Raw genomic sequence first — 54911 nt, 5'->3', positions numbered from 1 at the left:
TACCAGGTGAAGGTGGCACTGCCCACTTCGGACGCCGCCGCCGTGCCGCCGCTGGGTGCCACGGTCCACGCACTGCCCGAGGGCATGGGCCCCACGGGCCAGCCCGTGATCAAGCTGCCCACCACCGCGCTGCGCCAGGAAGGCGGCGGTGGCCAGGGCACGGCCGTGTGGGTGTTCGATGCCGCCAGCAGCACGGTGAAGCTGCAGCCCGTGCAACTGGCCACGGCCGATGGCAACGAGGCCGTGATTGCCGCAGGCCTGACGCCCGGCATGCAGGTGGTGGCCGCCGGCGTGCATGTGCTCACGCCAGGCCAGAAGGTCACGGTCTATCAGGACCGTTATGACAAGGCCCCGCAGCCGGCACAGCAGCAGCAACAGACACAGCCTGCACAGGCACCTGCCGCCACAGGCGCTGCGCCCAGCGGAGCGGCCCAATGAGCGGGCCCAAACACAAGGCGCCGCAGGGCGCGCACTTCAATCTTTCGCGCTGGGCGCTGGACCATGTGGCGCTGACGCGCTATTTCATCGTCGTGCTGCTCCTGCTGGGCTTTGCCTCGTATTTCCAGCTGGGGCAGGACGAGGACCCGCCCTTCACCTTCCGCGCCATGGTGGTGCGCACCAACTGGCCCGGCGCCACGGCGCAGCAGATGGCCGAGCAGGTCACCGACAAGATCGAGCGCACGCTGCAGGAGGTGCCCTACGCCGACAAGATCAGCAGCTACTCCAAGCCCGGCGAGTCGATGATCATCTTCCAGCTCAAGGACAACTCGCGCCCCGGCGATGTCCAGCAGCTGTGGTACACGGTGCGCAAGAAGATTGGCGACATGCGCTACACCCTGCCGCAGGGCGTGCAGGGGCCGTTCTTCAATGACGAGTTCGGCGATGTCTATGGCGTGATCTACGCCCTGCAGGCCGACGGATTCAGCTACGCCGAGCTCAAGACCATGGCCGACGACGTGCGCCAGCGCCTGCTGCGCGTGCCCGATGTGGCCAAGGTCGAGCTGTTCGGCGTGCAGGACGAGAAGGTCTACATCGAGCTGTCGCAGCGCCGCCTGTCGCAGCTGGGCCTGGACATGAACCAGGTGCTGGGCCAGCTGGGCCAGCAAAACGCCATCGAGGGCGCAGGCGTGCTGCAGACGCCGCGCGAGGACGTGCAGGTGCGCGTGGCCGGCCAGTTCCTGGCGGTCGACGAGCTGCGCGCCATGCCGATCCGCGGCGCATCGGGCGCGCAGCTGCGCCTGGGCGATATCGCCGAGATCCGCCGGGGCTATGCCGATCCGGCCAATGTGAAGGTGCGCCACCAGGGGCGCGAGACGATTGCGCTGGGCGTGTCCATGACCAAGGGCGGCGACATCATCCGCCTGGGCAAGTCCCTGCGCGGCGCCGTGGGCGACATCGCACGCACGCTGCCGGCCGGTGTGGAGCTGGCCAACATGCAGGACCAGCCCAAGGCCGTGGCCGATTCGGTCAACGAGTTCCTGCAGGTGCTGATCGAGGCCGTGGTGGTGGTGCTGGCCGTGAGCTTCATCAGCCTGGGCCTGCACAAGCGCGAGGGCCACCAGCCGCTGTGGAAGCGCTGGTACATCGACCCGCGCCCGGGCCTGGTGGTGGCCATCACCATTCCGCTGGTGCTGGCCGCGACCTTCCTGGCCATGTGGTACTGGAACATCGGCCTGCACAAGGTGTCGCTGGGCTCGCTGATCATCGCGCTGGGCCTGCTGGTGGACGACGCCATCATTGCCGTCGAGATGATGGTGCGCAAGATGGAGGAGGGCTACGAGAAGTACCGCGCCGCCACCTTCGCCTACGAGATCACGGCCAAGCCCATGCTGACCGGCACGCTGATCACGGCGGCGGGCTTCCTGCCCATCGGCATGGCCAAGTCCATGACGGGCGAGTACACCTTCGCCATCTTCGCGGTGACGGTGATTGCGCTGGTGCTCAGCTGGTTCGCCTCGGTGTACTTCGTGCCCTACCTGGGCATGCTGCTGCTCAAGCGCCCGCCGCACGCGGCCACGCTGCCGCCCGAGGTGGCCTCGGGCGAGGTGCCCATCGAGGAGACCAACCTCAATGCCTCGTCTGCCGAGCATGAAGTCTTCGACAGCCCGTTCTACAACCGCTTCCGGCGCGCCGTGAACTGGTGCGTGACGCACCGCTGGCTGACCATCGCCATCACGGTGCTGGTCTTCGCGCTGGGCCTGGTGGGCATGTCGCGCGTGCAGCAGCAGTTCTTTCCGGATTCCAGCCGGCCCGAAGTGCTGGTGGACATCTGGTTCCCCGAGGGCACGTCGCTGGCCGCCAACGAAGCCGTCACGCGCCGCGTGGAAGAGCGCTTCATGCAGCTGGACGGCGTGCGCACGGTCAGCGAGTGGGTAGGCTCGGGCGTGCCGCGTTTCTACCTGCCGCTGGACCAGGTGTTCCCGCAGAACAACGTCTCGCAGTTCATCCTGGTCGCCCAGGACCTGCCCACGCGCGAGCGTCTGCGCAAATCGCTGCCGGCGCTGCTGGCCCAGGAGTTCCCCGAGGTGCGCGGCCGCGTCAAGCTGCTGCCCAACGGGCCTCCCGTGCCCTATCCGGTGCAGTTCCGCGTGTCCGGCACCGATCCGCAAAAGCTGCGTGCCTATGCCGACGAGGTCAAGCAGGTCATGATCGCCAACGCCGACATGCGCGGCGTCAACGACAACTGGAACGAGTCCGTCAAGGCCGTGCGCCTGGAGGTGGACCAGGACAAGGCGCGCGCCCTGGGCGTGAGCAGCCAGGCCATCGCCCAGGCGGCCCGCGTCATGCTCAGCGGCTCCACCGTGGGCCAGTTCCGCGAGGGTGACAAGCTCATCGACATCGTGCTGCGCACGCCGTATTCGGAGCGCGACGCCATCACCGACATCGCCAACGCCTACCTGCCCACGGCATCGGGCAAGTCGATCCCGCTCACGCAGATCGCCAAGCCCGTGATGGTCTGGGAGCCCGGCGTGATGTGGCGAGAAAAGCGCATGTTCGCCATCACGGTGCAGGGCGATGTGCGCGAAGGCCTGCAGGGCGCAACGCTGACCCACGCGCTGCTGCCGGGCCTGCGTGAGATCGAGGCGCGCTGGCACGCTGCGGGCGACACGGCCTACCGCATCGATGTGGCCGGCGCCGTGGAGGAAAGCTCCAAGGGCTCGGATGCCATCGTTGCCGGCGTGCCGGTGATGCTGTTCCTCACCTTCACGCTGCTCATGCTGCAACTGCGCAGTGTCAGCCGTTCACTGCTGGTGTTCATCACCGGGCCGCTGGGAATTCCCGGCGTGGCGGCGGCGCTGCTGCTGTTGGGCCGGCCCTTCGGCTTCGTGGCGCTGCTGGGCGTGGTGGCGCTGATGGGCATGATCCAGCGCAATTCGGTGATCCTGATCGACCAGATCGAGACCGACCGCGCGCGCGGCGTGCCGGCCTGGGACGCCATCATCGAAGCCGCCGTGCGCCGCCTGCGCCCCATCGTGCTGACGGCTGCCGCCGCCGTGCTGGCCATGATCCCGCTGTCGCGCAGCGTGTTCTGGGGCCCCATGGCCGTGGCCATCATGGGCGGGCTGATCGTGGCCACGGTGCTGACACTGCTGGCGCTGCCGGCCATGTACGCCGCCGTGTTCCGCGTGCGCCGCGAGCCCACGCATTGAGGCGGCGAAAACGCAGAGGTCGCCGCTCAAATCCGGGGTATGGCAATGCACCCCGCAATTGCGGCTAGAATCTGCGCCCTGACCTAGGAGCCGCCGCGCAGGCGGCTCCCCCAAGAACCAGCGCGGGTGGCGAAATTGGTAGACGCACCAGGTTTAGGTCCTGACGCCAGCAATGGTGTGGGGGTTCGAGTCCCCCCCCGCGCACCACGCACCAACGCCGCTCAACTGCGGCGAACACTGCTCAAGCCCGCTTCCTGCAGAGGAGGCGGGCTTTTTTTCTGGGTTCTGGGGGCAAAACAGAACGGGTTGAAACCGGCACAAAACAGCGCAAAATCACATCACAATCCCGCGCAGATCCCGCTTGTGATCCCGCGCGGGCTGCAGGAGGTGGGATGGCGTATTTCCGTAAGGTGAAGAACGGCTGGCGGGCCGAGGTGGAGCGTGCGGGCATCCGGCGCACCGCCACGCGGGCGACCAAGGCCGAGGCGCAGGGCTGGGCCGTGGCCGAGGAGGCAGCCATTCTGGCCGGGGCGCGCGGGGAGTTTCCGCGGCGCACGCTGGTCGAGGCGGTGGAGCGCTATCGGCGCGAGGTCACCGACAAAAAAACGGCCAGCACGGCGCGGGCCGACCATTTGCGCTTTGATGCCTGGCTGCGCGAGTTCCCCGAGCTGGCCTCCAAGGTCTTCCACGAGATCACGGGCGACGACCTGGCGCGCTGGCGCGATGCGCGGCTGCAGCAGGTCTCCGGCGCCAGCGTGCTGCGCGAGGCGCAGCAGTTCCGTCCGATCTGGACTCTGGCGGTCAAGCAGTGGAAATGGGTGGGCAAGAGCCCCTGGCCGGAGATCAAGCTGCCGGCCAAGTCCCATGCGCGCCGGCGCACGGGGCAGTGGAGCGAGGTGCGGCGCATGCTGCGCTCGGCCAATGTCTCGCCGCGCCTGGCGCCTGTCACCGCCATGGAGCAGACGGCCTGGACCATGCTGGTGGCCCTGCACACGGCCATGCGCAGCGGCGAGATCCTGCGCATGGGCCGCAGCAATGTGGATCTCAAGCGCCGGGTCTACCACCTGCCGCACCACAAGACCGAGGCCAAGGTGGGCGAGCGCCATGTGCCGCTGACGCGCCGTGCCGTGCGCCTGCTGCGCGTGCTGGACGCCGCCGCCGAGGCTGCCGGGCGCGACGCCTACTGGACCATCAGCGACGCCAGCCGCGACACGCTCTACCGCAAGCTGCGCGACCGGGTGATGGTGGAGGGCCTGCGCTTTCACGACCTGCGCGCCACGGCGCTGACCTGGCTGAGCAAGCGCGTGGATGTGATGACGCTGGCCCGCATCAGCGGCCACGTGGATATCAACGAGCTGTTCAATACCTATTACCGGGAGACGGCCGAGGACATCGCGGCACGGTTGTAGGCAGTATGGTTGCCAGAAATATCACTCCAATATGATATGTTGACAATATTATTCTAGAGTGATAATTTCAATTCATCATCTTGAGATGATATTTTGAATGCCCTGGCCAGGAGAACACGATGGACCACCTGTTGCAACTGCCCGATCAGCTTGCGCTGCACCTGAAGTCGCTGCGCAAGGCCGCTGGCGTGAGCCAGGCCCAACTGGCACAGCGGCTGGGCGTGTCCCAGTCGCGTGTGGCGGCGATAGAGCGTGACCCGGCCGCCATCAGCGTGCGCCAACTGATGGAGATCCTGCAGCTGCTGGATGCCGATCTGCTCATGCGGCCCAGGGCGGATGCGGTGGCTTCTTCTGCGTCTGCACCTGTGCCTGGGCCTGTGCCTGCTGCGTTGAGGGTTGCCGAGCCAGCTCCACAACCGTACGCGGGTGACAACGTGCCCCGCAAGCCCGCCGACCGCCCCGTGACCTTCAAGCCGCAGGCGCTGCCGCCGCACTGGCAGGACCGCAAGCCGAAAGGGTCCTGGTGATGGCGGCGCTGGGCGTCTGGATGAATGGGGAGCGGGTGGGCACCTGGGAGGTCACGCGCACGGGCCGCCATGTGTTCGCCTATGACCCGGCCTGGCCGCAGAGCGCGCATGCGCGGCCGCTGTCACTGTCCATGCCCTTCACGCGCGACCTGACGGTGGCGGGCGAGGTGGTGGCCCATTATTTCGACAATCTGCTGCCGGATGGCGAGGGCATTCGCCGGCGCATTCACCAGCGCTTCGGGCTGCGCGGGATCGATGCGTTTTCGCTGCTGGAGGCCATTGGCCGCGATTGCGTGGGGGCCGTGCAGCTGCTGCCCGAGGGTGCCGTGCCCGACGGTTTTGACCAAGTGCGCTTCGAGCCGCTGAGCGAGGCGCAGATTGCAGAGCACCTGGCCAGCCTGGGTGGCGGGTTTGGTGCGCTGGAGGTGGACCAGGAGTTCCGGCTGTCCATTGCCGGTGCGCAGGAGAAGACGGCGGTGCTGCGCCATGGCGGCCAGTGGTGCCGCCCGCTGGGTGCGACGCCGACCACGCATATCCTGAAGCCGGCCATCGGCGTGGTGCCGCACTGGCACTACAACCTGAGCGAGTCAGTGGCCAATGAGTGGCTGTGCGCCCGCCTGCTGGCCGAGCTGGGCTTTGCCGTGGCCGACAGCAGCATCGAGAGCTTTGGCGGGCAGCAGGTTCTGTGCGTGGAGCGCTTTGACCGCGCCTGGACGGCACAGGGCTGGATTGCGCGCCTGCCCCAGGAAGATTTCTGCCAGGTGCGCGGCGTTGCCAGCGCCAACAAGTACGAGACCCACGGCGGGCCCGGCATGCTGCAGTGCCTGCAGGTGCTGCAGCATGGCAGCGAGCCTGCCCAGGATTGCGCCCGCTTCGTGATGGCCCAGCTGGCGTTCTGGCTGCTGGCGGCCACGGACGGGCATGCCAAGAATTTCTCGGTGTTCCTGCAGCCGGGCGGCCGCTATGAGATGACACCGCTGTACGACGTGCTGTCGGCCTGGCCCATCATCGGCCATGGCCAAGGCAAGATTGCCCGCCAGCGCGCCAGGATGGCCATGGCCCTGCCGGGGCGCAGCCGCCACTACCGCCTGGCCGAGATCCAGCGCCGCCACTGGAAGGCCTTGGCCGAGACCACGCGCATCGCAGGCCTGTGGGAGAGCATGGTGGAGATGGTCGAGGCGCTGGACGGCGCCATCGACCGGCTGCAGCCGCGCCTGCCGGCCAGCGTGCCGCAGCCTATGGCCCGGCAGATCTTCGACGGGGCGCGCGACCAGGCACGCCGTTTTCTTGCGGGCAGCGATCACTGAGCGCACGGCGATTGCCTGGTGCCGGCTCACCGGCGCCCCTCGGCCCAGGCCTTGACGTCGGCCATGCGCCAGTAGCGGATGCGGCGGCTGGCGTTGATGAAGGGCTTGGGAAAGTCAGGGCGCTTGGTCAGGCGCGCGGTGACGTGCTCGCGGCTCAGGCCCAGGTAGTTGGCGATGCCCTGGGTGTCCAGGCGCGGGGCGCTGTGAAAGAGTTCCATGTTCTGTTGCGTCATTGCGGTGTTCTCCGATGTCGTGTCCGGTGCTGGGGTGCTTGATCAGGTGTGGCGCGGCGTGATGGACTTGCCTGCCTTCTTGCGCTCCACACATTCAACTCGCTCGACTCGCAGCACTGGCCGGCCGCTGGCCAGCAGTGCGCAGGCCTGGGCGTGGCTGGCGCTGGCCGCCTTCAGGCGCAGCACGGGCAGCAGGCGGGCGTCGGCCAGTTGATCCAGCTGCGCGGCGTCCACACCGTGGGGGATGAGGGTGGCGCGGTAGCTGCGCAGGGCGGTGATGTTGTGGTGCAGGGTCCTCCTGGGGTGGATCAGCTGGAAAAGAAAGGGTGGTTGGATGGCGTGGCGCCGGATGCGGGGCGGTGCAGCACGGAATCGGCACCCGAATCGGGCCCGGCCGGGTTGGCCCGGTCCTCGCGCTGGAGCCCGCCGCGGCCGATGAGGGCGCGCAGCGTGTGGCCCGTGAGCCGGGCCGTACAGTTATTGAAACCAGTCCAAGCGCGCGCCAGCGGCGCGCGGGCGGGCAGGGCCGGCGGGGCCACGTCGGCGACCTCGGCGACCTCGGCACCCTCGGCGCTTTCCGCACCTTGGGTTTCCTGGAACTCCAGTGTGGCGCGCGCCACGCTGCGCCAGGCGATGCGGCGCGAGACCAGCCACTGGCCGCGCCGGGTTTCCAGGCCCACCACGCGGCCGCAGCCGGGCGCGATGGCCTCGCCGTATTGGTTGACGGCGCCGGCGGGCACGGGGCGGCGTGCCATGCGCAGGTGCCAGCGGTCGCGGGCCAGGCAGTGGCCGCCCATGGCTTCCATGTAGCGGCGCCAGTCGGCGGGGATGTCGGGCCCGTGGCGGTGGCTGGCGCCCCAGGCCTTCCAGCTGGCCTTGTCGCCGTCGATGCGGATCTGTTCGACCTGGTCCTTGCTGACACGGCGCAGTTCGCGCCAGACGCAGACGCTGGGCATGCCCACGGCCTGGAACTGGCGAATGCCCCAGCAGGCGGCCCAGGCGTCCACGCGGCGGTGGCCGGGCATGCCGCCCTGCTCCACATCCCACAGGCGGCCCTGCACCACGTCGAGGTGGTCGGCCAGGGCCGCATGGCCCACGCTCTTGGCGATGTACTTGGCCACATAGCCGGCAGCGCCGCCGCCGGTCATGCGCTTGACGTTGACGCGGTTGCGCTGGGCACCACGCTCGTCGCCATCTTCGCTGAGCCACCATTTGCGGATGGCGGCCTCGATGTGCCGGGCGTGCTCCTCGCACTCGGCCCAGACCAGGGCGTGCCAGTGCGGCGTGGCGTCATGGTGCGGCTCGGCCACGCGGATGCCGTACATGGCGATGCGCTGGCGGCCCAGGTGCGATCGCACGCGCGCCCACATGGTGCGCAGCCACAGCTGGGCATCGCGCGGCGTGCTGTGGCCGTCGTAATGGGGGTTGGGGCGCGGCCGGCCGCCGCTGCCCAGCGTGACGGCGTGAAAGCGGCTGGGCGCCGTCAGCGTGAGAAAGAGGCCGACGTGGCTGCGCGCGTCGGCATATTCCTCTGCGCCGCGGATGCGCGTCATCAGCTCGCCGCCACGGATCACGGGGTTGGCCGGCGACAGCGCGGCCAGCTCGGCCAGGGTGAAGACCTGGCCGGCCTCGTTTCGGTAGAGGCTGCGCTCCAGCGCGCGGGCGTTGCGTTCGATCTGCGCGGTGCGCCGGCGCACGGTGGCATTGCTGGCATAGCCGCCGGCGCTGCGGTTGACGATGCCCAGCTTGACGGCGCCGGCCTCCACGGTGCGCGTGACGTGGCGGCGCAGCATGCGGCGCCACCAGGCCGCGTCCAGCGCGCGGCGGATGGCGGGCTCGCCGGCCAGCGGCGTGCTTTCCTGCAGGCCCAGCATGCGCAGCATCAGCCGCACCAGGTCCACGCGTGCGGCCAGGTCCATGTTCTGGGCCTGGGCGCCGGCGTCGAGCTCACCGACTTCTTCGCTCAGGCGCCTGGCCATCTGGCAGATCTCGTAGTCGTCCAGGTTCCACTCGGCCGCACGGCCGTGGCGGCTGGCAAAGTCGTCAATGGCGGCCAGCGCGTCGTGGCAGGCAGCCCATTCGGGCTGGCCGTTGGCGTGTTGCGCGCCCTTTTGCCAGTCGCCCAGGCCCAGCAGCTTCATGGGCTGCAACCACTGCGGCGGCAAGGCTTTTTCCAGCCCCTGCATGGCGCGCTGGACCATGTGGGGGCGGGGCTTGTGCTGGTCCCATTGCTGCAGGCTGGCGGTGCGCAGCCTGCGGCCGGTGGATTTGGCGGCGAGCAGGACGGACATGGACTCAGGTCCTCAGGGCCAGCGCGCGCAGCGGCAGCAGGCAGCTGCGCAGCGCGCGGATCTGGCGGCGGATGGCGTCGCGCTCGGGCGGCGGCATTTCGCGCCAGTCGCGCAGGGCCAGCTCCTCGATCTCGCCGTCTATGCCCGCCAGCAGCACCAGGGCCATGCGGAAGTGGCTGGCCAGGCCCGCCCATTCGCGGCTTTCGGCGCTGCCGCAGCGGCCGTTGGCGCAGCGCTGCGCGGCCTCGCGCTGCAGTTCGCGCAGGCGGATGCGGCAGTCCTGGACGCTCAGGCGCTGGTAGGCCTCGGGCAGCGCGGGCGGGTCCTCGGGCCGGTATTCGGGCGCGGGCGCATCGTCTGCCCGCAGCAGTCGCATCAGATCGGAAAGGCGCAGGTCGCCGAGCTTCATGGTCTGTCCAGGTCGTTTCAGGGTGAGCGCATCCCGCAGGGCCTTCATGCAGGCTCCGCAGGTTGCGGGAAAGGGGGTGGGGTGGCGGCGGTGCAGGCGGGCTGCCCGCGCGCCGGGTGGGGCGCCGTCAGGAGCGGCGAAGGCGCCCCGGCCGCGCTAGCTGCGCGCGCCTTGGGTGGATTGGGCGGATTCGGCCGCCTGGGCTGCGCGGTGCGCTGCGCCTTCGTATTGCGAGGACGGCATGGCGTCCAGCTGGGTCTGCAGCAGCTTGCGCTTGATGTGCGTGCTCATCGGCAAGATCACCATGGGGTTGGGGATGGCGCTGGGGCTGATGGTGCGGTTGATCTCGGTGACCGCCGAGAACACATGGCCGCACTCGAAGTTGCGGCACTGGAAGATGGTCTCGCGGCTGGTGCTGGTCAGCTGCAGGCTGGTGCGGGTGTAGGCGTGTTCGTTGCAGTGGGGGCACATCATGCGCATGGCAGGCTCCTGGGGGCAGTTGGGATCGAAGACAAGGCGGTGAACAGGTCGGCGCGGGTGGCTATCGCGCCTGATCGGCCTGGGGCAGCGGCGGCATCTGCTGCTCGTACTGCTGCATGCCCATGCGGTACAGCTTCAGCGCGAAGTTGGAGGCGCTGCGGCTTTCACGGCTGGCATAGCGGGCGTGGCGTTCGCGTTCGGATGCCGTCATGCGCAGTGGCACGGGCCTGTCATGAAGCACCGGATCCGCAGGGATACCGGGCACGGCTCTGGGGGAGTGCATGGCTGTCATGTAGTATTTGGGATGGTTTGGATGGTTTGGTTACACGCTGACTGCATCATTGCTCGAAATTTCGAGCATGTCAATTGATGAATAGAAGAAATTTCGATCACATCGGTGAAAGGCTGAGGCAAGAGCGTCTGCGTCTGGACGTGGCGCAGCTCGCCATGGCCGACGCCTGCGACGTCTCGCGCGGCACCCTGGCCACCTGGGAGAAGGGCGAGCAATCGCCCAATGCGGCCGCCCTGGCCGTGATGGCGGGCCTGGGCGTGGATGTCCTGTATGTGGTCACGGGCCAGCATGCGAACGCATCGGTCCAGACCCTGGCGCCCGACGAGCGCGAGCTGCTCGATTGCTACGGCCGGGCCGACGATTCGGGCCGCGCCGCCATCATGGCCGTGGCGACCCTGGCCGCGCGCTGAACGGCCTGCGCCGGCCGCTCCAGGACTCGCTCTACCCGCCCCTCTCGCTCACTTGGCGCGCGTCTCCAGCGTCAGCTTGGAGGTGAAGCCGCCGTCGCCCAGCTCGTGCTGGATCTTGACGACCAGCCACGGCGTGTCATCGATCTCCGCCTTGAACCCCTGCAGCTTCAGCGGCGTCTGCGGCATCAGGTCGGGCCGCGCCAGCGCCAGCTTCAGGCCCATGGTGGCCTTGGCGCGGTTGATGCGGCCCATCTCGGCCTTGGCGGCGGCCTGCGCCTCGGCCTCGCTGCCGTAGGTGTCCTTCAGGCGCTTTTCGTTGTCCTCGGCGCCCTGCGTGGCGCTGCGTTTTTCGGCACGATCCGCGTCGTTCCAGTACGCGCGCACGCCGCTGTAGTCGTTGCGTGCGGCCGTATGGTAGTTGTGGCTGTCGCCCACGGCGCGCGTGAGCGTGGCGGCCTCCACGGCCTGGCCGGCAGCGGTGATCTTGCTGTCGATGGCGATGAAGGCCAGCTTGCCCTTCTTGACCGTGCACACGGCGTCGTACTGCCGCGCCAGGCGGCTGCAGAAGTTCAGGTCGCTCTCGTGGGTCTGGTCGATGTGGTCCACGCGCAGGTTCTCGAACTGCGCGTCCACGCGCACCTGCAGGCCGTTGCGCTGGGCGATGCTGCGCACGATCTGGCCCAGCGTGCTGTTGTGGTAGCTGTGCTCGGAGCGCGTGCGCAGCTGGCGCTTGAGCTCGGCCGAGCGCGCATGCACCACGATCCTGTCGGGCGCACCCTGGTGCTCCACCTCGTCCACCTCGTAGGTGCCCTTGTCGACCAGGCCGTGGCCGGCCCAGCCCAGCTTCAGCGCGATCTTGGAGCCCTTGCCCGGCATGGGCAGGCGCCCATCGCTGTCGTCCAGCGTGATGTCAAGCTTGTCGGCCTCTTCGCCGCGCGATTCGGACAGCGTCAGGTTCATCAGCCGCGTGTTCACGCTGCTGGTGATGTCGCGCCCGTCCAGGACGATTTCATACTGGGGCTTGGCGTGCAAGTATTCCTGCGTGGCCATCAGATCCACCATTCCCAGAAGTCTTCATCGGGCCAGGGATCGACGCCGCCGCTGCCTTCGGCCAGGTGGTCGTCCACGCGGGCCAGCTTGAGGTCGAACTCGATGCGGCGCGGCTTGCCGCCCGGTGTGTAGTGCGTGCCGGTCTGGCGCAGGTTTTCGATGACCCAGGCCCCCAGCGGGGCATCGCCGCGCACCAGCGCCCAGGCCTTGCCGGAGTCGGCCATTTCGGTCAGGAAATCCAGCGATGCGGCCGTGCCCCGGAACTCGGGCGCGAGCACGCCGCTGAGCGACATGCTGTCCTCGCCCGGGCCCAGCGACTGGCGGGCGGGGCGTGCGCCTACGCGGCTGTTGCTCGGATGGCGCCAGGCGCTGTCGCGCGCCATCTTGTCGAATGCCAGTGTGTCGATGCCAAAGGCAAACAGGCCCAGTGTGATCAGCATGCTCATGCTCCTCAATCGATATCGGACAGCTGCGACAGCACGCTGGAGCGCTTGGCCATGTCGCGGCGGTCCAGCTCGGCGGCCACGGCGCGGGCAATGGCCTGCGCGTCCTGGCCAGGCGCAGCGTTGACGGTGATATGGATGGTGGCGCCAGCCACCGCGGCCGGTGCCGGCGCGGGTGCAGCGGCGCTGGCCAGCGGCGGGCGGCTGTCGATGCGCACGGCGCCCGTGTCGGCCAGGGCCGGCATGGCGCCCGTGGCCAGCGTGGCCGCCGTGGCTGCGGCCGCGACACCCTGGCGCAGTGCGCCGGCGCGGCCCTGGTCGGGTGCTGACGCATCGCCGGACTTGAACCACGAGCCCACCGATGAGGCCAGGCCGCTGATGCCCTTGCCGGCCAGGTCAGAGACCACGCCGAACAACCCGCCCGTGGCGCCATCGAGGCCGGCCTTGCCGGCCTCCAGCAGCGTGCCGCCGACGCCCTTCCAGTCGCCGGCCTTGAAGGCGGTGGAAAGGCCATCCCAGTTCTGCATGATCGAGCCGCCCGCGCCCATCAGGCCGCCTGCGAGCCGGCCCATGGGTGTCATGCGCACCAGGCCCATCAGCGATGCGGCTGCACCACCCAGACTACCGCCCAGGCCACCGCCGACGGCTCCTGCGGCCCCCAGGCCGGCGCCCAGCAGGCCCATGACGGCGCCCGCACGGCCCTTGCCTGCACCTGTAGCTGCGCCTGCACCGCCGCCGAAGATGCGGCCTGCAGCGCGGCCCGCGCCGGCCAGGGCGGTGCCTATGCTGCCCATGGCAGCGCCGCGGCCCATCATGGCCAGCGACAGGACCACGGCGCCCAGCCCGCGCCTGAGCACGCCCGCAGCGTTGCTGGCCACGCGCATGCCGCCCGACAGCAGGCCCATGGCTCCGCCACCGCCGCTCATCATGGACAGGGACAGGACCACGGCGCCCACGCCGCGCCGGAGCACGCCCGCAGCGTTGCTGGCCATGCGCATGCCGCCCGACAGCAGGCCCATGGCACTGCCGCCGCCGCCCATCATGCCCAGCGACAGGACCACGGCCGCCAGGCCGCGCCTGAGCACGCCCAAGGCGCCGCTGCCTGCGCCCATGGCCGCGCCCAGCAGGCCGAACACGGTGCGCGTGAGCAGCAGCGGCGCCAGCAGGCCGAACAGCACGCTGCTCACCAAACCGACGCCTGCGATCAGCAGGCCCAGCACAGCCACGATGCGCAGCGTCCACTGCACGATCTGGGGATGCTCCTTGACCCAGGCACGCATGCCTTCGGTCATCTCGCGCAGCGTGCCCAGCACGGCCTTGAGGTCGGACTCGATGGTCGAGCCCATGTCGCTCAACAGGCCGTTGTAGCTGTCCTTGACGGACTCGTATTGGGCCGAGACCGAGTCCTTCAGGATGGCCACGCGCCCATCCAGATCCGCCTGTGACTTGAGCTGGGAGGCGATCTGCTGGTAGCCGCCCGGGCCCTGCTGGATCAGCGCCTCCAAGGCCTTGCGCGTCTGCGCGTCGCCGCCGGCCAGCTTGTCCAGCGCAGCGGCGCGCAGCTTGTCGCTGCCCAGGCTCTGCAGCTTTTGCAGCTGGGCCATCATCTGCTCGGTGCCGCCGAACTGGCCGCTGGCGTCCTTGAAGTCCAGCGACACGCCCTTGCTCGCGAGCATCTTGTTGACCTGGCCCAGTTTGGCCGGGTCCATGGAGTTCTTGACCAGGTTGCCCACGGCCTTGCCGGCGGCCTCGCCACTGATGCTGGCGTCGTTGAGCATGAGCAGCAGCGGCGCGAACATCTGTCCCGACCTTGCGCCCTGCTGTCCCAGCTGCGGCAGAGCCTTGCCGATGGCGTCCAGGCCCTTGACCATGCCTGTGGGGTCCAGTCCCAGGTGGGAGGTGCGCTGCACCGTGTCGGCCAGTGCGGCCATGTCGCCCGCGCTTGCGCGGGTGGCCTGCTGCAGCTGCGCCGCAAACTCGCCGGCCTCCTTGGCGGGCATGTTCAGCACCGCGCCCAGGTTGGCCGCCTGCCGGGCCACGCCGCCCAGCACATCCTGCGAGGACACGCCCTGGCGCTGCAGCTGGTTCATCATCGCGATGTAGTCGGCCGTGCTGCCGGGCATGTCGGTGCCCAGGCTCTTGGCCAAGTCCAGCACCTGCTGGTAGTCGGCGCCCGGCTTGCCGTTGCTGCCCGCCATGGTGGCGCGCAGCTGCGCGGCGGCCTGGTCGTCAGTCATGAAGGCCTGGCTCACGGCGCGCACGGGCGCCAGCATCTTGCCGCCCGTCTCGCGCAGCGCCTGGCCGCGATCGGCCAGGGTCTTGCTCTGCTCGCGCAGGGCGTCGATCCTCTCCAGCCGCTGGGCGGCCGGTGCTACCACCTTGCGCTGCTTTTCCATCTGGGCCGTGGTGGCGCGGATGTCGTTGTGCAGCTTGCGCTCGTGCGCGGACAGGTTGCCCGTGTCCACGCCCGCGCCGCGCAGGCCTTCGCGCATGTCCATCAGGCGCGATCGCTGCGTGGCGCGCAGCAGCGCCAGGCGCTCCTCCTCGACCTGGGCCGAACGCAGCGCGCGCAGCATGGTGCGCGAGGGCTGCTCGCCCGCGCCCGATTCCAGCCGCAGCTGGGCCATCTGCTGGCGCGCGCCGCGCAGCCGTGCCGTGGTGTCTGCCAGGCCGCCGCGCAGCGCGCGGTAGTCGCCCAGCTGGGTTTGCTGCTGCTGCAGCTTCTTCAACTGGTCGACCGTTTCCTTGAGTTCCCTGGCCGTGTTGCTGCTGGTTCTTCCCAGCAGCGCCAGGGGCTGGTGCACGCGCTCGGCCTGCTTGAGCACCTCGTCCAGGCGCAGGGTGTCAACGGCCATGGAGGGCTCCCTGGCCTGTGCGGTGTTGGCGTTGGGTGGAGGTCATTGGCAAGGGGCGTGCAAGAGAGGGGCGAGAGGCGGGCGATGGAGTGGGGGTGGTGCTCAGTCCTGGCTCAGTCCTGGCTTTCGTAGCGCTCGCGCGCCCGTTCATGCCATTGGCCGAGTTCGGCCAGCGACATGTCCTCCATGTCCGCCGGCCGCCAGTGGAAGACCATGGCCAAGTCGGCCATGGCGTCCTCTACGCGCTCGGGAATTGCTCCCTCTGCGCCTTCGGCACCAAAAAAGAGGCCACCTCCGTACCCAGGGTCACCAGGTCGGCGGGGTCCAGCTGCAGCACCTCGGCCTTGTGCAGCATGGGCTCGGTCACGCGCGGCAGCAGGGTCTGCAGCGCGGTCACGTTCATGTGCAGCAGCTCGACCAGCGACAGGCCGCGCAGCGCGCCGGCATTGGGGCGGCGCACCAGTACCCGGGCCAGGTCGCCGCCGGGGCGCTTGAGCGGCACGTCGAGCGTGATCTCGCGCGCATCGCCCGATGCGAGGGCGGCCGCATTGGCGGCAGCCTGGTTCTGGAGGTCTTCCTGGGGCTTGGTGGTGTCCATGGTGTGTCAGCGTTCGGGTGAAGAAAAGAGGAGGACCGGGCCGGCCGGCCCGGTCAGTTGAGCCAGGCTCAGATGCCCAGCGCGGCGCGGACCTGGGCCAGGCGGTCGATGCCGTTGACGACTTCGACGAAGTTGACCGGATCGATCTCGATCAGCACCTGGCCGTTGATGGACAGGCGGTAGTAGCTGACGGCCAGCTTGTACTTGATCTCGGTCTTGTCGCCGGCCTTGGCCTTGCCGGGGTCGAACTCCGAGAAGCGGCCACGCATGACCACTTCCAGCGAGTCCACGCCTTCGCTGTCATCGCCCTGCAGGGCGCCGGCGAAGCGCAGCAGCACGCCGTCGTGGCGCAGCGTGCCCCAGGTGGAGATCAATTCCTTCATGTAGCCGGCAGCGGTCAGGTCGGCCTCGATGGCCTCCATGCCGAAGTCCAGGCTGACCTCGCCGTTCATGCCGCCGGCGCGGTACTTCTCCATCTTGCGGGTGAGCTTGGGCAAGCCCACTTCGGGCATGTCGCCGATGTACGAGTTGCCATCCACGAAGGTGGCGAAATTCTTGAGAGAGCGGGGCAGTCCCATGGTGCTTTTCTCCTGTGTATCCGGTGTGTTCGGTGTATTGGGTGTGTCGGGTGCGGCCGCCGCTTACTGGCCGGTGCCCACGCGCAGGGCGAAGTCGGCGAAGTAGCGGTCGGTGATGCGCTGGCGAAAGCCCAGGTCCTCCAGCGGGGGCACGGGCGTGTAGTCGTAGTCCAGCACCAGCTTGCCGGCCTTGAGCGTGGCGGTCTCGTTGACCGTTTCGTCGTACCAGGCCTTGCCGTCCAGGATGTAGCCCAGGGCCTTCAACTCGCGGAACTTGGTGTTGATGCCTTCCAGGATGTCCTTGACCAGGCTGGGGTGCATGGGCTTGTCCACGGCCCAGAAATGCGCCTCGGCCATGGTGTCGGCCAGCACCTGCGCGGTGCGCACGCTGGACTCGAAGCGGAACAGCTCGCTGTCCGTGCAGGTGCGCGAGCCCCAGAAGCGGTGGCCCTGGCTCTGGATCAGCGTGGTGATGCCGGCCTGGTTGAGGATGCCGGCCTCGGTATCGGGGCTTTGCAGGTCCCAGTGCACATCGCGCGAGATGCCCAGCACGCCGGACAGCGGCACGTTGGACAGCGTCTTGTGCCAGCCCTGCTCCTGGTCGATGCGCGCGCGCAGGCCCAGGGCGTAGGCCACGGGCGAGGCGTCCTGCACGGCGGCGGTGGAAAGGTCCAGCGCCTTGAAGCCGGGCCACAGCAGCATCAGCTCGCGCTGGCCGAAGTGCTCGCGGTAGGCCTGGGCCTCGGCCACATCGTTGCCGATGGCCGCTGCATACGCAAAGCCGCGCAGCTTGATGGCCACGGATGCCAGCGCGTCGGTCACGGCCTGGCTGTCCAGGCCCGGCGCGCCCAGAATGCGCGGCTTGACGCCGAGCTGGGCCTGGGCCGCCAGCAGCGCCTGCAGGCCCGTGTACTGGTTGCCGGCGGTGGTGCCGATGACCTTGGCATCCTGGTCGGTGCGGCGCTCGGCCTCGGTGGCGCCTTCGCCATCAGCCACGCGAACCACGACCAGCACCGGGCGGCACTGCTCCTTGATGGCGTTCAGCGCCTGGGCCAGCGTGCCCTTGGTGCCGGCCTTGCCGATGGCCGCATCGACCTTGGTGACCAGCACCGGGCGGTTCAGCGGGAAAGTGGCCGCATCGGCGTCGCTGGCCGTGGCCACGAGGCCGATCACGGCCGTGGACACGATGCGGATGGAATTGATGCCTTCGCTCACTTCCGTGACGCGAATGCCATGATGGAACGGGGCTGTCGCCATGGTGTTCTCCGGGTTGGGGGGTGGTTGGGCCGTGGGGCTGTCGTCAAAAAGGGGTGGTCACGGCTGTTCGTGGGCTTGTACGGGGCCGTCCAGGATTTCCTGGGCACGCCCCGCGGCGATGAGTCCGAAAGCCTCGAACTGGCGCAGGCTGTCGGCCAGTTCGGGGTCGTCAAGATCGAGTTGCCGCGCCTGCTCGATGTCCTTGAGCAGTGAGCGCAGCGTGGCCGCGTTGAGACGGTCGGCCTCGCCCGCCTCGGCACGGTCCACCACGGCCCACTCCAGCGCCGTGCGTTCGACCACGGTGAAGCGGCGGCGCAGGGCGTGGGGGGTGATGTGGCGGGGGGCGGGTTTGCCGGCCGCGACGGATGCGGCCGAGGCTTCAGGCAGCGCCTGCGCCACGTCTTCCCAATGCGTGCCGGTCCAGCGGCGGCCGAGCACCGAGGTGTCGTAGCGGGGCAGGGGCAGCAGGTCGGGAGCGTTGAGCTCGGCGTGCGTTTCGGTGATGGCGAAGGCCACGCCGGCGGGGGTGAGCTGGGCGTAGTGGTGGGGCATTACTTGAACTCCACCAGTTCCCATGACATGGAGAACCCGGTTCCTGCTCCCGCCCACGGTGGAAGCGTGCAGTTCCCTTCAATTTGGGTGCCAGAAATCAAGGCAACATGTCCTCCGTTGAACATGCCTTCGGTGTTCCATGGGCGAACACCTGTGCTACCTAGATACGACAAGGCTGCTTTTGCGGGATTGACCGGTGAAATGCTGACAACCACCCTGCTAGTGCTTCCGCTACTAGTGGCGGGAATATCGATTCGACCCCTCTGAACGCTCTTGATGACAGTACTGCCGTTGACCTGGCTGCTCAGTTCCGCAACCGCGCTGCGTGCGGCCGCCAGGGAGCTGGTCAAGGCAGCAATTTCCGCCCGCGTCTTCACCAGATCGGCACTGATGACGGCATCCAGGCTCACGCGGGCACCTTTGCGCAAGCTGCGGTGTTGATGGAATCGACAGTGATGGTTTGTTTCATGCTGAAGTTCATGCAGCCAAGGCGGCCTGGTTGTCCTGGCAGGGCCTGACGCCGGCCGCCTGCACGGCCGCTGGCGCTGTGCCCGGGTTGCATTGATGTTCTCGCGGCGGGGGCATGGGCGCCAGCGACCTTGGCTGTGCCGGAGGGCTGCACAGAGGCTTGGTTTGGCGCGTCTGTCGTTTGGGTCGGGCATGGCAAAGCTCCGGTCGCAACGGCGCCGGAGCTAAGTGGATGGCAAGGAGCGAGCGTTACGAAACGGGAGTGCCCAGGTTTTTGCCTCGCTCGTTCAGCGTTTGGTTCAGTACTCTTCGATACGGATGTAACCCCCGGTCCCTGGGCTGAAGCCGCCAGGGCCGTATGAGCCTCCCCCACCTGCGCCGTATCCCGTTGCATAGCCCAACGGTATCGAGCCGTAGAGGCCGTAGCACTGGCCTCCGCTGCCCATGGTCGAATTGCCGCCTTTGGCGAACGTGCCCGCTTCTCCCGTTTCAACGCCACCCGTCCCGACTTGAGGGGGAGGGGTGTAGCTGCGATCAGAAGACCCGCCGGCTCCGCCACTGACCGCGAGCGCGCCAAGTACAGTCCTTCCGCCTTGGGCTCCTGATGTGCCGCCACCTGCGCCCACTTGGTAGGCAGCTGTGGCGGTCAGGGCCATCCGCAAACGCAGTTCGTAGCCCGCAGATCCGCCTCCATTTTGGATGTGCTGCGAACCGGAGAGATATCCGGCTCCACCTGCACCGCCTGCGCCCACTAAGGTGATGTACTGATGCGTGCTTTCCGGCAGGAACGTGTGCGTCCCCGCCCCCGACGTGTACTCCGTCACTCTCAACGGCTTGCGCGAAGAAGCTTGAGCGGTATTCAAACTCGCCAGCGCGCTCTCGATCTGCGCCAGCTTCGTCGTCAGCGCAGTCGTCTGCGCCTGCACCGTGTTGACCTGACCCTGCAGCGCCTTGACGCCTGCATTCGTGATGGGATCGAAACTCATCCCTGTACCTCCGTGGCATTGACCGCCGACACGCGCCCTGCGGCCGATCAGTCGGGTTCGGCTATGGGTGTGTTTGTGGGCGCAGGCGCTTGATCTTCGGTGGAGATCTGCCAGCCTGTGCTTGTTCTGACGGAGCCGATCGCGCAGTCGCCTGCCACTGGCTCGATGCTGTCCCACAGTGATGGCTGGCGCGTCTGCAACTCGGCGATGAATTCCTCGTCTGCAACGATGATGTTGTGCACGCGGTCGGCCTTGATCAGTGCGAAATGCAGGTCCTGCTTACTCATTCGTACCACCAGACGCGTACAAAGCCGCTTCCACCATTGCCGCCATCGGCATGCTGACCGATCCCGGACGAACCGCCGCCTCCTCCGCCTCCGCCAGAGTTGGGGGCTGCGTGGCCTCCCCGTGTCGCGCTGCCGGCGACGCCTGTGCCTCCGGCGCCGCCACCGCTGTAGCCGGGATCTCCGGGCACGACGTTTCCGTAGTCCCCGGTCGAGCTATTGCCCATAGCCAGTCCGCCGATCACACCATCGGCGCCCGGCTGGGTAGCATTGCCTGTTCCCGAGCTGCCGAATCCTCCTGCGCCGCCGGGGCCACCATATCCACTGACGCCGAAAGAGCGGCCGGCAGCCGAGCCGCGCGGGGACGGGTCGCCGACACCTGTGGGACTTTTGAACTGACGCCCGCCCATGGCCAGCAGGTTTCCGAACGAGGTGTCTCCACCATTGGCGGCCTGGCTCAGATAGGCTGCAGTCTGTCCGCTTCCGCCTGCGCCGATGACTACGCTGGTAGGGCCGCCGACGCCGCCAATCTCGAAGCGCACCGCTCCACCGGCGCCTCCGCTGTTGCCGTTGTATCCCCCACGGGCTCCGCCTTGCCCGCCGCCAACGGCCAGTATGAATACCTGGCCGCCGTTGGCCAGTAGCTTGGCCGAAGGGTAGAAGTAGCCGCTGCTCCGGAACTCTGTGAACTTGAGCTTGCCGGACATGGCGGCCAGTACTTCGGCCTTGTGTCCCGCGGCTTCATTGCGGCCGGAGTCCACCTTCTGAGCGGCCTGCTGCACGCTGTCGGCAAGCCGGCGCAACTCGGCGTAGTTGACTGCGTCGAAACTCATCCCTGTACCTCCGTCGCATTGACCCCCGACACCCGCCCCGTGGCGGCGTCGTAGGCATAGGTTTCCGTGCGCACGCGCCCGCGGTAGCTGGTCTGCTGCTGGGAGACGCGGCCGGCGCCGTCGTAGCTGACGGCGGTGGTGGCGCTGAAGCCGTTGACGCTGCGCGTGATGCTGCTGATGCGGCCCTGGGCGTCGTAGCCGAAGCTTTCGCTGGTGGCGCCGTTCGCCGGGCCCAGCGCGAGGTGCTCTGGGTTGAGCTTGACGTTGACGCCGGCCACGCCGTTGACGCTGGCCACCTTGCCGGTGCTCAGCGACTGGACGGCGGTCTCCAGTTGCTCTATGCGGTGAGCCACCACGTCCATTGCGTCCTGCACGCCCTGGGAACTGGCCTTGGTGTCGATGAGCTGGCGCGCGTTGGTCAGCGCCTGGTCAACGTCCTGCACGGCCTGGCGCAGGCGCAGCACGTCGTCTTCCAGGCGGTTGTCGGGGTGGGGCAGGGGCCAGCCCTGCGCTGTCTTGTCGTCGTGCAATGTCATATCACGATGGCTCGCAGGTTGGTGACCTGGGGACGGGCGCCGTGGCTGCCCGTGAGGACCAGGCGGACACGCAGGCGCTCGGCGCTGATGCCGGTGAGGCGGTAGCTCAGCTCCAGCACGCCTGCGGTCTGGGGGCTGGTGCTCAGGTAGGGCACGTTGGTCCAGGCGCTGCTGCCTTCGGCCTGCATCTGCACGGCCAGGGCGCTGCCGGCGGGCAGCACAGCCTCGGCCACGACGTTGAGCGTGACGTTGGTGCCGGCGTTGATGGCGGGGCTGATGTAGTCGCCCGTGGCCTGCAGGCTGCCGGCCACCAGCTGCATGCCGGGCAGCAGGTGGGCCGCGTGGTTGGTGTTGCCAGAGAGCTTGGCACGCACGGCCACGTTGCCGCTGTAGCGGCTGGCCAGCTGCACGGCCTGGCCGGGTGCGGCCTCCAGCGTGCTGCCGTCTTCCAACTGCATGGCGAAGACCAGTTGTGCGTCGGCTGCGGGCAGCATGGCGCCGGCCTGGACCATGAGGTCGGTGGCGTCCTGCACGGCGATGCTGCCCAGCTCGATGGTGCGCGTGGTGGCCGTGTGTTCGGCCGCCAGCAGCTCGAAAGTCATGTCGCGTGTCTGGTGGGGCGTCCAGGTGCTGGCATTGCTGCTGGACAGCAGCACGCCCACGCTGTAGGGCTGGCTGGTGACCCACTGCGCGCGCGCCGCGTCCCAGCCGCCCAGCTCGGCCACGGCCAGGGAGGTGGTGGCGTCGTTGGTCAGCACGACGATGGCGTATTCCACGCCCGACTCCAGCAGCACCGGCGCCCATTGCGCCTGCGTGGGCTTGGCTGCGGCGATGTCGGCGTTGATCTGGGCCGGCTTGAGCACGCATTCGGCCAGGATGCTGCGCGAAGGCACGCCGCTGGTGACTTCACGCAGTTGCACCTGCACATCCTTGTCGCCCGCCGCAGCGAACCACAGGCGCGTGCCGCAGATCTCGCGCGTGGTGCCCAGGGTGAAGGTCTGCGCCAGCGGGTCGTAGAGCTGGACTGTGATCTTGGCCACGCTGCGCTCGAGCAACTGGCCCTGGCCTGTGAAGACGGCTTCGGCATGGCTGCCGGCGCGTCCCGTGAAGTGCACGCTCTTGGTGCCCGAGGGCACGCCCGCCGGGATCCTGAACGTGCCTTTGAGTCCCTGTGCCGTGGCCACGAGCGTGCCGCCCGTCAGAGGCTGGGGCGTGACGGGAATGCCATCGAAGATCAGCTCGGTGAGGGTTTCGCCCACCGGAAAATCCAGCCAGAACTGCACATCGATCTGGCGCAGCTTTTCCAGTGCCTTGGTGGATTCGGACAGCAGCCTTTCGGTTTCCGAAGGACGTGCCTGGCTGGGCGTCAGGCGCAGGATGATGGGGTTGGCCCATTGGGTCTGCACATCGGTCCAGTAGTCCACGGCCGGCGTCAGGGTGGCTGCGCTGGGCAGCACATCGAAGGCACCATAGGGATTGACCAGCATGGAGCCGGTTCGGCCCAACTGGTCGAGCACGACCACGGGCTGGTAGGGCGTGGTCTGGGGCGCGGTGATGTCGGTGCCGATCTGGTGCAGCTTGGCGTTCATGGGCAGCTGCAGCTGTCCGCCCAGGATATGGGCGCTCTGGCTGCGCCCCGCATCGCGCAGGCCGTTGTCCAGCATCGGATCCGCAAACAACCCCTTCTTGACCCCGCTGTGCCGCCCCGACACGTCCACCGACAGCCGCAGCTCGGCCAGGTCGGCGTAGATGGTCTGGATGTGGTCCTGGTAGGCCTTGAGGGTCTGCATGGGCACGACGCGCACGGCGTCCTGGTCCACGCGGCGGTTGCTGTCCCAGCTTTGGTAGACCGAGGCCAGGGCCAGGGTGCCGCTGGGTGCGGCCGGCACCTTGGGCGACCAGGCGGCGGGCACGCCGGGCACCCATTGCAGCTGGCCTTCGCTGTTGAGCACCAGGCGGTCGTAGCGGCGCAGCGCGTAGTGGTAGCTGACCAGTACCAGGGTGTCCTTGAGCGCGCCTTCCACGGTGAAGCCCGTGGAGTCCACGGCCGTGGGCGTGGCGTTGAGCATGTACTGGTAGGTGACCTGGTAGGTGCTGCCGGGAACGGGCTCGGCGCCCGAGGGGCTCCAGTCGATCTGGCCGCCGACCAGCTTCCAGTCCGTGCCCTGCACGTAGGTGGTGCCGGCCTGGACCACGCTGTCCACGGCCAGTACGGCGTTGTCGGGCAGCGGGTCGGCCGCGCCCGTGAAGCCGCCGTGCGTGAGCGTGACGGTCTTGCGCGCCTGCACGCGCACCTGGGGCGTACCCACGGCGGGCTGGCGGTCGAAGCGGATGCGCTGGGCGGCCGTGCCGGCCGAGGTGTGGGGCTCGCTGTCCACGAAGAACAGGTCTGGCTTGGCCTCGTAGACCAGGCGGCGGCTGGCACCCAGCTCCAGCGGATGGCCGTTGACGCGGGCGGCGCCCTCGCGCACGGTGTAGACCTGCTGGCCGGTGGCCAGGTCCTCGCCCATGATCACGTCCAGGCCGCGCACCACGTAGGTGCCTCCCGCGCTGTCGCGGTCATAGCGGGCCAGGGCCTGGGTGACGGCGTCGATGTTGGGCGGCGGCTCCTTGGGCATGACGGAGCCGTCGATGATGGTCCACACGGGATAGAAGGTGCCGGCCGTGCCGTCGCCCTGCGCACCCCAGACCAGGGTCACTCGCTCGCGCAGCGCACCGGGCTCGCCATAGCCGCGCGTGCCGGCGGCGGGGTTGAGCAGTTCGGAGTCCTGCAGCTCGGTGACGGTGTCGGTCTGCAGGTAGGCGCCCACGTAGACCGTGCCCACGGTGGCCACGGTGAGCGTGCCCGGCGTGATGCCGCGCACGGCGCCGGCCACGTAGAGCGCGCCGGCCTCGATGGTGGTGGCACCCGTGTCGGCGGAGGTGATGCACTGGCAGCCGCGGACGATGTCGCCCTCCTTGAACAGCACATCGGTGATGCCGCGCAGGCGGTGCTGCTGCATGCTCTGCAGCTCGTTGAGTTCGGCCGATTGCAGCACGCGGTCGGCCGCGAACTGCAGCCTGTCGTAGCGCTTGCCGGCGTCGAAGCGGTCGTAGATCTTGGTCTGGCTCATGGGGTGCCGTTCAGAAGGGGAGGATGATTTCTTCGACCTGGCGCACGCTGCCGCTGCGAAGGATCCGGGGGCGGCGCTCCAGCGTGTACAGCTCGCCCTTGCCTGTCAGCTGGCTGGCCAGCACCCAGCGCTGGCCGGGCGGCACTTCCGTGGCGACCTGGGTGCCGAAGAACACGCCCATCTCGCGCACGTCCTCGCCCTTGGCGTCGTCGAAGCCGAAGGCCGCGCGCAGGTAGACGAAGGTGGTGGGGGTGTCGCTGACGCTGTAGCGCGCGCCGCTGGGCAGCTCGATCTCGCCGTTGTCGTCGGGCCGCGCAAAGCGCACCTCGGTGACCAGGCGGCGGCCGATTTCGTCAACCAGGGCGTTGGCGGTGATGGGTTCGGGCTCGGGCGCGGCGTCCCAGGCGGGCAGGCCGCGGCCCCAGGCGATGTGGATGGTCTGGGCGGCGACGGCCTTGGCGAGGGCGATGCGGCCCGCTTGCTGCAGAACTGCCATGTTCAGGGTTCCTCGGGTTCTTCGGTGGTGGTGGTGCGGGTTTCGAAGGATCGGCGCCAGGGCGTGCTGTCCCAGCGTCCGGTCCAGGTACGGGTGTTGTCGTGCGGGCGCTCGGTGCTGGCCCAGGGGTGCAGGCTGGCCAGGGCCAGCGGTGCGGGCGCCGTCCAGGCGCTGTGGGTGGCCATGGCCTGGGCGGGAATGGGCCGCAGCGGCGCGTAGTAGGCGGGCTCGCCCGTGGTGGTGGCGTTGACTTCGGTGATGCCCAGGCTGGCGTCGATCAGGATCTCGCTGTCCAGCGTCCAGGCATCGAGCAGCATGCGGTCGGCATAGGTGGCGATGGTGGTGACGCGGAACAGCTGCGCTGTGAGCACGCCGTCCGAAGGCGGTGCCTCGGTGCCGGTGCGGCGGGGCAGGCCCTGGCTGAGCTTGACGGGTTCGCCATACGGCGACACATCGATCCAGGTGCCGCTGTCGTTGTCCAGCATGCCGGCGTCCAGGCCCGGGCCGTGGTCCAGCCGCAGCGGGCGCAGGTCGTGGCCGTGGAAGACGCGGTAAAAGCGCACGTGCGCCGGCAGGCTGGCGCGCACCACATGGGCCACGCTGGCCAGCTCTGCGTCGCCGATGATGCGGCCCAGGTCCAGGTGCAGCCAGGCACCATCCTCGTCGAGCTGCGCGCCGTCATATCCCAGCCAGCCCAGCGCACGCTGCATGGACGCGGCCGTGCCGCGCTCGCGCAGCCAGGGCAGGCCGTTGGCGATGAGGGCGGGTACGTCGTCAAAGTAGCGGTCGAACTGGGCGATGCCCCATTCGGCCGCCAGCCAGGGCAGAAAGGCCGCAGGCTCGCCATGGGCCGGCGCAGGAAAGGCGCCGGCCAGGCCGTCCCAATTCGGGACGACCTGGTCCACGGCCTTCTCCAGCGCCGTGGCGTTGGGCGGCAGCACGTGGCGGCGGGGCGCCGTCGGGACGATGGCGGCGGTGCTCATGCCTGCAGGCCCTCGTCCACCAGCTGGACGCGGCCCAGCACCGGGTATTCGTCGGCGGCCAGCGGCGTGAGCTCGGCCGGGGCCTGGGCGTCGGGGTAGGTGACGCGGGCAATGCCGTCCACATGCAGGCGCGTGGTGATCCACGAGCGCGGCACATCGCGGCCCAGCAGCGCGTAGGCCGCGATCTGGGCGGCCAGGCCGGCCTGCAGGCGCGCCACGATGTCCACGGGCGCACCGGGCTCGCGCAGCAGGTGCGCCGTGATGTCGATGGGGTGCGGGCGCGCCAGCGATACCGACACGGGTACGCCCAGCGGCCGCGCGCCTGGCGCATTGAGGGCCGACAGCACGATGGCCAGGGTCTCTTCGGCCTGTGCGGGCTCGACCAGCCACAGCTGCACGCTCACGCGGCCGGGCTGGGGCTGCGTGGCGATGGCGCTGTGCACATTGGCGCTGGCCGTCATGGCCAGGTGCTCGTAGTGTTCGGCCGTGCCGCTGCCGGCCAGGGCGCGCACGCGCAGCAGGATGCGCTGGCGGTAGCGTTCGTCGCTTTCGCCGGGCAGTCGGGCCACGTCATAGAAGGCGCCCTTGTGGTCCAGGTCCGAGCCCTGGGCGAACGCAATCAGGTGCGCACGCGCCGCATCATTGACGCGCGCCCGGTACAGCAGCTCGCGGTAGGCGTGCGCCTCCAGCAGCTTGTTGAGCGGCTCGCTCTCCAGCGCCAGGACCTCGGCGGCCTCGGGGTGGCGCGCCAGCAGATCGGCGCGGTGGGCGTCGAGGATGCGCTCGAAATCCAGCGTCTCGACGACGCCGGGCGGCGGCAGGGCGTCCAGTGCAGGGGTCATGTCTTGCTTCATGAAAGGGTGCGGGCAATGGGCATCTGCAGGCTCAGCGGGGCCGGGCGGCGCGTGTTGTTGAAGGTGCCGATCAGCGTCAGGTCGGCGCGCCCGGGTGTGGCCGGATCACGCTCGATCACGATGCGTGTCAGGCGGATGCGGGGCTCCCAGCGCATCAGCGCGCTGGCCACGGCGGCGCGCAGGCGTGCCTGGGTGGCGTTGTTGTCGGGCTGGTCCAGCAGCGCCGGGACCAGCGACCCATAGTCGCGGCGCATCACGCGTGAGCCGATGGGCGTGGACAGGATGTCGGCCACGCTCTGGCGCAGATGCTCCATGCCCTCGATGCGGCGGCCTGTGTGGCGGTTCATAGCGGCCCCTGCGTGATGGCGTCGCCCGCCCTGACGCCACCATGTCGGTGGCGCAGCAGGCTGATGGGGCCGGTGGTCACATCGGGCGCGCCGGCCAGGCCTTGCGCATTGACGGTGGCCGAACCGCCACCGGCCTGCAGGCTGATGCCTTGCTCGTCGATGCTGATCACCGAGTTGCCCACGCGCAGCGTGATGCCGTGGGCCACGTTGATGTTGAGACGGCCCGTGGTGCTGTCGTGCTCCATGAAATCGGTGGGGCTCCACTGCGTGTGGCACACCCCTTCGCGGTCGCTGGGCTGGGCTGCGGCACTGCTGTAGATGCCGGTCAGCGCCACGGCGCCCAGCAGGTCGCCGCCGGGCGACAGCAGCACGCACTGCTCGCCCACGGCCGGTGGCCACCAGACGCTGGCGTTCTCGCCCGCGGCGCGCAGGGCCAGCCAGGGAATCCAGTTGGTGGTCAGGTTGCCGGTCTTGACGCGGCAGCGCGCAGGGCGCGCATGGCGGACTGCGGCGATGGTGCCCGTGCGGATCAGCCCCTCCAGACGGCGGATGATCTCGTACGGGCTCTCGGTTTGTGCGACGGGCGAATCCATGGCGTTCATGGTGCCGGCCGGGCCCTTGCGTGTCGCCGTGTGCCGGGCGTGGCGCACGCCGCCACATGCAGCCCGGCATGCGGCCCGGCATGGAGCAGGGCCACGCCTCAGCGCGGGTCGTAGTTCCACTCGGCCACCTTCTCGCCGAACAGGAACAGCTCCCACAACTGGCGCTGCGCAATGTCGAGCTGGCCCGGCGGCTCGGGCTTGTAGATCAGGTCGAAGGCACCGGGGCTGCCCTCGCGCGGGCGCGCCAGCACGGCCTCCACCAGGTCGATCTCGATGGCGAGCTGCTGCGGCTGCGAGGCGGCTGCAGGGTCCGTGGAAGGAGGCGCAATGTCGAAGCGGATCGCCTGCTCGCGCCTTTCGGCATGGTCGAACAGGTCGGGCTGGTGGCGCCGCGCCCAGACCAGCAGCGGCACGGTCACGGCATCGATGCTGCCGGTGAAGTCCGCAATCACCAGGCTCAGCGTGTAGCGGTATTCCCAGGAAAGGGACGGCGTGCCCGTGTTGACCACACGGCCCCTCTGGATGGTGAAACGGATGTTCCCCGGCGACTGTTGCAGCTGGGGCAGGGCAGCGACGAGTGCATCGCGCAGGCTAGCGGGCTTGAGCATGGCGTGGGTCCTGGGTCATGGCGCTGGTCAGCGCGAGTCCGGCGTCGTAGGCGCGCTCGCAGGCGCTGCCTCGGTGGCGGGCGTCGTCAGCAATGCGCGCCAGCGCTCCCGCTCGCTCGTCAGCGCGGCGCTGCAGCTCGGCGAGCAGATCGAGGGCTGCGGTGTCTGGCGCGCACTGTCCGGCAGTGGCGCGAGCCTGGGCGGCGGCACGGTGGGCGGTGAGGTAGCTGGCGAGGTCGCCGCGCAGCCGGCCAGCAGCAGCGCGGGCAGCATCGGCATCCGCCGCAGCGCGCGCCAGGGCCAGGTCCGTGTCGCGTGCAAGAAAGTCGAGGCGTTCACGGTAGGCTCCTTCCCGTTGTCGATAGCGTTCGGATGCGTGCAGCGCGGCGGTGGCAGCGGCCTGGCGGTCGGTCGCCAGATCCGTGCGTGCCTGCGCCGCATCGCGCTCGGCACCCAGCCGCGCCAGCGACTGCCAGACCAGCAGCGCCGCCAGCAGCAGGGCCAGCAACTGCCAGGCATGGGTTTGCAGGCGGTCCATCAAGGCTGGACCTCCATGCAGGCCGCGTGGCGCGCCTGCTGGCGTGTCCACACGCCGCGGCACACCTTGTTGCCGGGTGCCGAGCAGTCAAAGCGCCAGCGCGTGGGCCGGCCTGCGCCATCCCATCGATAGGCACTGAAGCCCTGCAAAGGCTGGCTGCTGGTCATGAATCGCCAAGCCAGGTAGGACTGGCAGGCGCCGGCGTAGTCGCCAGCCCGTGTCCTGGCCAGCATCGAGGAGCTGCGCCAGGCCCCGCAGCCGTACTGGCCTGCGAAGTCCACCGCCTGGGCGAACTCGGCCGGGTGCATCCGCGTGTCACCCAGCGAATCGCGCACGCAGGCGCCGTACTGCTGCTCCAGCAGGTTGATGGCCAGCTCGCGCGCCCTTTCGCGGGTGATGGGCGGGTCGGCCAGGGTCACGCGTGTGCCGTCCTCGTAGCGCGTGGCGCCATGGCCGATGGTGGGCACATCGCCGCGAACCGGGATGATCGGATCTGCGCTGAAGCCTTCTGCGGCAATCCAGGCCGCGAGAATGGCCGCGCCAATGCCCAGGCCTGCCGCTGGCATGCGCGCTGTGCTCATGGGGCCGCTCCGGTGTCTGTGGCGGTCGAAGACGCCTTCCTGCGCGCGGCGTCCTCGGCCTGGCGCGCGCGCCGGTCCTCGCGTTCATTGCGCCAGCGCCACAGCAGATACGCGGCCTGCAGCAGCACGTAGACGATGGTCAGCGCGGTGGCGGTATGGGTCATGGTCCAGCCATTGGCCACGTTAGCGGCCACGACGGTGACGGGAGGCGCGGCCTTGGCGCCTTCCAGGGCGGCGGTCCTGACGATGGTTTCTCGGTCCATGTCAATCCCAGAAACTGATCAGGGGCAGGCTGGGGGCCTGGGCGGGTTCGGTCAGCTCGACGGCCAGGCCAGCGGGCAGATGGGGACCGTGGGCCGACAGGCCCGGGTTGCGCTCCAGCGTGGCTTCCACCACGCCGCGCGTGGCGCCCAGCTGGCGCATGCACAGCTCGTCCAGCGTTTCGTATTCACGGGCAATGGCCAGCATCAGGCGCGCTCCCTGTGTGCATGGTCGGCGGGAGCGGCGGCACGGGCCGGCGGCGGTATCGCCTGATCCGGCGCGGGAAAGGGAATGGCAAGACTCACTGAAGCTCCTCGTGGGCCGGCCCGCGCGGACCTGTTCCTGGTGCACCCGCCATGCGTGTGGCTGCGGATGCCGGGAACGCCTCAGGCCACCGGATCGCGGTGGCACCGGGCAGGCGGTAGGCCGGGTCCGGCGCGCGGGCCGGGTATGAATGCCATGTTTGCCGACGGGAGCAGGCCCGGCAATCGCTGCAACCTGTGCGCGCTGCGGGCACGCCAGCGGCCATGCCGAACGCAGAAATGACAAGACCCCGCAGGGCGGGGTCTTGTCATGGTGGGGGTGAGAGGGTCTAGCAGCGCTTGCTGCCAACTACCTGGCTGCGATGCAGATGGTCGGACAGGTCACCCGCCGCCGCGCTGAGCTTGCGTGACACGGGCAGCAGCAATGCGGTAATGGCCGAGGCGTGCACGGCCGTGCCCCGGGCTGCAGCCAGCAGCTCGCAGATGGCGGCCACTTGCTCGCTGGCGCTTTCCACATCGTCCCTGACCGTCTCAATCTGGTGCTGCATCGCGTCTTCTTTCTACTGTATGCACATACAGTATAGGTCGAATGACCAGATGTTTCAATTTGACGTGACCCTTTTTCATCTGCTGATTGGCGATGACTGGCAGAGCCTTTGGTCGGGCTGCGCGCATGTTGGGTTGGCGTGTGCCGGGCGGCCTCGAAAGCTTTTTATTGGCCCGCACGGATCCCGCGCAGTGAATGCAAGTAATTGTTTTTGAATGATTGACGACCCGCCCCCCGCGCACCACGCACCAACGCCGCTCAACTGCGGCGAACACTGCTCAAGCCCGCTTCCTTTAGAGGAGGCGCATTGGCCAGGCGGATTGCGGGATTCCCCTGCAAGAGCGCGCGTCTGGAAGGCAAAACCGCCTCGTTTATAATGTCCGGCTTCGCTTACATCACGGGTTGAGCGAACCATGTGCGGTCCCCAGCGGCCAGGTGCATGTGATGTAAGCCCTTGAAATCTGAGGTGCCGCGCGGCCGACTGGCTTGGCTCGCGTCGCACCGTGACTTTTGCGCAATACGGTGCGGGCTGTACAGCAGCCGGCACGGTCCAATCCCTCATAGGAACAAACATGGCCGTTACTGTTGAAACCCTTGAAAAGCTCGAGCGCAAGATCACGCTGAGCCTGCCCCTGAACTCCATCCAGAGCGAAGTGGAAAACCGTCTGAAGCAGGTGGCGCGCACCGTGAAGATGGACGGCTTCCGTCCCGGCAAGGTGCCGATGAGCGTGGTGGCCCAGCGTTATGGCTACTCGGTGCAGTACGAAGTGCTCAACGACAAGGTTGGCGAGGCTTTTGCACAGGCCGTCAACGAAGCCAAGCTGCGCGTGGCTGGCCAGCCCCGCATCTCCGAAAAGGAAGGCGCTCCCGAGGGCGAGGCCCAGTTCGAAGCCATCTTCGAAGTGATGCCTGAAGTCAAGATCGGTGACCTGACCTCGGCCGAAGTCGAGAAGCTGACCGCCGAAGTGGACGACGCCGCCATCGACAAGACCGTGGACATCCTGCGCAAGCAGCGCCGCACTTTCGCACAGCGCGCCCAGGCCGATGTGGCCGTGGACGGCGACCGCGTGACCGTGGACTTCGAAGGCAAGATCGACGGCGAGACCTTCTCCGGCGGCAAGGCTGAAGACTTCCAGTTCCTGGTCGGCGAAGGCCAGATGCTCAAGGAATTCGAAGACGCAGTGCGCGGCATGAAGGCTGGCGAGTCCAAGACCTTTCCGCTGGCATTCCCCGCCGACTACCACGGCAAGGACGTGGCCGGCAAGACCGCTGATTTCCTGGTGACGGTCAAGAAGATCGAAGCCGCCAACCTGCCCGAAGTGGACGAGGCTTTTGCCAAGGCACTGGGCGTGGCTGAAGGCACGGTCGAAGGCCTGCGCGCCGACATCAAGAAGAACCTGGAGCGTGAAGTCAAGTTCCGCGTCCAGGGCCGCAACAAGCAGGCCGTGATGGACGCCCTGGTGTCCAAGGCCGAGCTGGAACTGCCCAAGGCTTCGGTGCAGGCTGAAGTCGCACGTCTGCTGGAAGGCGCCCGCGCCGAGCTGCAGCAGCGCGGCATCAAGGACGCCGAGAAGGCCGAGATCCCTGAAGACGTGTTCCTGCCCCAAGCCGAGCGCCGCGTGCGCCTGGGCCTGGTGGTGGCCGAGCTGGTGCGCGCCAACGAGCTGCACGCCACGCCCGACCAGATCAAGGCCCACGTGGAAGAGCTGGCCGCCAGCTACGAAAAGCCCGAAGACGTGGCACGCTGGTACTTCGGCGACCGCCAACGCCTGGCTGAAGTCGAAGCCGTTGTCATCGAAAACAACGTGACCGAGTTCGTGCTGGGCAAGGCCAAGGTCTCCGACAAGGCCGTGTCCTTCGACGAACTGATGGGCCAGGCCTGAGGGTTTGAGCACCGCCTGCCTGCCGCTTCGTGAGATCGGCGGGCGGGTTGGCATCTGCGGGGCTTGTGCTTTGGCGCACAAGCCCCATTTTCTTTCCGGATACGGCTAAAGTAGCCCCCTAGTACTGGAGAAAACATGAGCGCATTGGAAACTCAGGGTTTGGGCATGATCCCAATGGTCATCGAACAGTCCGGCCGCGGAGAGCGGTCGTACGACATCTACTCGCGCCTGCTCAAGGACCGGGTGATCTTCCTGGTGGGGCCTGTCAATGACCAGACGGCCAACCTCGTCGTGGCCCAGCTGCTGTTCCTTGAAAGCGAAAACCCCGACAAGGACATTTCGTTCTACATCAACAGCCCTGGCGGCTCCGTGAGCGCCGGCCTGGCCATCTTCGACACGATGAACTTCATCAAGCCCGATGTGTCCACGCTGTGCACCGGCATCGCAGCCAGCATGGGCGCCTTCCTGCTGGCCGCTGGCACCAAGGGCAAGCGCTTTGCGCTGCCCAACTCCCAGGTCATGATCCACCAGCCGCTGGGCGGCATGCAGGGTCAGGCCACCGAGATCGAGATCCACGCACGCGAGATCCTCAAGACCCGCGAGCGCCTGAACAAGATCCTGGCCGAGCGCACGGGTCAGCCGCTGGAAAAGATCCAGCACGACACCGAGCGCGACTACTTCCTGTCCGCCGAGGAAGCCAAGGACTATGGCCTGGTCGATCAGGTGATCAACAAGCGCTCCTGAAGTCCGGAGGCTGCATGAGAATGGGCGGCGTTTTCCCCCTACGGAAAACGCCGCTTTCCATTTGGTTATCATCCTTTTCCATATTTCTGTAACAAGGCACCGACCCCATGGCCGAGAAAAAAGGCTCCTCCAGCGAAAAAAACCTTTATTGCACCTTCTGCGGCAAGAGCCAGCATGAGGTCAAGAAGCTGATCGCGGGTCCGTCAGTCTTTATCTGCGACGAGTGCATTGATCTCTGCAACGAGATCATCCGCGACGAGCAGCCCAGCACCGAGGCCAAGGACGGCCGAGGCGACCTGCCCACGCCCGCCGAAATCAAGGCCAACCTTGACAACTACGTAATCGGCCAGGACCTGCCCAAGCGCACGCTGGCTGTCGCCGTATACAACCACTACAAGCGCCTGCGTCACAAGGACAAGGCCGGCAAGGACGAGATTGAGCTGGCCAAGAGCAACATCCTGCTCATCGGTCCCACGGGCTCCGGCAAGACGCTGCTGGCGCAGACGCTGGCGCGCATGCTCAACGTTCCCTTCGTCATGGCCGATGCCACCACGCTGACCGAAGCCGGCTACGTGGGCGAGGACGTCGAGAACATCATCCAGAAGCTGCTGCAAAGCTGCGAGTACGACGTTGAGCGTGCACAGCGCGGCATCGTCTACATCGACGAGATCGACAAGATCTCGCGCAAGTCCGACAACCCCAGCATCACGCGCGACGTGTCTGGCGAGGGCGTGCAGCAGGCCCTGCTCAAGCTCATCGAAGGCACCATGGCCAGCGTCCCTCCGCAAGGCGGCCGCAAGCATCCGAACCAGGACTTCCTGCAGATCGACACGACCAACATCCTGTTCATCTGCGGCGGCGCGTTCGCGGGCCTGGAGAAGGTCATCGAGAACCGCACCGAGGCGTCTGGCATCGGCTTTGGCGCCACGGTCAAGAGCAAGAAGCAGCGTTCCATCTCGGAAGTGTTCCAGGAGATCGAGCCTGAAGACCTGATCAAGTTCGGCATCATCCCCGAGCTGGTCGGCCGCATGCCCGTGGTCACGGCTCTGGCCGAACTGGGCGAAGACGCCCTGGTGCAGATCCTGACCGAGCCCAAGAACGCCCTGGTCAAGCAGTACAGCAAGCTGCTGGCCATGGAAGGCGTGGAGCTGGAGATCCGGCCTGCCGCGCTCAAGGCCATCGCCCGCAAGGCGCTGGCGCGCAAGACGGGTGCCCGTGGCCTGCGCTCCATCCTGGAGCAATCGCTGATCGGCACCATGTACGAGCTGCCCAATGCCGACAATGTCGAAAAGGTAGTGGTGGACGAGTCCACCATCGAAGACGGAAAGGCGCCGCTGCTGGTTTACCGCGAAGCGGCCAAGAAGGCCTGATGCGCCGCCGCCTGCAAAGGTCCGGCAGCGCAAGTCCCTGCGTCCCGAAATCCTTTCGGGCCGCAGGGTTGAAATACACCGGTGTGCGGACCATCTTCCGCTGACAAACCGAGGATTCCCATGTCAGGACATACCCCTTTGCCTTCCACCCCCCTAGACCTGGCGCTGCTGCCGCTGCGCGATGTGGTCGTGTTCCCCCACATGGTGATCCCGCTGTTCGTGGGGCGCGCCAAGAGCATCAAGGCGCTGGAGCTGGCCATGGAGGGCGACCGCCGCATCATGCTGGTGGCCCAGAAGACCGCCTCCAAGGACGAGCCCACGGCCGCTGACATGTTCGATGTCGGCTGCGTCTCCACCATCCTGCAGATGCTCAAGCTGCCCGACGGCACGGTCAAGGTGCTGGTCGAAGGCCAGCAGCGCGCGCTGGTCAAGCAGGTCATGGATGAAGAGACCCACTTCGTGGGCTCCGTCGTGCCCGTGGCGCCCGAGGCCGAAACGCACAAGCCCAGCGAGATCGAGGCCCTGCGCCGCGCCGTGACGCAGCAGTTCGACCAGTACGTCAAGCTCAACAAGAAGATCCCGCCCGAGATCCTCACCTCCATCGCCAGCATCGACGATGCCGGCCGCCTGGCCGACACCATTGCCGCGCACCTGCCGCTCAAGCTTGAGAACAAGCAGGCCGTGCTCGATCTGGTGGACATCAAGGAGCGCCTGGAAAACCTCTTCGAGCAACTGGACCGCGAAGTCGACATCCTCAACGTTGACAAGCGCATCCGCGGCCGCGTCAAGCGCCAGATGGAGAAGAACCAGCGCGACTTCTACCTGAACGAGCAGGTCAAGGCCATCCAGAAGGAACTGGGCGAGGGCGAAGACGGCGCTGACATCGAAGAGATCGAGAAGAAGATCAAGCTGGCCCGCATGCCCGCCGAGGCGCGCAAGAAGGCCGAGGCTGAGCTCAAGAAGCTCAAGCTCATGTCGCCCATGTCGGCCGAAGCCACCGTGGTGCGCAACTACATCGATGTGCTCACGGGCCTGCCCTGGAGCAAGAAAACCAAGATCAAGCACGACCTTGCCAATGCCGAGGACGTGCTCAATGCCGACCACTTCGGCCTCGAAAAGGTCAAGGACCGCATCCTTGAATATCTTGCTGTGCAGCAGCGTGTGGACAAGGTCAAGGCGCCCATCCTGTGCCTGGTCGGACCTCCGGGCGTGGGCAAGACTTCGCTGGGCCAGTCCATCGCCAAGGCCACGGGCCGCAAGTACGTGCGCATGGCGCTGGGCGGCATGCGTGACGAGGCGGAAATCCGCGGCCACCGCCGCACCTACATCGGCGCCATGCCGGGCAAGGTGCTGCAAAGCCTGGACAAGGTCGGCACGCGCAACCCGCTGTTCCTGCTGGACGAAATCGACAAGCTCGGAATGGACTTCCGTGGCGACCCGTCGAGTGCCCTGCTGGAAGTGCTGGACCCCGAGCAGAACCACACCTTCGGCGATCACTACGTCGAGGTGGACTTCGACCTCAGCGACGTGATGTTCGTGGCGACCTCCAACTCCATGAACATCCCGCCGGCGCTGCTGGACCGCATGGAAGTGATCCGCCTGTCGGGTTACACCGAGGACGAAAAGGTCAACATCGCCATCCGCTACCTGCTGCCCAAGCAACTCACCAACAACGGTGTGAAGGACGGCGAAATGCAGGTCGAAGAGTCCGCCATCCGCGACATCGTGCGCTACTACACGCGTGAAGCCGGCGTGCGCTCGCTGGAACGCGAGCTCTCCAAGATCTGCCGCAAGGTAGTCAAGGGACTGCAGCTCAAGAAGCTGGAGCCCACCGTCGTCGTCAATGCCGACAACCTCACCGACTACCTGGGTGTGCGCAAGTACAGCTACGGCCGGGCCGAGCACAACAACCAGGTCGGCCAGGTCGTGGGCCTGGCATGGACCGAGGTCGGCGGCGATCTGCTGACCATCGAGGCCGCCATCATGCCCGGCAAGGGCGTGATCTCGCGCACCGGCTCGCTGGGCGACGTGATGAAGGAGTCCGTGGAAGCCGCCCGCACCGTGGTGCGCAGCCGCTCGCGCATGCTCGGCATCAAGGACGAGGCCTTCGAGAAGAAGGACATCCACGTGCACGTGCCCGATGGCGCCACGCCCAAGGACGGCCCCAGCGCGGGTGCGGCCATGACGACGGCCTTCGTCTCTGCGCTGACCGGTATCCCGGTGCGTGCCGATGTCGCCATGACCGGCGAAATCACGCTGCGCGGTGAGGTCACTGCCATCGGCGGTCTCAAGGAAAAGCTGCTGGCGGCCCTGCGTGGCGGCATCAAGACGGTGCTGATCCCCGAAGAGAACGTCAAGGACCTCCAGGAGATCCCCGACAACGTCAAGAGCGGCCTGGAAATCATCCCCGTCAAGTGGATCGACCAGGTCCTCAAGGTGGCGCTGGAGCGTGTGCCCGAGCCCTTGTCCGAAGAGGAGGCCGCAGCGCCGCCGCCAGCGGAATCCAAGCCTGTGGAGCCAGCCGTCAAGCACTGAAGATGAAAAAATGTAGCGTTTTTCCTGAACCCTCCAAGAACTACGCTACAATTCATTCCATCGCAGCAAACGACGTTGTAGAATGTCAGGCTTCGGTAGAAATGCGGGAATAGCTCAGTTGGTAGAGCGCAACCTTGCCAAGGTTGAGGTCGACGGTTCGAACCCGTTTTCCCGCTCCAGATTTTGAACATGCCTTCGGGTGTGTTCGGTTCTGGTGGCGGTTGGCTGCCAGAATGGATGATTCAAGCGGGAATAGCTCAGTTGGTAGAGCGCAACCTTGCCAAGGTTGAGGTCGACGGTTCGAACCCGTTTTCCCGCTCCAGTTTTGGATGTGCCTAGTGCACATCCGATTCAGGTGACGGTTGGTTGCTTGAATTTTTTGCGGGAATAGCTCAGTTGGTAGAGCGCAACCTTGCCAAGGTTGAGGTCGACGGTTCGAACCCGTTTTCCCGCTCCATTTTTAAAAACTGCAGCAGTGCTGCATGTTTGATAGTGATCTTGGCGCGATAGCAAAGCGGTTATGCCCCGGATTGCAAATCCGGTTAGACCAGTTCGACTCTGGTTCGCGCCTCCAAAAATTCATTGCAGACACAGTGTTCAAAAGGCCCCTCGGGGCCTTTTTCTTTTTCTGCATCACGGATCGTTGTTCGTCCTTGGTGCCATGTCTCCACAGTGGCCTCGACTTGGCTGGCGCATCTTCTTCTCTTCCGATTCAGTGCCGTGGCAGTGCTTCACGCTCTGTGCATCGACAGCATGGCTGCATGCCTGTTTTGGTCATCCATTGCTGATCTGGTGAATTTAATTGTTTCCATTTGTTTTGAATGGACGGCCGTCATTGAAATTTGGCATTGCTTATCCATTGAGAAATTGCAAGAAATTGCAAATGGGTTGTCATTGCCGGTAGATTGAATTGGCGGGTCGTGGATATGATGCGCGCTTCATTTATCGGGAAGGGTTATGAAGATCAAGTTATTGACGGCGATTGTTGCCAGCGGCGTGGTGCTGGCGGGCTGTAAAACCATGGAGTCTGCCGATGTGGGCGGGTTGCTGGATTCGGGCTCCACGGCCATGAAGGCCATGACGCTCACGGATGACGACGTGGTCACGCTGTCCAATGATTCCTGCGCAGCCATGGATGCCCAGAACAAGGTGGCAGATGCAAAGAGCAAGTACACGCTGCGGCTGAACAAGGTGATTGCCGGCATGCCGCAGGCTGTCAATGGGAAGAAGGCTGTCTACAAGGTCTATATGACGCAGGACATGAATGCCTGGGCCATGGCCAATGGCTGCATCCGTGTCTACAGCGGGCTGATGGATCTGATGAACGATGACGAGCTGCGTGGCGTGATTGGCCATGAAATCGGGCACGTGGCACTGGGTCACAGCAAGAAGCGCATGCAGACGGCCTATGCGGCTTCGGCTGCACGCTCTATTGCGGCCAATAGCGGCAATTCGGCGCTGGCCTCGCTGTCGCGTTCGCAGGCGGGTGATCTGGGTGAAAAGTTCATCAATGCCCAGTTCTCGCAGTCGCAGGAGTCGGCGGCTGATGACTACTCCTTCGATCTGCTCACGGAAAAGAAGATGAGCCGCCAGGGGCTGGTCACATCGTTCCAGAAGCTGGCCAAGCTCAGCGCTGGCAGCGGCGGCAGCTCCATCCTGAGCTCCCATCCGCCGTCTGAACAGCGGGCCAAGCGCATGCAGGATCGCATCGACGGCAAGTAGGCGTCGACGGTGAAGCAGCCTGCCGCCGCAAGGTGCAAGGCAGGCTGCGATCTGCCTTGATGCAGATTTTTTGCGGGCTTCTTCCGAAGCACCAAAAATCTGCGCTAGAATTCAAGTCTGCTCTGTGAAGCACACAGCTTTACAGATACGCGGGAATAGCTCAGTTGGTAGAGCGCAACCTTGCCAAGGTTGAGGTCGACGGTTCGAACCCGTTTTCCCGCTCCAATTCAGAAAAAAGGGAAGCGGTAACGCTTCCCTTTTTCGTTGGTGCTGCAGTTGCAGGTGTGAGCAGTTCGCGCTGACCTGTGACGCTGCGGTGCAGGGCCCCGATGGTGAAATTGGTAGACACTGCGGACTTAAAATCCGCCGCTTCCGAACAGGGGCGTGCCGGTTCGATCCCGGCTCGGGGCACCACAACCCAATACGGACTAGGCATTGTTGCTATCTTTACGGTAGCGGATTGAAGCAGCCAAGGCGCCTGCTGTTCCGCAAATTCAGGCGTCGGGCCGCAATGTGCATCGACGGTCCTGCCCGCTTGCTGCGCTGCACGGTGTCCATGCCTTGCCAAGTCCTTGCCCGTTGGCATAACGTGCGAGAATCCATTCATCAGGCCCCGGGCTGCTTGCCTGGATGGCGCGGCTCGGGCAGACAGTGATGGCTATGCCTGCATGCGTTCCGTTGACGTTGATCGTGGCACATGGTGCGGCGTGACAGGTGTGGCCAAACTCATCCCAGACGAGAACATGTCGAATTACAACGCTCCATTTGAAATCCACGTGCACGGCCAAGTGCTGCTGCGCCCCGACACGACCTACGAGCAGTTGCAGGAAGCGCTGGGTCCGCTGTGGAAGTATGCGGGGGCCCGTTCCCTGGCCGATGGCGCTGGCAGCGTCTATGAGGAAGAGCCAGGCATCCAGTTCGATACCAAGGAGCGCCTGCTCCAGGTGTGCTGGACCGTGCGTGGTGACGAGGATTTCCGCCAGTCGCTGGACGACATGTGCATGGGCATCAACGAGCTGGCCGAGCAGGGCGCGGCCATCGAGGTGACCTTCTACGACACCGAGTTCGACGAGGAAGAGGAGTCCGAAGAGGCCGAGTCGCGCGACGACTTCGTCATGCTCTTCGTTGGTCCGACGCCTGCGGCCATCATGCAGGTGCAGCGCGATCTGCTGGTGCAGGACGTGGTCAACCTGATGGAGCGCCATTTCGACGGCTCCGAGCTGGGTGGCGTGGTGCAGGAGATCGACAAGCTCTTCTCCCAGCGCTTCGACGCCCTGGTCAGCTCGCTGGAGATCGGCAAGCCGCCGCGCGGCATGGGCGGATCGGGTTCGGGCCACGGCGGCAACCGCCGCCCCCGCCACCTGCATTGAGCGCAAGGCGCTGCCCCGCGCAGCGTACAGCCATGGCGGCACAGGCGAGCACGCCCAAGTATTCCGGAGCAGTCACCGAGACCGTACGCCGCCAGCGCGAGCAGCGGCGCGAGGTGGCCGGTGGCGCGCTGCCTCTTCCCTACCTGTCCGCCTACCCGGCCGCGCTGCAGTCACAGGTGCGTGGCTGGCTGGCCGATGACAAGGCCGAGGCCTGGCTGCTGCGCAAGCATCCCGAGGCCCATGCCGTGCGCACGGACAAGAGCCTCTATGACTACGTGGATGGCCTCAAGGGCCGGCACATGCGCAATGCCGGCACGCTGAACAAGGTGGCCTACGACGGCCGCATCCATGTGGTCCACAACGCCCTGGGCCTGCACACGCGCCGCACCGTGGTGCAGGGAAGCCGCCTCAATGCCCGGCATGAGATCCGCATCGGCGCACTGTTCAAGCAGGCGCCCGAGGCTTTCTTGCGCATGATCGTCGTCCACGAGCTGTCCCATCTGCGCGAGCCCGACCACGACAAGGCCTTCTACCAGCTGTGCACCCACATGGAGCCCGACTACCACCAGCTGGAGTTCGAACTGCGCCTGTACCTGAGCTGGATGGACCACTCGGGCCGGCGCCTGTGGCAGGCGCAGCCCTGAGTCAAGCGGCCGTGGGGACGGCGCTGGATTCGCCGACCTGAACGGACGAGCAGCATTGCGCGGGCAGCTCCAGCCAGCGCGATGCGGCCGATTGCAGGGCCTGCAGCGATCCCGTGGTCATCAGCTGGACCTGGCCCTCTGCCGCTGGCAAGGGGCCTGATTCGCTGGCCAGGGTGCCCAGGCGATCCAGCACGCGCCGCGTCTGGCGTGCCACCGGAGCGCCGGTGTCGATGAACTGGATGTCCGGCCCCAGCAGCGTGCGCAACTGCTCGCGGGCGAATATGTAGTGGGTGCAGCCCAGCACCAGGGAATCCATCTCGCCCGTCTTCTGTCCGAAGCTGCCCAGGGCATTCACGTACCTGGCGCACAGTTGCGCGACCTCGGTGGCCATTGGATCGGCGGGAACGGGTTGCTCCGTGCTTTCCTCGATGGCCTTGGCCAGTCCGTCGCAGGGCTGGACATGGAATTGCACGCGCTGGCCATGGTCGGCCACCAGTCGTGCAAAGCGTGCGCTGCTCACCGTGCCGCGTGTGGCGATCACGCCCACATGGCCGGTCTGGCTCGACAGCGAAGCGGGCTTGATGGCGGGCTCCACGCCGATCAGGGGCAGTTCGGGCATTTCGGCGCGCAGCATGTCCACGGCCGCTGCCGTGGCCGTGTTGCAGGCGATCACCAGCACCTTGATCTGGTGCTGCTCGCGCAGATGGCGCGCAATGGTGCGCGTGCGCTGCTGCACGAAGGCATCGCCGCGTGCGTCGCCATAGGGTGCATTGCCGCTGTCGGCCAGGTAGACGAAGCGCTCATGCGGCAGTTCATGGCGCAGCGCCTGCAGCACGCTGAGGCCGCCGATGCCGCTGTCGAAGACGCCGATGGGAGAGGCCGGGGAGGTCATTTGGAGATCCGGATAGAGGCTTTTGGAGGCGGCGCCCAGTATGCCCGCTCGGGCGCGTTCATGCTGCGGCCATGGCTTGCTGCTGCAGCCATTGGGCATGTGTCAGGCGATACAGGCAATGCCTGCGCAGCGCATGGCCTGCCGGCACCTCCGGATGGTCGAAGTCATGGGCGTCGCGCTCCATGCCCAGGCGCTGCATCACCGCTTGCGAACGCAGGTTGGACAGCGCGGTGAACGAGACGATGGACTCCAGATGCAACGCGCCGAAGCCGTGCTCCAGCGCCGCCCGTGCGCCTTCGCTGGCCAGGCCCTGGCCCCAGAAAGGCCGGGCGAGCCGCCAGCCGATTTCCACGCAGGGCGAGAACGGCAAAGACGCGGCGGGAGTATGCAGTCCGATGAAGCCCATGAACTCGCCGCTGGCAAGGTGCTCTGCCGCCCAGAAGCCCCAGCCGCGTTCCTCGATCAGTGCCTGGATCCTGTCTGCCATGGCATCGCTTTGTTCACGGCTGAGCAGTGCAGGAAAGTGCTCCATGACCTGTGGATCGGCATTCAGCGCGGCAAAGGGCTGTCGGTCGCCGGTCCGCCACTGGCGCAGTATCAGGCGCGGTGTCCGCAGGGTCGCTACAGGGGAATGTGTGGTGGTCATGGTTGGAGAGGGCGCTGCAGTACCAGCAGATACGCGGCTGCATGGCCGTGGAAGGAGTGGGGGATGAAGCCTGCCTCGCCTGCCAGCTTTTCCACGCTGGTGCGGCGCTGGAAATGCGGGTCGAAGACCAGTTCGGCCACGGCCAGCAGGCCACCGGGACGCAGGCTCTGGAAGATATCGGCCAGCGCGGCCTGGCGGTCCGGGATCTCTCCCAGCACGGCGGCCATCACGGCGCGGTCGTGCTGCTCGGCTGCGAGCTGCCCCTGGCCCAGCGCAGCCGCCTGGGTGCGCACATTCTCCAGCCCCTGGGCGCGTGCCTTGGCCGCCACCTGTTCAAGCATGGCCGGCTGCAGGTCCACGGCCAGCACCTGTCCCTGCGCGCCAACGGCACGCGCCAATGGCAGGGTGACGCGGCCCGGGCCGCAGCCGGCATCCAGCACCTTCATGCCTGGCTGGATCTGCAGTTGCCCGACGATGAAGGCGGCCTTGTTGCTGGCCGCGAAGGGGTTGTCAAGCTCGACCATCCAGCGCAGCCAGGACGGGCAGGGCAGGACATGGCGGCGGGAGGACAGGCGCCAGGCCAGACTGGTCACGGCCAGCAGGGCGATGAGGACGAGCGCGATGGTCATGTTGAATGGGCTGTGTTGCAGGCAGCGGGCAGTCTGTCACAAATGCCCGCACCAATGAAAAGACCGCCCGAAGGCGGTCCCTTTGCGCTTGGCGCCGGCTTCAGGCCGAGGCGATCTCAATGGTCTTGAACTCGCCGGATGCGATGCGCTTTTGCCATTCGGCAGGGCCCGTGATGTGGGCGCTGGTGCCACCGGCATCCACGGCCACGGTCACGGGCATGTCCACCACGTCGAATTCGTAGATGGCTTCCATGCCCAGGTCCTCGAAGCCCACGACCTTGGCGTTCTTGATGGCCTTGGACACCAGGTAGGCGGCGCCGCCCACGGCCATCAGGTAGGCCGACTTGTGGTTCTTGATGGACTCGATGGCCACCGGGCCGCGCTCGGCCTTGCCGATCATGGCGATCAGGCCGGTCTGCTCCAGCATCATGTCGGTGAACTTGTCCATGCGGGTGGCCGTGGTTGGGCCTGCGGGGCCCACGGCTTCGTCCTTGACCGGGTCCACGGGGCCGACGTAGTAGATCACGCGGTTGGTGAAGTCCACGGGCAGCTTCTCGCCCTTGGCCAGCATGTCCTGGATGCGCTTGTGGGCGGCATCGCGGCCCGTGAGCATCTTGCCGTTGAGCAGCAGGGTGTCGCCGGGCTTCCAGCTGGCCACTTCTTCCTTGGTCAGGGCGTTGAGGTCCACGCGGCGCGACTTGTTGTAGTCAGGCTCCCAGTCGATCTTGGGCCATAGGTCCAGCGAGGGTGCGTCCATGTAGACCGCGCCGGAGCCGTCCATCACGAAGTGCGCGTGGCGCGTGGCCGCGCAGTTGGGGATCATGGCCACGGGCTTGGAGGCCGCGTGCGTGGGGTACATCTTGATCTTGATGTCCAGCACGGTGGCCAGGCCGCCCAGGCCTTGCGCGCCGATGCCCAGGGCGTTGACCTTCTCGTACAGCTCCAGGCGCAGTTCCTCGACCTGGTCGAGCTTTTCTCCGCGCGCGGCCTTGGCCTGCAGCTCGTACATGTCCAGGTCTTCCATCAGGCTTTCCTTGGCCAGCAGCACGGCCTTCTCGGCGGTGCCGCCGATGCCGATGCCCAGCATGCCCGGCGGGCACCAGCCCGCGCCCATGGTCGGAACGGTCTTGAGCACCCAGTCCACCAGGTTGTCGCTGGGGTTCATCATGATCATCTTGGACTTGTTCTCCGAGCCGCCGCCCTTGGCGGCCACGGTCACGTCCAGCTTGTCGCCGGGCACGATCTGCACGTTGATGACGGCAGGCGTGTTGTCCTTGGTGTTCTTGCGCGCGAACAGCGGATCGGCCACGACCGAGGCACGCAGCGTGTTCTCGGGGTGGTTGTAGCCGCGGCGTACGCCTTCGTTGATGGCGTCTTCCAGGCCGCCCGTGAAGCCTTCCCAGCGCACGTCCATGCCCACCTTCAGGAACACGTTGACGATGCCGGTGTCCTGGCAGATCGGGCGGTGGCCGGTGGCCGACATCTTGGAGTTGGTCAGGATCTGGGCCATCGCGTCCTTGGCCGCCGGGCTCTGCTCGCGTTCGTAGGCGCGGGCCAGGTGGGCGATGTAGTCGGCGGGGTGGTAGTAGCTGATGTACTGCAGGGCGCCTGCGATCGAATCGATCAGGTCCTGCTGGCGGATCGTGGTGGTCATCGGTGGGGTGTCTTTTTGATCGGGGGAACAGGGGAGGGGAATCCCGGGGGCGATTATCGGCGCTGCAGGGGGAAAAGTGCACGCAATGGGCGCAGTCTTGTACAAGAGTCGAGGGGTTTGCCTGGACAAGCCCGCCTCGGCGACACCTCAGTGGGGGACGGATGCGAGAGGTTCCCATTTACGGAGTTACCATGAGCGGGTTTTTGCCATTGCGGCCCTGCCAGCCAGATATCCCCGAGCCACGTCCTGCGCGGCCCGCCGACCTGCCTCCAGCCAACTGCGCCGCGTTGTTTTCACCAAGGAGTCCATACCAATGACCGCGACCCGCCAGGAAAAAGACACTTTCGGACCCATAGCCGTCCCCGCAGACAAGCTCTGGGGTGCGCAGACGCAGCGTTCGCTGCAGAACTTCGACATCAGCGGAGAGCAGCAGCCGCGCGAGATCATCCACGCGCTGGCCCAGGTCAAGAAGGCCTCGGCCACCGTCAACCACAAGCTGGGCCTGCTGGACGAGAAGAAGACCCAGGCCATCCTGGCCGCCGCCGACGAGGTGATCGCCGGCAAGCACCCGGACGAGTTCCCGCTGGTGGTCTGGCAGACCGGCTCGGGCACGCAGACCAACATGAACGTCAACGAGGTGCTGGCCAACCGCGCCAGCGAAATCCTCGGTGGCGAGCGCGGCGAGTCGCGCCTGGTCCACCCCAATGACGATGTGAACAAGAGCCAGTCGAGCAACGACGTGTTCCCGACGGCCATGCACGTGGCTGCCGTCACGGCCATCGAGCAAAAGCTGCTGCCCGCCATTGCCCTGCTGCGCAATACGCTGCAGGCCAAGAGCGAGGCCTATGCCGACATCGTCAAGATCGGCCGCACCCATCTGCAGGACGCCACGCCGCTGACGCTGGGCCAGGAAATCTCGGGCTGGGTAGCCCAGCTGGCCCATGGCGAAAAGCATGTGCGCGCCGCGCTGCCGCACCTGTACGAGCTGGCGCTGGGCGGCACGGCCGTGGGCACGGGCCTGAATGCGCCCAAGGGCTATGCCGAGGGCGTGGCGGCCGAGCTGTCCCAGCTCACCGGCTACCCGTTCGTGACGGCGCCCAGCAAGTTCGAGGCCCTGGCCTCGTGCGACGGCCTGGTCCACGCCCACGGCGCGCTCAAGACGCTGGCCGCCAGCATGATGAAGATCGCCAACGACGTGCGCTGGCTGGCCTCGGGCCCGCGCAGCGGCCTGGGCGAGATCTCCATCCCCGAGAACGAGCCCGGCTCGTCCATCATGCCCGGCAAGGTCAATCCCACGCAGAGCGAAGCCGTGACCATGCTGGCGGCCCAGGTCTTCGGCAACGACGTGGCCATCAACTTCGGCGGCGCCTCGGGCAACTTCGAGCTGAACGTGTTCCGCCCCATGGTCTCGCACAACTTCCTGCAGAGCGTGCGCCTGCTGGCCGATGGCATGAAGAGCTTCAACGACCACTGCGCCGTGGGCATCGAGCCCAACCGCGAGCGCATCACCGAGCTGGTGCAGCGCTCGCTGATGCTGGTGACGGCGCTGAACCCGCACATCGGCTACGACAAGGCGGCCTACATCGCCAAGAAGGCGCACAAGGAAGGCTCCAGCCTGCGCGAAGCAGCTGTGGCATCGGGCCACCTGACTGGCGAACAGTTCGACGCCTGGGTGATCCCTGCCAAGATGGTCGGCAATCTGTAAGACCTGCTGATGCAATCAAAAAAGGGGAGCCGGCCGGCTCCCCTTTTTTTGCTTCATGGCCTGGCTCAGTTGTCCGCCTGCGGGCGGCGCACGGTGCGGAACACGTACTTGAGCGCATCGCCGATGGTGCTTTCCCAGACCGGCCATTCATGCTTGCCGTTGACGATGCGCAGCTCGGCAGGCTGCTTGTTCCTGCGCAGCTGGGCGTAGAGCTGGGCGGCGTCGGACTCGATCATGAATTCATCGTCGTCGCCCGAGTTGATGTACATGGGCACGCTGATCTTGCGGGCAAGAAAGCTGTCCCACAGCACAGGGTAGTTGTAGCTCTTCCAGACCGTGGTGCTGTACTGGCCGCCGGTATTGGGTTCGGCAAAGACCTTGACCGAGCGTGCCGAGGAATCGGCGGGCGGCTCGGGGTTGTAGATGGCGGGGCTCAGCAGGGCGGCGGCCTGGAATTTCTCGGGGTACTTGAGCACGTAGCGCAGCGCGCCATAGCCGCCCATGGACAGGCCGCCGATCACGCGGCCATCGCGGCTGGTGAGGGTACGGTACTTCTTCTCGACATGGGGGACGAGGTCCTGGAAGAAGGCCGTCTCCATGGGCTCCTTGAGGTCCACGTACCAGGTCGTTCCCGCGTCGGGCATGACGATGATGGCGGGCGGGATCTCCCCGTTCTGGATCAGCTGGTCCACCGTGCGCAGCAGATTGCCCTTGACGGGCCAGTCGTTGCGCTGTCCGTCATTGCCGTGCAGCAGGTACATGACGGGGTAGCGCAGCCTGGACTGGGCGTCGTAGCCCGTGGGCAGGTAGACGTTGTAGGTCCAGCTGCGCTGCAGCGTGGCGCTCTTGAACTCGGCGGCCTCGATGGAGCCGGCCTGGGCGGCTGTGCCGGCCAGCAGCGCGGCGGCTGCCAGCGTGCCGGTGGCGGCCTGGCGCAGGACGGTGGAAAAGGAAAGTTGGCGCATGGTTTTTGTCTCCTGTGGGCCGTGGCCGCTGGCCACGGCTGCGCCAATGTAATCGAGGGCCTGTGCGCCTCGGGCCCGCATGCGGGCGGAGCGTCGCCTGGGGGACTGTGGCCCTCAGCCGGGGCGGCCCTCGCCCGGGCGCCCATCAGCCGGGCGCACGCTGCGCGTGGCGCAGCGCGCTGCGAAAGCCCAGTTGCCCCAGCACGCAGGCCACCACCAGGGCCAGCGCTGCCGACAGCGCCGGGTTGCTGCCCAGGCTGGCGCCAAGCGTGCACAGGCCGCCCACGGCCATCTGGGTGCTGCCGTAGACCCCGGCGGCCGAGCCCGTGAGGCGCGGATGCACGCTCAGCGCGCTGGCCAGCGCCGCAGGGCTGGTCAGTCCCGAGCCCAGCGCGAACAGCACCATCAGCCCCACCACGATGGCCGGCGTGAGCTGGTTGAACAGGGCCAGCAACAGCAGCATGGCCGCGCTGGCCAGGCTCAGCAGATTGCCGTTGAGCATCAGCCGCTCCAGGGGCCAGTGGCGTATCAGCTGGCGGGCCAGCGCATTGCCCACGGCCATGCCGCCCATGAGCAGGCCCAGGTAGATGGCCACCTCATGCTTGGTGGAGTGCAGTTGCTCGATGAAGACGAAGGGCGCTGCCGCCAGGAAGGCATAGATGGACGTGGTGGCGCAGCCGCCGCCCACGGCAAAGCCCACGAAGGCAGGGGAGCGCAGCAGGCTGCGGTAGTCGTCGCGGATGGTGCCCAGGTGCAGGCGGCCCGTGGGCTGGCCGGTTTCCGGCAGCAGCTTCCAGATGGCGAAGGCCGTCACGCCGCCGACCACGGCCAGCGTGCCGAAGATGGCGCGCCAGCCCAGGGCGTCGTCGATGGCCGAACCGATGGCCGGCGCGATGCCGGGGCCGATCATCATCATCAGGTTGAGCAGCGCCAGGCTGCCCACGGCGTTCTCAGGCGTGCTTGAATCGCGCGCAATGGCTCGGCCCAGGGCCAGGCCCGCGCAGCCGCCCAGCGCCTGGAGCAGCCGCGCGCCGATCAGCCAGGGGGCGGACGGGGCGAGAAAGGCCGCCAGGCTGGCCAGCGCATAGAGGATGAGCCCGGCCAGCAGCATGGGGCGGCGCCCCAGGCTGTCCGACAGCGGGCCATAGATCAGCTGGCCCACGCCCAGGCCCAGGATGTAGACCGTGATGGTCAGCTGCATCTGGCTGGCGCCGGCCTGGAGCTGGCGTGCCGCATCGGGCAGGGCGGGCAGGAACATGTGCATGGCCAGCGTGCCGACGATGGTCACGATCACCAGCAGCCACAGCGGCGCCTTGCGGCTGGCCGCTGTATGGTCCTGGGCAGGTGGCAGCGAAGAGTGCTCGGCCGCCATCTCAGGCAGCCTGCTCGTCGGGCAGGTCCGTGTCGGAGGTGGGCTCGGCGGCCATGGCCTCCAGCAGGCGCTGCAGCGTGGCGTAGGCCGCGTCCAGCTCCTCGGGCGGCACGGCGCCCAGCACCTGGGCGCGCGCCTGCTGCAGCAGGCCCTGCACGGCTTCTACCTGGGCATGGCCGGCTGGCGTGAGCTGGATTTTTCTGACGCGGCGGTCGCTGTCGTCCACGCGCTCTATCCAGCCCTGGGCGGCCAGGCCGTCCACCAGCCGCACGACGGAGGAGCTGTCCAGCGCCAGGGAGTGGGCCAGATCCTTCTGGCGCATGGCCTCGGGCGAGCGCGCCAGGTGCATCAGCGGCATCCACAGTGCCTGGGTCAGTCCCATGGGGGCCAGCAGCCGGTCCAGCGTGCGGCGCCACTGTTTGTTCACCTGCCCCAGCGTGAACATGAAATGCCTTTGCACGGCGGCGGGGTCGGCCTGCGTGGGCGGGAAGGGGGCGGAAGGGGACGACATCGGGTGATATTCAAATAGTTGGCATCCCAATTATCTGCATATCAACGATGTCGTTTGCGGGGCCGCCCTGATACATCCGCATGCATCAGGGTCTTGCCCGCGGTGCCGGGGCTGTATGCCGAGGCTGTGTGCCGGCAGTTACATGCCCAGCGACTTGAGCAGTTCGTCGGTGTCGGTGCTGGCGGCCGGCGCGGGCGCTGCGGCCGGGGCGCTGGCGGCGGTCTGGGCCATGAGCGCATCGGGATCGGGGCGCTCCTGGGGCTCGAAGTCCACGACCTTGATGAACTCGGTGCGGTCCATGGCCAGTTCGAGATAGAAGATGTTGTTGTTGCCCGTGTAGAAGGTCACGCGGCGCGCCTCGGGAGAGTCGAGGTTGGCGTCCACGCTGAGGTTGACCTGCTTGTTCAGGCGGATCATCTTGGGCTGGCTCTGGGTGATGTAGGTCTGCAGTTCGCGCTGGACCTTGCTGGTGAAGTCGCCCACCACCTGGTTCATCAGCTCGCCCATGACGTTGCTGACATCGTCGGAGGTGTAGGAGCTGGCAAGGTCCTCTTCACCCATGCCCATGCTCAGCATGTAGCTGCGGTACAGCTCCATGGCGGCGGCGGCCGAGAAGTTGATGATCACCAGGCCCGAGAAGCCGCCGTCCACCAGGACAAAGCAGCCGATGTCGGGCTTGAGGCTGGTCTTGGTGATGCGTTGCACCATGCCCGAATACTGGATCTGGCACTGCGTGGCCACCTGGAGCACGCGCGAGACGGAGTTGCAGAGGCTGATCAGCACGTCTTCCGTGCCATGGACGATGGGATGTTGGGGCTGGTTCATGAGGTCAACGGGACAAAATTGTGAGCGATTATGGGTGCAAGTCCGTTGTTGCGACCATTTGTAACTCCGAAGGCGTATTCTGGATGCCGGATCGGGCAGCCCGCCGGGTCCGCACCTTTGATGCAACGGAGGTTGGACGATGAGAGCGCAGCAGCATCTGACCCGGGTTTCGCTGGACGCACTGCGTCCCACGCAGATGACCATCGGCGCCGCCGAAGTGCAGACCAAGCGCGCCCAGTGGAGCCGCCTCAGGCGCAAGGAGCGCGTAGGCCTTCTGGCCTCGCACTGGTTTCCTGCCGTGCTGGGGCCGCGTGGCCTGCACTACATCGTTGACCATCACCACCTGGGGCTGGCGCTGACGCAGGAGTCCGTGGAGCAGGTCTGGGTCATGCAGCTGGCCGATTTCAGCGAGGCCGATCCGCTGATGTTCTGGCGCCTGATGGAGTTCCACCAATGGGCCCATCCGTATGACGAGCGCGGCCGCCGATGCGACTGGGCCAAGATGCCCGAGCAGCTGGACCGCCTGCGCGACGACCCCTACCGCAGCCTGGCCGGCGCCGTGCGCAAGGCCGGTGGCTATGCCAAGGACACGGCGCCTTTCGTCGAATTCCTCTGGGCCGATTTTTTCCGCACGCGCTTTGCACCCAAGGACCTGCGCAGTGGCAAGAGCGATGTCGCCTTGCCCGATCAGGCTCTGCATGAGGCCCTGGGCCTGGCGCACGGCGCCGAAGCGCGCTACCTGCCGGGCTGGTCCGGCGTCGTTGCTCCGCAATCCTGATGCGTGCCCCTGGCCTGCCTGCCTTGGCCGATTGGGGCGCCGGCCTGTCCATCGCCGGCCTGCTGCTGCCCGAGGCCGTGGCCTATTCCGGCATCGCCGGCCTGCCGCCGCAGGCCGGGGTGATTGCGCTGTTCGCCGGGCTGCTGGCCTATGGCCTGCTGGGGACCAGCCGCTTCGCCATCGTCTCGGCCACATCCTCCTCTGCCGCCGTGCTGCTGGCGGCCACGGCGTCCATGGCCGGCACCTCGCCGCAGCAGCGCATGCTGCTGGGCGTGGGCATCGTGCTGCTGACGGGCCTGTTCTTCGTGGTGGCGGGGCTGGCGCGGCTGGGCGCGGTCTCCAATTTCATTGCCAAGCCCGTGCTGCGCGGTTTTGCGCTGGGGCTGGCGCTGACCATCGTGGTCAAGCAGATCCCGCACGCCGTCGCCTTCCAGCCCGTGCATGGCGATCTGCCGCGCTTTGTCTGGGAGCTGCTGGCCGGCTGGCGGCACTGGAATGGAGCGGGTCTGGTGATGGCCGTTGCGGCGTTGCTGCTGATGCGTGCGCTGGCCCGCTGGCGTGCCCTGCCTGCGGCCTTGCTGGTGATCGCGGCCGGCATTGCGCTGGATGCGAGCGGCTGGTGCGCGCGCTGGGGCATTGCGGCCGTGGGGCCGATACGGCTGGATTTCTCCAACACCGGCATTCCCTCGCTGTCGCGCACCGAATGGTTGCGCCTGGGCGAGCTGGCCTTTGCGATGGCGCTCATCCTCTATGCCGAGTCCTATGGCTCCATCCGTACCTTTGCGCTGCGCCATGGCGACCGCGTCGATGCCAACCGCGACCTGATGGCGCTGGGCGCGGCCAACCTGCTGTCGAGTGTGTTCCATGGCATGCCCGTGGGCGCGGGCTACTCGGCCACCTCGGCCAACGAGGTGGCGGGCGCGCAAAGCCGCTCTGCGGGCCTGGTGGCCTGCGCCGTGGTGGGCCTGGCCGTCTGGCTGCTGCTGCCCTGGATAGAGCGCACGCCGCAGCCGCTGCTGGCCGCCATCGTCATCCATGCGGTGGGCCACACGCTGAACCCTGCCGCGCTGCGCCCTTACTTCGCCTGGCGGCGGGATCGGTTGATCGTGGTTCTTTCCTTCTTTGCCGTGCTGGCGCTGGGCGTGCTCGACGGGTTGCTGCTGGCCATCGCGGCCAGCCTGCTCATGCTGCTGCAAACGCTTTCCCGCTCGCATGTGAGCTGGCTGGGCAGGCTGGGGGACACGCATGACTTTGTCGATGCCGCACGCCATCCCGACGCGGTGGTGCCGGCCGGCCTGCTGATCGCGCGGCCCGAGGCGCCGCTGTTCTTCGGCAATGCCGACCCCGTGTTTGCGGCCATCCGGGAGCGGCTGCAATCCCTGCCTTCGCCCCGCGGCGTGGTGCTGAGCCTGGAAGATTCGGCCGATCTGGATGCCACCAGTGTCGAGGCGCTGTGCGACTTCGCGGCCCAGTTGCGGCAACTGGGCGTGCCGCTGGCCCTGGCCCGCGTCAAGGACCCCGTGCGCGACCTGCTGGCGCGCGTGGGCAATCCGGCCTTGCCGCACGCCAGCTATGCGGGCTGGAGCGTGGACGACGCCGTGCGCCAGTTGCAGATCCCTGCGTGATCCCCGCCCCGGCGCAGCACCTCAGCCCGCCGCCTGGGTGGACTCGCGCACGATGCAGCGCCCCTGCATGATCACCTTGCGCAGCGGCAGGTCGGGCGTGTGCAGCCGCTCCATGAGCAGGCCGAATGCGGCGCGGCCCATGGCCTCCACCGGCTGCTCGATCACGGTGATGGCGGGGGCCACCAGTTCTGTCCAGCGCTCGTTGTCGAAACCGGCAAGCGCCACATCGCCGGGGATGCGCAGGCCTGCGGCGCGTATCGCGCGCAGGCAGCCTTCCAGCAGCAGGCTGTTGCTGGCCACGAAGGCATCGGGCCGCTGCGGCTGGCGCAGCCATTGCGCGACCTCGGCCTCGGCGGCATCGCTGGTCGGAGGCAACTGGCGCAAGTCGGGCGCCAGGCCCGCATCGTGCATGGCGGCCAGATAGCCGTCGCAGCGCTCGCGCGCCGTGCTGCTGGTGCTGCCGAAGACGCCTGCAATGCGGCGGCGGCCCTGGCCCACCAGATGCCTGACCAGGGTGGCGCAGGCCTGGGCGTTGTCCAGCACCACGCTGTCATGGAAGGCCGGGGCGCCCGCCCGGTCCACCAGGACGACGGGAAACTCCAGCTGCATGCGCTCCAGCTTGTGCAGGCTGGCCTGGGTGGGCGCAAAGATCAGCCCCGCGATGCGCTCTTCCTGCATGAGCTGCAGGTACATGGCTTCGCGCTGCGGGTCTTCGTCGGTATTGCACAACAGCACGCGCCGGCCCTGGCGATAGGCCTCGGCCTCGACTGCGCGGATCAGGGCCGTGAAAAACGGGTTGCGTATGTCGGCCACCAGCACGCCCATGGGCCCTGCGTCGCGCGCGCGCAGCCGGCGCGCCATCAGATTGGGCCGGTAGCCGGTGGCCTGCACGGCGGCGGTGACCCGCGCCCGGACCTCCTCGCTCACCGAGCCGCCCGCCAGCGCGCGCGATACCGTCGATTTGGAAACCCCGGCCGCACGGGCCACATCGTTGATGCTGATGCTCAATGCAATCGTTCCCGTTGGTTGTGGTGTGCTGCAGAGGATAACTCCAAAGAAATGCCGAGTTATGGCCGGATTATGGCCGGGTTATGTTGCAGTGCAGATTGACTGATGATTGGGAACGTTCCCACAATCCGCGCCATGATCAATGCCCATTCATCCCTCCCGGCGGTTGCACCCACCGCTCCTGCGGGCCTGCAGATCGCCGTGCGCCTGGACGCCAGGGTGCGCGACAAGGCCGACGCCATTGCCCAGGCGGCCCGGCTGCTCCAGGACCTTGGCTGCGTGGCCCCTGGCTATGCCACCGGCATGCAGGCGCGCGAGGCCCAGGCCGAAACCTTTCTGGGCCACGGCGTGGCCATTCCCCACGGCCGCGCCGAAGACCGGGCCCTGGTGCTGCGCGACGCGGTGGCCGTGCTCCAGGTGCGCGAGGGCCTGGATTGGAATGCAGGCCAGAACGTGCATCTGGTCGTGGCGGTGGCGGCACGCTCCGATGCCCACATCACCTTGCTGCGCCGCCTGGCCGGCCTGCTGCAGACACCCCGGCTGCAGGCGCTGTTCACCACGGGCGATGCGCAGCAGGTCATTGATGTACTCCAGGGGCAAGCGGACCCGGCGCCGCCTGCCGCTCGCCCGGCGGCAGTGGACCTGGTCGAGGTGCGCGAATGGACCATTGCCTATCCCAACGGCCTGCATGCGCGGCCTGCCACGCGCTGGGCGGAGGCGGCGCGCGGCTTTGCCTCGCGCATCCAGGTGCGCCATGGCGACGAGGTGGCCGATGCGCGGCAGATGGCCAGCCTGCTACAGCTGGGACTGCGCGAAGGCGACAAGGTCACCGTCTCGGCCGAGGGCCCCGACGCCAGTGCCGCGGTCCAGCGCCTGTGTGCCGTGGCCCAGGCCTTGGTGGCCCAGGAACGTGCCGATGCCGACGCCGCTGCGCGCAAGGCGGCCGAATCGCCCGCCACGGGCTGGCTGCCGCCGCTGGCACGGCCTGCCTTTGTGGGCCTGGGCGCCAGCCCGGGGCTGGCCGTGGCCCGCATCCACCAGTGGCGTGTGGAGGCCGCCGAGATCCCCGACCTGCCCGAGCCGCTCAGCGTGGGCGGTGCGCGGCTGCATGCGGCGCTGGCCGAGACGCAGGGCCAGCTGCGCGCCCTGCATGACGACACCCGCCGCCGCCTGGGCGAAGGCGATGCGGCCATCTTCAGCGCGCAGGCCCAGTGGCTGGGCGACACCGGACTCATCACGCGCGCCTGCCAGTTCATGGTCCAGGGCCACGGCGTGGCCTGGGCCTGGGACCGCGCCGTGGAGGAGGGGGCTGTCCGTCTCCAGGCGCTGGACAACCCCGCACTGGCTGCGCGTGCCGCCGATCTGCGCGACGTGGGCCGGCGCGTGCTGGTG

At 67.3% G+C, this 54911-nt stretch carries 58 protein-coding genes and 7 tRNA genes (2 of these 65 running past the window's edge); 25 read left to right on the top strand and 40 right to left on the bottom strand.

Annotated elements, in window-relative coordinates:
* The 6 genes from LGR64_RS16405 to LGR64_RS16380 all read left to right on the top strand — a co-directional run.
* Positions 1–438: the 3' portion of an efflux RND transporter periplasmic adaptor subunit gene (locus tag LGR64_RS16405; protein ID WP_141833999.1), read on the top strand. The gene continues 795 nt to the left of window position 1, outside the view; only the last 438 of its 1233 coding nucleotides appear in the window; its start codon lies beyond the left edge, outside the window; its stop codon occupies positions 436–438.
* Complete coding sequence (locus LGR64_RS16400; RefSeq protein WP_043825239.1) at positions 435–3650, top strand: efflux RND transporter permease subunit; 3216 nt, start codon at positions 435–437, stop codon at positions 3648–3650. The genes LGR64_RS16405 and LGR64_RS16400 overlap by 4 nt, the downstream gene beginning before the upstream one ends.
* Before the next feature lie 120 nt (positions 3651–3770).
* A tRNA-Leu gene (locus LGR64_RS16395) sits at positions 3771–3857 on the top strand.
* Positions 3858–4042: 185 nt separating this feature from the next.
* A complete protein-coding gene (locus LGR64_RS16390; RefSeq protein ID WP_141833996.1) occupies positions 4043–5059 on the top strand; it encodes a tyrosine-type recombinase/integrase in 1017 nt (338 codons plus the stop codon).
* A 119-nt stretch (positions 5060–5178) separates the two neighbouring features.
* The gene (locus LGR64_RS16385) at positions 5179–5586 is read left to right on the top strand and encodes a helix-turn-helix domain-containing protein (RefSeq protein WP_088165354.1); all 408 of its coding nucleotides are present in this window, start codon (positions 5179–5181) and stop codon (positions 5584–5586) included.
* Positions 5586–6893 carry a type II toxin-antitoxin system HipA family toxin gene (locus LGR64_RS16380; protein WP_141833993.1) on the top strand — a complete coding sequence of 436 codons (1308 nt, stop codon included), beginning with the start codon at positions 5586–5588 and terminating at the stop codon, positions 6891–6893. The genes LGR64_RS16385 and LGR64_RS16380 overlap by 1 nt, the downstream gene beginning before the upstream one ends.
* 26 nt (positions 6894–6919) lie before the next feature.
* On the opposite strand, the gene LGR64_RS16375 is transcribed toward LGR64_RS16380, so the two are convergent.
* From LGR64_RS16375 to LGR64_RS16350, 6 genes are all read right to left on the bottom strand, one after another.
* Complete coding sequence (locus tag LGR64_RS16375) at positions 6920–7126, bottom strand: helix-turn-helix transcriptional regulator (RefSeq protein ID WP_012204496.1); 207 nt, start codon at positions 7124–7126, stop codon at positions 6920–6922.
* 42 nt (positions 7127–7168) lie between these two features.
* The gene (locus LGR64_RS16370) at positions 7169–7360 is read right to left on the bottom strand and encodes a hypothetical protein (RefSeq protein ID WP_230356114.1); all 192 of its coding nucleotides are present in this window, start codon (positions 7358–7360) and stop codon (positions 7169–7171) included.
* A 74-nt stretch (positions 7361–7434) separates the two neighbouring features.
* A complete protein-coding gene (locus tag LGR64_RS16365) occupies positions 7435–9417 on the bottom strand; it encodes a replication endonuclease (protein WP_230356112.1) in 1983 nt (660 codons plus the stop codon).
* Positions 9418–9421: 4 nt separating this feature from the next.
* A complete protein-coding gene (locus LGR64_RS16360) occupies positions 9422–9826 on the bottom strand; it encodes a hypothetical protein (protein ID WP_230356111.1) in 405 nt (134 codons plus the stop codon).
* Positions 9827–9982: 156 nt separating this feature from the next.
* Positions 9983–10306, bottom strand: coding sequence for an ogr/Delta-like zinc finger family protein (locus tag LGR64_RS16355; RefSeq protein WP_230356109.1), 324 nt, complete (start codon positions 10304–10306; stop codon positions 9983–9985).
* Between the two features lie 61 nt (positions 10307–10367).
* Complete coding sequence (locus LGR64_RS16350; protein ID WP_224986487.1) at positions 10368–10589, bottom strand: hypothetical protein; 222 nt, start codon at positions 10587–10589, stop codon at positions 10368–10370.
* A gap of 86 nt (positions 10590–10675) precedes the next feature.
* Between LGR64_RS16350 and LGR64_RS16345 the strand changes: the two genes are divergently transcribed.
* On the top strand, positions 10676–11008 hold the full coding sequence (locus LGR64_RS16345; protein WP_012204502.1) for a helix-turn-helix domain-containing protein: 333 nt from the start codon (positions 10676–10678) through the stop codon (positions 11006–11008).
* Between the two features lie 48 nt (positions 11009–11056).
* Here the strand turns inward: LGR64_RS16345 and LGR64_RS16340 are convergent, their stop codons facing one another.
* The 25 genes from LGR64_RS16340 to LGR64_RS16220 form a co-directional block, all read right to left on the bottom strand.
* Complete coding sequence (locus LGR64_RS16340) at positions 11057–12070, bottom strand: contractile injection system protein, VgrG/Pvc8 family (protein ID WP_083571145.1); 1014 nt, start codon at positions 12068–12070, stop codon at positions 11057–11059.
* Positions 12058–12498 carry a phage tail protein gene (locus LGR64_RS16335; RefSeq protein ID WP_065347910.1) on the bottom strand — a complete coding sequence of 147 codons (441 nt, stop codon included), beginning with the start codon at positions 12496–12498 and terminating at the stop codon, positions 12058–12060. Before LGR64_RS16335 ends, LGR64_RS16340 begins: the two co-directional genes overlap by 13 nt.
* A gap of 11 nt (positions 12499–12509) precedes the next feature.
* Positions 12510–15356 carry a phage tail tape measure protein gene (locus LGR64_RS16330; RefSeq protein WP_230356107.1) on the bottom strand — a complete coding sequence of 949 codons (2847 nt, stop codon included), beginning with the start codon at positions 15354–15356 and terminating at the stop codon, positions 12510–12512.
* A gap of 113 nt (positions 15357–15469) precedes the next feature.
* Positions 15470–15586: a GpE family phage tail protein gene (locus LGR64_RS16325; RefSeq protein WP_012204506.1), complete on the bottom strand. Its 117-nt coding sequence runs from the start codon at positions 15584–15586 to the stop codon at positions 15470–15472.
* Between the two features lie 8 nt (positions 15587–15594).
* Positions 15595–15954: a phage tail assembly protein gene (locus LGR64_RS16320; protein ID WP_012204507.1), complete on the bottom strand. Its 360-nt coding sequence runs from the start codon at positions 15952–15954 to the stop codon at positions 15595–15597.
* 68 nt (positions 15955–16022) lie between these two features.
* Positions 16023–16532: a phage major tail tube protein gene (locus LGR64_RS16315; RefSeq protein WP_012204508.1), complete on the bottom strand. Its 510-nt coding sequence runs from the start codon at positions 16530–16532 to the stop codon at positions 16023–16025.
* A 63-nt stretch (positions 16533–16595) separates the two neighbouring features.
* Entirely contained in the window at positions 16596–17789 is a 1194-nt protein-coding gene (locus LGR64_RS16310) for a phage tail sheath subtilisin-like domain-containing protein (RefSeq protein ID WP_016450710.1), read from the bottom strand.
* Between the two features lie 57 nt (positions 17790–17846).
* Positions 17847–18341, bottom strand: coding sequence for a hypothetical protein (locus LGR64_RS16305; RefSeq protein WP_230356105.1), 495 nt, complete (start codon positions 18339–18341; stop codon positions 17847–17849).
* Entirely contained in the window at positions 18341–18751 is a 411-nt protein-coding gene (locus tag LGR64_RS16300) for a hypothetical protein (protein ID WP_230356103.1), read from the bottom strand. Before LGR64_RS16300 ends, LGR64_RS16305 begins: the two co-directional genes overlap by 1 nt.
* Before the next feature lie 357 nt (positions 18752–19108).
* A complete protein-coding gene (locus tag LGR64_RS16295) occupies positions 19109–19795 on the bottom strand; it encodes a hypothetical protein (RefSeq protein WP_230356101.1) in 687 nt (228 codons plus the stop codon).
* 47 nt (positions 19796–19842) lie between these two features.
* The gene (locus LGR64_RS16290) at positions 19843–20082 is read right to left on the bottom strand and encodes a hypothetical protein (RefSeq protein ID WP_230356100.1); all 240 of its coding nucleotides are present in this window, start codon (positions 20080–20082) and stop codon (positions 19843–19845) included.
* Complete coding sequence (locus LGR64_RS16285) at positions 20079–20912, bottom strand: glycine-rich domain-containing protein (protein ID WP_012204513.1); 834 nt, start codon at positions 20910–20912, stop codon at positions 20079–20081. The genes LGR64_RS16290 and LGR64_RS16285 overlap by 4 nt, the downstream gene beginning before the upstream one ends.
* Positions 20909–21448: a hypothetical protein gene (locus LGR64_RS16280; RefSeq protein WP_230356098.1), complete on the bottom strand. Its 540-nt coding sequence runs from the start codon at positions 21446–21448 to the stop codon at positions 20909–20911. Before LGR64_RS16280 ends, LGR64_RS16285 begins: the two co-directional genes overlap by 4 nt.
* The gene (locus LGR64_RS16275; RefSeq protein ID WP_230356097.1) at positions 21445–24561 is read right to left on the bottom strand and encodes a DUF4815 domain-containing protein; all 3117 of its coding nucleotides are present in this window, start codon (positions 24559–24561) and stop codon (positions 21445–21447) included. Before LGR64_RS16275 ends, LGR64_RS16280 begins: the two co-directional genes overlap by 4 nt.
* Before the next feature lie 10 nt (positions 24562–24571).
* On the bottom strand, positions 24572–25057 hold the full coding sequence (locus LGR64_RS16270) for a hypothetical protein (RefSeq protein WP_230356096.1): 486 nt from the start codon (positions 25055–25057) through the stop codon (positions 24572–24574).
* A gap of 2 nt (positions 25058–25059) precedes the next feature.
* The gene (locus LGR64_RS16265; RefSeq protein WP_141833969.1) at positions 25060–26040 is read right to left on the bottom strand and encodes a phage tail protein; all 981 of its coding nucleotides are present in this window, start codon (positions 26038–26040) and stop codon (positions 25060–25062) included.
* The gene (locus tag LGR64_RS16260) at positions 26037–26882 is read right to left on the bottom strand and encodes a baseplate assembly protein (RefSeq protein WP_224986493.1); all 846 of its coding nucleotides are present in this window, start codon (positions 26880–26882) and stop codon (positions 26037–26039) included. Before LGR64_RS16260 ends, LGR64_RS16265 begins: the two co-directional genes overlap by 4 nt.
* An 8-nt stretch (positions 26883–26890) precedes the next feature.
* Positions 26891–27241, bottom strand: coding sequence for a GPW/gp25 family protein (locus LGR64_RS16255; protein WP_180317590.1), 351 nt, complete (start codon positions 27239–27241; stop codon positions 26891–26893).
* On the bottom strand, positions 27238–27843 hold the full coding sequence (locus LGR64_RS16250; protein WP_016445080.1) for a phage baseplate assembly protein V: 606 nt from the start codon (positions 27841–27843) through the stop codon (positions 27238–27240). Before LGR64_RS16250 ends, LGR64_RS16255 begins: the two co-directional genes overlap by 4 nt.
* A 98-nt stretch (positions 27844–27941) precedes the next feature.
* Entirely contained in the window at positions 27942–28451 is a 510-nt protein-coding gene (locus tag LGR64_RS16245) for a phage tail protein (RefSeq protein ID WP_046239913.1), read from the bottom strand.
* On the bottom strand, positions 28435–28989 hold the full coding sequence (locus LGR64_RS16240) for a DUF2514 family protein (RefSeq protein WP_230356095.1): 555 nt from the start codon (positions 28987–28989) through the stop codon (positions 28435–28437). The genes LGR64_RS16245 and LGR64_RS16240 overlap by 17 nt, the downstream gene beginning before the upstream one ends.
* Positions 28989–29570, bottom strand: coding sequence for a glycoside hydrolase family protein (locus tag LGR64_RS16235; protein WP_230356094.1), 582 nt, complete (start codon positions 29568–29570; stop codon positions 28989–28991). Before LGR64_RS16235 ends, LGR64_RS16240 begins: the two co-directional genes overlap by 1 nt.
* Positions 29567–29833, bottom strand: coding sequence for a hypothetical protein (locus tag LGR64_RS16230; RefSeq protein WP_012204524.1), 267 nt, complete (start codon positions 29831–29833; stop codon positions 29567–29569). Before LGR64_RS16230 ends, LGR64_RS16235 begins: the two co-directional genes overlap by 4 nt.
* A 1-nt stretch (position 29834) precedes the next feature.
* On the bottom strand, positions 29835–30038 hold the full coding sequence (locus LGR64_RS16225) for a tail protein X (protein ID WP_043824232.1): 204 nt from the start codon (positions 30036–30038) through the stop codon (positions 29835–29837).
* A 385-nt stretch (positions 30039–30423) separates the two neighbouring features.
* Positions 30424–30642, bottom strand: a complete 219-nt coding sequence (locus tag LGR64_RS16220) for a hypothetical protein (protein ID WP_012204526.1) — start codon at positions 30640–30642, stop codon at positions 30424–30426.
* Between the two features lie 571 nt (positions 30643–31213).
* On the opposite strand from LGR64_RS16220, the gene tig reads away from it, so the two are divergent.
* From tig to LGR64_RS16150, 14 genes are all read left to right on the top strand, one after another.
* The gene (gene tig, locus LGR64_RS16215) at positions 31214–32524 is read left to right on the top strand and encodes a trigger factor (RefSeq protein WP_012204528.1); all 1311 of its coding nucleotides are present in this window, start codon (positions 31214–31216) and stop codon (positions 32522–32524) included.
* Between the two features lie 135 nt (positions 32525–32659).
* Positions 32660–33268, top strand: a complete 609-nt coding sequence (gene clpP / locus LGR64_RS16210; RefSeq protein WP_012204529.1) for an ATP-dependent Clp endopeptidase proteolytic subunit ClpP — start codon at positions 32660–32662, stop codon at positions 33266–33268.
* A gap of 107 nt (positions 33269–33375) precedes the next feature.
* Positions 33376–34638: an ATP-dependent Clp protease ATP-binding subunit ClpX gene (gene clpX, locus LGR64_RS16205; protein ID WP_012204530.1), complete on the top strand. Its 1263-nt coding sequence runs from the start codon at positions 33376–33378 to the stop codon at positions 34636–34638.
* A gap of 120 nt (positions 34639–34758) precedes the next feature.
* Positions 34759–37173, top strand: coding sequence for an endopeptidase La (gene lon / locus LGR64_RS16200; RefSeq protein ID WP_141833950.1), 2415 nt, complete (start codon positions 34759–34761; stop codon positions 37171–37173).
* A 103-nt stretch (positions 37174–37276) separates the two neighbouring features.
* Positions 37277–37352 (top strand) — tRNA-Gly (locus tag LGR64_RS16195).
* A gap of 67 nt (positions 37353–37419) precedes the next feature.
* Positions 37420–37495, top strand: a tRNA-Gly gene (locus LGR64_RS16190).
* 59 nt (positions 37496–37554) lie between these two features.
* Positions 37555–37630, top strand: a tRNA-Gly gene (locus tag LGR64_RS16185).
* Positions 37631–37673: 43 nt separating this feature from the next.
* Positions 37674–37747 (top strand) — tRNA-Cys (locus tag LGR64_RS16180).
* A gap of 146 nt (positions 37748–37893) precedes the next feature.
* Positions 37894–38082: a hypothetical protein gene (locus tag LGR64_RS16175; protein ID WP_155294197.1), complete on the top strand. Its 189-nt coding sequence runs from the start codon at positions 37894–37896 to the stop codon at positions 38080–38082.
* 48 nt (positions 38083–38130) lie between these two features.
* Positions 38131–38895, top strand: coding sequence for a M48 family metalloprotease (locus LGR64_RS16170; RefSeq protein ID WP_230356093.1), 765 nt, complete (start codon positions 38131–38133; stop codon positions 38893–38895).
* A 149-nt stretch (positions 38896–39044) separates the two neighbouring features.
* Positions 39045–39120, top strand: a tRNA-Gly gene (locus tag LGR64_RS16165).
* A 98-nt stretch (positions 39121–39218) separates the two neighbouring features.
* Positions 39219–39309 (top strand) — tRNA-Leu (locus tag LGR64_RS16160).
* 329 nt (positions 39310–39638) lie between these two features.
* Entirely contained in the window at positions 39639–40265 is a 627-nt protein-coding gene (locus LGR64_RS16155; protein WP_013803265.1) for a DUF6806 family protein, read from the top strand.
* A gap of 32 nt (positions 40266–40297) precedes the next feature.
* The gene (locus LGR64_RS16150) at positions 40298–40909 is read left to right on the top strand and encodes a M48 metallopeptidase family protein (RefSeq protein WP_230356092.1); all 612 of its coding nucleotides are present in this window, start codon (positions 40298–40300) and stop codon (positions 40907–40909) included.
* Position 40910: 1 nt separating this feature from the next.
* On the opposite strand, the gene murI is transcribed toward LGR64_RS16150, so the two are convergent.
* The 4 genes from murI to LGR64_RS16130 form a co-directional block, all read right to left on the bottom strand.
* Positions 40911–41801 carry a glutamate racemase gene (gene murI, locus LGR64_RS16145; RefSeq protein ID WP_230356091.1) on the bottom strand — a complete coding sequence of 297 codons (891 nt, stop codon included), beginning with the start codon at positions 41799–41801 and terminating at the stop codon, positions 40911–40913.
* Positions 41802–41859: 58 nt separating this feature from the next.
* Entirely contained in the window at positions 41860–42447 is a 588-nt protein-coding gene (locus LGR64_RS16140; RefSeq protein ID WP_088165322.1) for a GNAT family N-acetyltransferase, read from the bottom strand.
* Entirely contained in the window at positions 42444–43076 is a 633-nt protein-coding gene (locus LGR64_RS16135) for a class I SAM-dependent methyltransferase (protein ID WP_063326648.1), read from the bottom strand. Before LGR64_RS16135 ends, LGR64_RS16140 begins: the two co-directional genes overlap by 4 nt.
* 100 nt (positions 43077–43176) lie before the next feature.
* Positions 43177–44730: a fumarate hydratase gene (locus tag LGR64_RS16130; RefSeq protein WP_034391754.1), complete on the bottom strand. Its 1554-nt coding sequence runs from the start codon at positions 44728–44730 to the stop codon at positions 43177–43179.
* 313 nt (positions 44731–45043) lie between these two features.
* On the opposite strand from LGR64_RS16130, the gene fumC reads away from it, so the two are divergent.
* Positions 45044–46435, top strand: coding sequence for a class II fumarate hydratase (gene fumC / locus LGR64_RS16125; RefSeq protein WP_013803259.1), 1392 nt, complete (start codon positions 45044–45046; stop codon positions 46433–46435).
* A 65-nt stretch (positions 46436–46500) separates the two neighbouring features.
* Here the strand turns inward: fumC and LGR64_RS16120 are convergent, their stop codons facing one another.
* The 4 genes from LGR64_RS16120 to LGR64_RS16105 all read right to left on the bottom strand — a co-directional run bounded on the left by LGR64_RS16120 (position 46501) and on the right by LGR64_RS16105 (position 50108).
* Entirely contained in the window at positions 46501–47400 is a 900-nt protein-coding gene (locus LGR64_RS16120; protein WP_230356089.1) for an alpha/beta hydrolase, read from the bottom strand.
* A gap of 145 nt (positions 47401–47545) precedes the next feature.
* Complete coding sequence (locus LGR64_RS16115) at positions 47546–48772, bottom strand: multidrug effflux MFS transporter (protein WP_034391759.1); 1227 nt, start codon at positions 48770–48772, stop codon at positions 47546–47548.
* 1 nt (position 48773) lies between these two features.
* On the bottom strand, positions 48774–49283 hold the full coding sequence (locus LGR64_RS16110) for a MarR family winged helix-turn-helix transcriptional regulator (RefSeq protein ID WP_198819223.1): 510 nt from the start codon (positions 49281–49283) through the stop codon (positions 48774–48776).
* 138 nt (positions 49284–49421) lie between these two features.
* Entirely contained in the window at positions 49422–50108 is a 687-nt protein-coding gene (locus LGR64_RS16105; protein WP_088165317.1) for a DUF3334 family protein, read from the bottom strand.
* Between the two features lie 139 nt (positions 50109–50247).
* Between LGR64_RS16105 and LGR64_RS16100 the strand changes: the two genes are divergently transcribed.
* Positions 50248–50886 carry a ParB-like protein gene (locus LGR64_RS16100; protein ID WP_230356087.1) on the top strand — a complete coding sequence of 213 codons (639 nt, stop codon included), beginning with the start codon at positions 50248–50250 and terminating at the stop codon, positions 50884–50886.
* Entirely contained in the window at positions 50886–52511 is a 1626-nt protein-coding gene (locus LGR64_RS16095) for a SulP family inorganic anion transporter (RefSeq protein ID WP_230356084.1), read from the top strand. Before LGR64_RS16100 ends, LGR64_RS16095 begins: the two co-directional genes overlap by 1 nt.
* Positions 52512–52532: 21 nt before the next feature.
* Here LGR64_RS16095 and LGR64_RS16090 read toward each other — a convergent pair whose 3' ends face one another.
* Entirely contained in the window at positions 52533–53519 is a 987-nt protein-coding gene (locus tag LGR64_RS16090; RefSeq protein WP_230356082.1) for a LacI family DNA-binding transcriptional regulator, read from the bottom strand.
* Between the two features lie 135 nt (positions 53520–53654).
* On the opposite strand from LGR64_RS16090, the gene ptsP reads away from it, so the two are divergent.
* On the top strand, positions 53655–54911 hold the 5' portion of the coding sequence (gene ptsP, locus LGR64_RS16085; protein ID WP_230356080.1) for a phosphoenolpyruvate--protein phosphotransferase. 1287 nt of this gene lie beyond the right edge of the window; the window shows 1257 of its 2544 coding nt (coding positions 1–1257); the start codon lies at positions 53655–53657; the stop codon falls past the right edge of the window.

Origin of the sequence: Delftia sp. Lp-1, from assembly GCF_020523835.1 — a bacterium.
Classification (GTDB): Bacteria; Pseudomonadota; Gammaproteobacteria; order Burkholderiales; family Burkholderiaceae_C; genus Comamonas; species Comamonas acidovorans.
The sequence above is the reverse complement of the archived record's forward strand: the minus strand, read 5'-3'. Positions and strand labels throughout refer to the sequence as shown.

Coding starts and splice junctions, on each gene's coding strand:
- LGR64_RS16400 (WP_043825239.1), top strand. CDS start 435: ATGAGCGGGCCCAAACACAAGGCGCCGCAGGGCGCGCACTTCAATCTT.
- LGR64_RS16390 (WP_141833996.1), top strand. CDS start 4,043: ATGGCGTATTTCCGTAAGGTGAAGAACGGCTGGCGGGCCGAGGTGGAG.
- LGR64_RS16385 (WP_088165354.1), top strand. CDS start 5,179: ATGGACCACCTGTTGCAACTGCCCGATCAGCTTGCGCTGCACCTGAAG.
- LGR64_RS16380 (WP_141833993.1), top strand. CDS start 5,586: ATGGCGGCGCTGGGCGTCTGGATGAATGGGGAGCGGGTGGGCACCTGG.
- LGR64_RS16375 (WP_012204496.1), bottom strand. CDS start 7,126: ATGACGCAACAGAACATGGAACTCTTTCACAGCGCCCCGCGCCTGGAC.
- LGR64_RS16365 (WP_230356112.1), bottom strand. CDS start 9,417: ATGTCCGTCCTGCTCGCCGCCAAATCCACCGGCCGCAGGCTGCGCACC.
- LGR64_RS16360 (WP_230356111.1), bottom strand. CDS start 9,826: ATGAAGCTCGGCGACCTGCGCCTTTCCGATCTGATGCGACTGCTGCGG.
- LGR64_RS16355 (WP_230356109.1), bottom strand. CDS start 10,306: ATGCGCATGATGTGCCCCCACTGCAACGAACACGCCTACACCCGCACC.
- LGR64_RS16350 (WP_224986487.1), bottom strand. CDS start 10,589: ATGCACTCCCCCAGAGCCGTGCCCGGTATCCCTGCGGATCCGGTGCTT.
- LGR64_RS16345 (WP_012204502.1), top strand. CDS start 10,676: ATGAATAGAAGAAATTTCGATCACATCGGTGAAAGGCTGAGGCAAGAG.
- LGR64_RS16340 (WP_083571145.1), bottom strand. CDS start 12,070: ATGGTGGATCTGATGGCCACGCAGGAATACTTGCACGCCAAGCCCCAG.
- LGR64_RS16335 (WP_065347910.1), bottom strand. CDS start 12,498: ATGCTGATCACACTGGGCCTGTTTGCCTTTGGCATCGACACACTGGCA.
- LGR64_RS16330 (WP_230356107.1), bottom strand. CDS start 15,356: ATGGCCGTTGACACCCTGCGCCTGGACGAGGTGCTCAAGCAGGCCGAG.
- LGR64_RS16325 (WP_012204506.1), bottom strand. CDS start 15,586: ATGGCCGACTTGGCCATGGTCTTCCACTGGCGGCCGGCGGACATGGAG.
- LGR64_RS16320 (WP_012204507.1), bottom strand. CDS start 15,954: ATGGACACCACCAAGCCCCAGGAAGACCTCCAGAACCAGGCTGCCGCC.
- LGR64_RS16315 (WP_012204508.1), bottom strand. CDS start 16,532: ATGGGACTGCCCCGCTCTCTCAAGAATTTCGCCACCTTCGTGGATGGC.
- LGR64_RS16310 (WP_016450710.1), bottom strand. CDS start 17,789: ATGGCGACAGCCCCGTTCCATCATGGCATTCGCGTCACGGAAGTGAGC.
- LGR64_RS16305 (WP_230356105.1), bottom strand. CDS start 18,341: ATGCCCCACCACTACGCCCAGCTCACCCCCGCCGGCGTGGCCTTCGCC.
- LGR64_RS16295 (WP_230356101.1), bottom strand. CDS start 19,795: ATGAGTTTCGATCCCATCACGAATGCAGGCGTCAAGGCGCTGCAGGGT.
- LGR64_RS16290 (WP_230356100.1), bottom strand. CDS start 20,082: ATGAGTAAGCAGGACCTGCATTTCGCACTGATCAAGGCCGACCGCGTG.
- LGR64_RS16285 (WP_012204513.1), bottom strand. CDS start 20,912: ATGAGTTTCGACGCAGTCAACTACGCCGAGTTGCGCCGGCTTGCCGAC.
- LGR64_RS16280 (WP_230356098.1), bottom strand. CDS start 21,448: ATGACATTGCACGACGACAAGACAGCGCAGGGCTGGCCCCTGCCCCAC.
- LGR64_RS16275 (WP_230356097.1), bottom strand. CDS start 24,561: ATGAGCCAGACCAAGATCTACGACCGCTTCGACGCCGGCAAGCGCTAC.
- LGR64_RS16270 (WP_230356096.1), bottom strand. CDS start 25,057: ATGGCAGTTCTGCAGCAAGCGGGCCGCATCGCCCTCGCCAAGGCCGTC.
- LGR64_RS16265 (WP_141833969.1), bottom strand. CDS start 26,040: ATGAGCACCGCCGCCATCGTCCCGACGGCGCCCCGCCGCCACGTGCTG.
- LGR64_RS16260 (WP_224986493.1), bottom strand. CDS start 26,882: ATGACCCCTGCACTGGACGCCCTGCCGCCGCCCGGCGTCGTCGAGACG.
- LGR64_RS16255 (WP_180317590.1), bottom strand. CDS start 27,241: ATGAACCGCCACACAGGCCGCCGCATCGAGGGCATGGAGCATCTGCGC.
- LGR64_RS16250 (WP_016445080.1), bottom strand. CDS start 27,843: ATGAACGCCATGGATTCGCCCGTCGCACAAACCGAGAGCCCGTACGAG.
- LGR64_RS16245 (WP_046239913.1), bottom strand. CDS start 28,451: ATGCTCAAGCCCGCTAGCCTGCGCGATGCACTCGTCGCTGCCCTGCCC.
- LGR64_RS16240 (WP_230356095.1), bottom strand. CDS start 28,989: ATGGACCGCCTGCAAACCCATGCCTGGCAGTTGCTGGCCCTGCTGCTG.
- LGR64_RS16235 (WP_230356094.1), bottom strand. CDS start 29,570: ATGAGCACAGCGCGCATGCCAGCGGCAGGCCTGGGCATTGGCGCGGCC.
- LGR64_RS16230 (WP_012204524.1), bottom strand. CDS start 29,833: ATGGACCGAGAAACCATCGTCAGGACCGCCGCCCTGGAAGGCGCCAAG.
- LGR64_RS16225 (WP_043824232.1), bottom strand. CDS start 30,038: ATGCTGGCCATTGCCCGTGAATACGAAACGCTGGACGAGCTGTGCATG.
- LGR64_RS16220 (WP_012204526.1), bottom strand. CDS start 30,642: ATGCAGCACCAGATTGAGACGGTCAGGGACGATGTGGAAAGCGCCAGC.
- tig (WP_012204528.1), top strand. CDS start 31,214: ATGGCCGTTACTGTTGAAACCCTTGAAAAGCTCGAGCGCAAGATCACG.
- clpP (WP_012204529.1), top strand. CDS start 32,660: ATGAGCGCATTGGAAACTCAGGGTTTGGGCATGATCCCAATGGTCATC.
- clpX (WP_012204530.1), top strand. CDS start 33,376: ATGGCCGAGAAAAAAGGCTCCTCCAGCGAAAAAAACCTTTATTGCACC.
- lon (WP_141833950.1), top strand. CDS start 34,759: ATGTCAGGACATACCCCTTTGCCTTCCACCCCCCTAGACCTGGCGCTG.
- LGR64_RS16170 (WP_230356093.1), top strand. CDS start 38,131: ATGAAGATCAAGTTATTGACGGCGATTGTTGCCAGCGGCGTGGTGCTG.
- LGR64_RS16155 (WP_013803265.1), top strand. CDS start 39,639: ATGTCGAATTACAACGCTCCATTTGAAATCCACGTGCACGGCCAAGTG.
- LGR64_RS16150 (WP_230356092.1), top strand. CDS start 40,298: ATGGCGGCACAGGCGAGCACGCCCAAGTATTCCGGAGCAGTCACCGAG.
- murI (WP_230356091.1), bottom strand. CDS start 41,801: ATGACCTCCCCGGCCTCTCCCATCGGCGTCTTCGACAGCGGCATCGGC.
- LGR64_RS16140 (WP_088165322.1), bottom strand. CDS start 42,447: ATGACCACCACACATTCCCCTGTAGCGACCCTGCGGACACCGCGCCTG.
- LGR64_RS16135 (WP_063326648.1), bottom strand. CDS start 43,076: ATGACCATCGCGCTCGTCCTCATCGCCCTGCTGGCCGTGACCAGTCTG.
- LGR64_RS16130 (WP_034391754.1), bottom strand. CDS start 44,730: ATGACCACCACGATCCGCCAGCAGGACCTGATCGATTCGATCGCAGGC.
- fumC (WP_013803259.1), top strand. CDS start 45,044: ATGACCGCGACCCGCCAGGAAAAAGACACTTTCGGACCCATAGCCGTC.
- LGR64_RS16120 (WP_230356089.1), bottom strand. CDS start 47,400: ATGCGCCAACTTTCCTTTTCCACCGTCCTGCGCCAGGCCGCCACCGGC.
- LGR64_RS16115 (WP_034391759.1), bottom strand. CDS start 48,772: ATGGCGGCCGAGCACTCTTCGCTGCCACCTGCCCAGGACCATACAGCG.
- LGR64_RS16110 (WP_198819223.1), bottom strand. CDS start 49,283: ATGTCGTCCCCTTCCGCCCCCTTCCCGCCCACGCAGGCCGACCCCGCC.
- LGR64_RS16105 (WP_088165317.1), bottom strand. CDS start 50,108: ATGAACCAGCCCCAACATCCCATCGTCCATGGCACGGAAGACGTGCTG.
- LGR64_RS16100 (WP_230356087.1), top strand. CDS start 50,248: ATGAGAGCGCAGCAGCATCTGACCCGGGTTTCGCTGGACGCACTGCGT.
- LGR64_RS16095 (WP_230356084.1), top strand. CDS start 50,886: ATGCGTGCCCCTGGCCTGCCTGCCTTGGCCGATTGGGGCGCCGGCCTG.